Here is a 56578-nt window from a genome sequence, read left to right on the forward strand (position 1 = left end):
CGGGTGATCGACGTGGACGACCGTTTCGTCGAACCCGGCGGCGACGGGACGGGCTACCTCGCCTACTGCGGGCCCATGCCGCTCGGCTACTACCGGGACCCCGCGAAGAGCGCGACGACGTTCCGCACCATCGACGGGGTCCGGTACGCCGTCCCCGGCGATCTCGCCACGATCGAGGCAGACGGCGCGATCCGGTTCCTCGGCCGCGGCTCCGGCGTGATCAACACCGGTGGGGAGAAGGTGCACCCCCAGGAGGTCGAGAACCTCCTCCTGACCCACCCGGCGGTGACCGACTGCGTCGTCGTCGGCGTCCCCGACGAGACCTGGGGCGAACGGGTGGCGGCCGTCGTGGCGGTCCGGCAGGACAGCGCCACCGAGCCCGACGAACTGCGCGACTGGGTCCGGCAGAGCCTCGCCGGCTACAAGGTGCCGCGTGCCGTCGTCCTGACGGACGCCCTGCCCCGCACCCCGACCGGCAAGCTCGAACTCGCCTGGGCCAGGCGGACCGCCGAGGAGGCCGCCGCGGGCGACCAGCGGCGATGAGGCAGCTCGTCCGGACCACCCGGACGATGCTCAGCAGCGGCGCACGGCGCCCGCGGACGCCGCGCGCCGGGCACGAGGTGCAGCGCCAGCCCCAACTCACGGGCGATGCGCGTCTGGGCCTACGGGTGGAGGTGGCACACGGCGGCGGAGAACCACGGCCGGCGGCGACTACTCCCAACTCCCCTGGCGACTGGGGCTGCTCACCGAGACGAACAGCACCTGCTGACCCGCCGGGTGAGGGTGCCACACAGAAGAAGGGCCCTCACAGGCTCTCGCCTGCGAAGACCCTTCGCACCGTCGGGACGACAGGATTTGAACCTGCGACCCCTTGACCCCCAGTCAAGTGCGCTACCAAGCTGCGCCACGTCCCGGTGCCCGTCTGACCTGGGGTTTCCCCCGGCCGAACGTGCACGGAAACAATACCGCACTCGGGTCGGTGGTCGCGCACCCGTTTATTCCGCACCCGTCTATTCGTGCCCGCAGCCCTCGGTGCCTCGCGGACCCGCCTCGGTGCCGCCGCTCAGGCGCACGCGCTCCTCCTCCGGCACCGGCGCCGCCCCCAGCTTCGCCGCGGCGTCCGCCCGCACCAGGTCCCGTATCGACCGCACCGAGAGCAGCGCTCCCGCGACGACGAGGCTCATCCCTCCGGCGACCAGGAGCACACGATCGGCGCCGAGGGTCGCGGCGGCCGGTCCGGCGATGGACTGGCCGACCGGCATCATCGCGAGGGAGCCCGCCACGTCGTACGCATGGATACGGTTGAGGACGTCGGCCGGGACCTGAGTCTGGACGCTGGTCGCCCACATCACGCTCCAGAAGGCCATGCCGGCCCCGGCGACGGCCGCTCCCGCCGCCATGGCCGGAACGCCCAGGCCCAAGCCGACCGTCACCGGGAAACCGGCGAAGGCGAAGATGCCCATCGCTCCGGCGCGGAGCATGCGGCGAGGACGCAGCCGCAGGGCGAGCAGGCCGCCCACGACTGTGCCCGCGCCGAAGGCGGAGTTGATCAGGCCGTAGAAACGGGGGCCGTGTTGCTGGACCACCTCCGCGGCGACGAGCGGGACCGTCGGGCCCCACACGGTGATCATGTAGACGCACCAGACGGCTATGACACCCCAGAGCCAGGTCCGGGCCCTGAACTCCCGCCAGCCTTCGGCCAGGTCGGCGCGGAAGGCTCTGGTTCCACGGCTGGTGTCGTCGCCATCGGACGGCCGGGTCCGCGCAGGCAGGCGCAGCAGCATCAGGCACAGTGCGCTGATCCCGTAGGTGGTCGCGTGAGCCGTGAACACGGCGCCGGGTGAGGCGAAGCCGACGAGCAGGCCCGCGAGGGCCGGGCCGGCGAGCTGGGCCGCGGCCTCGGCGATCCGGACGGCGCCGTTCGCCCCCTGGACGTCGGTGGCGAGCCGGCGCACCGTGCTTGCCACTCCGGGCTGGAACACGGCTCCTGCCACGCCGTTGACGAAGCCGATCGCGCAGATCTGCCACAGCACCACGTGCCCGGAGAAGAAGAGCACGGCGGCGAGAGACTGGGTGCACAGACGGACCAGGTCGGCGCCGATCATCAGCTTGCGGGTGCTGAAGCGATCGGCGATGACCCCGCCGAACACGATGAGCCCCGCGAAGGCGGCGGATGTCGCGGCCAGGGCGAGACCGACCGCGCCCGCGCCGTACCCGTGCAGCAGGAGGCCCGCTGCGAGGGCCACCGGCAGCATGGTGTCGCCGAGTTGGGCGACGGCGCGCGCGACGAAGAACAGGCCGAAGTCCCGCGACCACACCGGGCGCGCCCCGGCCTCCTCGCCCCCGCTCACGCTCCTCGCCCCTCCCCGACCGAGCCGTTCGCCCGGGCCCTCACACAAGCCGCCGTGGTAGCCGAGGCCCCCTCCGCCCCGGCTCCCGCACCAGCCCTCGGATCATGACACGGGGCACTGACAACGCCCCCAGGATTTCAGTCCCCCGTCGGCTGCCCCAGCTCCGGATGCGCCTCCAGCAGCCGGGGCGGGGCGGCCTGGCGCCAGGAGTCGGCGAGGATGTCGCGCAGTTCGTCCTCGTCCTCCAGGGCGGCGAGCCGGGCGCGCACCCACGCGAACTGCGCCTCGTGGTCGGCGATCCAGAACTTCTCCGGCTCGGCCAGGACCAGTTCGTCGCGCTCCTCCTTGGGGCAGCGCACGGCGAGGGAGGTCTCGTCCTCGGGCAGGGTGGCGAACATCTTGCCCGCGACCCGGAACGTGGGCATGCTCCAGGCGATCTTCTCCGCCGTGTCCGGCAGGGAGAGGGCGATTCGGCGTACGTCTTCGGCATCCGGCATGAGACGCACGGTAGCGCCTGCCACCGACAATCACCTGGTGAGAGCTGTGCCGCTCTGGAAAAGGGTTGGACGCGCTGCTGCCCGGGCCTGTAGCTTGCGGTCGACGTGACACCGCCCGAGGAGGTGAGACCCATGAACGCTGTTTCGATGTGGGTGCTCCCCCTTCCCGTCACGGCCGGGCGATTGACGTAGGTGTCGCCGGGAGCGCCTCGACAACAAGGCACTCCCGAGAGGCAACACCCATGGACTCTCCACAGTTCACCGCCGAGCCGTCGTCGAACGACACCGATCGCGCGCCACTCAGGTTCGACGTGATCATCGCCGGGTGCGGCCCGACCGGCGCGACGCTGGCCGCCGAACTGCGGTTGCACGATGTGCGGGTACTCGTGCTGGAGAAGGAAACCGAGCCCGTGTCGTTCGTCCGCGTCGTCGGTCTGCACATGCGCAGTATCGAGCTGATGGCCATGCGCGGACTGCTGGATCGCATGCTCGAACACGGAAGACGGCGTCCGGCCGGCGCATACTTCGCCGCCATCACCAAACCCGCGCCCCAGGGCCTCGATTCCGCGTACGCCTATCTCCTGGGCATCCCCCAGCCGGTCGTCGTCCGCCTCCTCGAAGAACACGCGATCCAACTGGGTGCGCGGGTCCGGCACGGTTGTGCGGTGACCGGTCTCGAGCAGGACGCCGAGGGTGTGACCGTCCGGCTTGCCGACGGCGCACAGTTGCGTGCGCGCTATCTCGTCGGCTGCGACGGCGGGCGCAGTACGGTCCGCAAACTGCTCGGCGTCGGCTTCCCCGGCGAGCCCTCGCGGACCGAGACGCTGATGGGTGAGATGGAAGTGGGGGTGCCGCAGGAGGAGATCGCCGCCAAGGTGACCGAAATCGGCGAGACCGATCAGCGGTTCCGGCTCCGGCCCTTCGGCGAACGGTCCTACAGCGTCATAGTCCCCGCCGCGGGAGTCAGTGATCGCGCGGAACCACCCACCCTCGAGGATTTCAGACAACAGCTGCGCGCCGTCGCCGGAACCGATTTCGGCGTGCACTCCCCGCGCTGGCTGTCCCGCTTCGGGGATGCCACCCGGCTGGCCGAACGCTACCGGGTCGGGCGGGTGCTGCTGGCCGGCGATGCGGCACACATCCATCCACCCACCGGTGGACAGGGCCTCAACCTGGGCGTTCAGGACGCATTCAACCTCGGCTGGAAGCTGGCCGCACAGATTGGCGGCCGGGCGCCGGAAACACTGCTGGACACCTACCAGGCCGAACGCCGTCCGGTCGCCGAGGACGTGCTGGACAACACCCGCGCCCAGATGGAACTGCACTCCACCGAACCGGGCCCGCGAGCCGTGCGCAGGCTGCTGACTGAACTGATGGACTTCGACGAGGTGAACCGCCATCTCCTCGAGAAGATCACCGCGATCGGCATCCGCTACGACTGCGGCGAGGGCCCCGACCTGCTCGGCCGCCGCATGCCCGACATCGACGTCGAACACGGCCACCTCTACGCTCTGCTGCGTCGCGGCCGCGGCCTGCTGCTGGACCGCACCGGACATCTGACCGTCGGCGGCTGGTCAGACCGGGTCGATCACCTCGCGGACCCCACCGCGGCACTGGACGTTCCCTGCGTCCTGCTCCGCCCCGACGGCCACGTCGCCTGGATCGGCGACGATCAGCAGGACCTGGACGACCACCTCGCCCGCTGGTTCGGCAAACCCGCCGACTGATGTCGCCCGAGCAACCGGAACGGCCCCGCCGGCACAGCGCCGTCGGCGAACCCACGGTCCACGTCCCCTCGTCGAACAGGAACTGAAGTCCGGCCCATGCCTTGTCCGGCCCGCCGTCGTCGGCGGTCCGGCGACGGGTAGTTGTCGATCGGGGCCGGCACAGGGACGTCGGGTCACACCTGCTTGTAGTAGATCGTCGTGGGCCACAGAACTCCGGCCGGGCTCGCCGCGTAGTCCGGAATCACCCCGGCCCGGGTCCAGCCGGCCGACTCGTACAGACGCTCGGCGCGGCTGTCGGTCTCGGTGTCCAGATGGAGGAGGGTGACGCCGGCCTCGATCGCCGCCTCCTCCGCGGTCGTCAGGAGTCTGCGGCCGAGCCCCTGCCCGCGTGCGTGCCGGTGCACCATCAGCTTGACCAGCTCGGCCCGGTGGCCGCTGTTGGGCTTGTCGGGGAAGTCCAGGCCGACCGTGCCCACGGTTCGCCCGCCCATGTGCGCCACCCACACCGCCAGCCGCCCGGCGCCGACGGCCGCCGCGCGCTCCTTCCACCAGGCCAGGGCCGCCCCAGGGTCGAGGGGAGCGAGGAATCCGACGGAGGCGCCGTCGTCCACGGTATCCATCAGCAGGTCGGCCAAGTCCTCGGCCCGGTCGAGCAGTTGGGTCTCGTCCAGTCGCGTCACGATCACGGCAGCACCACCGCCAGTACGTACCGCACGGCCTCCGGCCCCGCGCACCGGAACCGCGTCGGCCCCCACACCCGCATCCGCAGACAGTCCCCGGCACCGACATGGTGCTCGGCCTCCTGAACCGTCACGTCGAGTGCCCCTTCCAGCACCCATATGTGCTGCTCCAACCCCGGCACCGGCGGTCGGTCGTACGCGATGTCGGCACCCGCCGTCAGCCGTCCTTCGACGAGTTCGGCGCGCAGCCCGGTGTGCGGCGGCGACACGGATCGCCGTACGAACCCGGAGGCGCGGTCCTCCCACACCGGCTGCTCGGCCGCCCGTACCAGCAGCGCGGGCTCGGACTCGACCTCGCTGAGCAGCTGGGACATGGTGCGGCCGTAGACATGGCACAGGCGATTCAGGAGTGCGGCGGTGGGACTGGTCTCCGCCCGTTCGGCGCGGGAGAGGGTCGAACGGCTGATGCCGCTGCGTTCCGCCAACTCGCCCAGGGACCAGCCGCGTTCGGCCCGCAGCTCGGCCAGGCGTGCGCCGAGGCGGGTGTCGACCGGGTCCGGGGTCTCGCCGTCGGCTGTCGTGTGCCCCATAACTTGACTCACATCCGGGACGCTATCCCGGATATGAGACGTCCGGGTTACGGGCGGCTCACTTCGCGGTTCACTCCCCCGCCACCTCGCCCAACGCCTCCAGCACCGGCCGGATCAGGGGGTGCTCCTCGGCGCCTCGCCGTACGGCCGCGAAGACCCGGCGGGTGGGAGCCACCCCGTCCACGGGCCGTACGACGACTCCCGCGAGGTCCATGCCGCGCAGCGCCGAACGGGGTACGAGCGCCACTCCCGCGCCGGCCGAGGCCAGGGCGACGACCGCACGGAAGTCGTCCGAGGAGTGCTCCAGGCGGGGCTGGAAGCCGGCGTTCTCGCAGGCCAGGACCACCACGTCATGGCAGGGGTTGCCGGGGTAGGGGCCGATCCAGGTGTCCTTGGCCAGCTCCGCGAGCGGGACCTCCGGCGCGTCGGCCAGGCGGTGGCTGACCGGGACGACCGCGTCGAAGGGCTCGGCGTACAGCGGTACGTGCGCCAGGCGGGGGTCGTCGGCGGGCGGCGCCCCTCGGTACTCGACGGCCACCGCGATGTCGACCTGCCGGTCAAGCACCATGGGCAGGCTGGCGTCGCCCTCGGCGTCCTGGACACGGATGCGGATGCCGGGGGACGTCTCGGCGAGAAGCGCCACCGCCGGCGCGACGACCAGGGCGATACCGGTCGCGAAGGAGGCGACGGTGACCGTGCCGGCCGCGCCCGAGCTGTACGCCGCGAGCTCGGCCTCCGCCCGCTCCAGCTGGGCGAGGACGGCGTTGGTGTGGCCCAGGAGGATCTCGCCGGCCGGGGTCAGCCGTACGCCCTTCGCACCGCGCTCCACCAGGCGGTGGCCCGTCTCCTGCTCCAGGGCCGCGAGCTGCTGGGAGACCGCGGAGGGCGTGAGGTACAGCGCGGCGGCAGCCGCCGTCACGGTGCGGTGGTCGGCCACCGCACGGAGGATGTGGAGCCGCCGCGCTTCGATCATGCGATCGATTATCGCAATATGTCCGGGCCGGCCGGACGTCAGGCTTCCAGTTCCGCCCGGGCCGCGACGAAGGCGTCCACGGCACGGTTGACGTCGTCCGTCGAGTGCGCGGCGGACAACTGCACCCGGATCCGGGCCTGGCCCTGCGGAACCACCGGGTACGAGAAGCCGATCACATACACGCCCCGCTCCAGCAGCAGCTCGGCCAGCCGGCCGGCCTTCGCCGCGTCGCCGATCATCACGGGCGCGATGGCGTGGTCGCCGGGGAGGACCTCGAAGCCCTCCTGCGTCATACGGCGGCGGAACAGGGCGGTGTTCTCGGCGAGCCGGACGCGCAGGTCGTCCGCCGACTCCAGCAGGTCGAGGACCTTCAGGGACGCCGCCGCGATCACCGGGGCCAGGGTGTTCGAGAAGAGGTACGGCCGGGAGCGCTGGCGCAGCAGGGCAACGATCTCGGCGCGGGCGGCCACATAGCCGCCGGAGGCGCCGCCGAGCGCTTTGCCGAGGGTGCCGGTGATGATGTCGACGCGGTCCATGACGCCGTGCAGCTCGGGAGTGCCGCGGCCGCCGGGGCCGACGAAGCCGACGGCGTGCGAGTCGTCGACCATGACCATGGCGTCGTAGCGGTCGGCGAGATCGCAGATCTCGCGCAGGGGCGCCACATAGCCGTCCATGGAGAAGACGCCGTCGGTGACGATCAGCCTGCGCCGCGCGTCGGACGCATCCTTCAACTGCCGTTCCAGGTCGGCCAGATCACGGTTGGCGTAGCGGAAGCGGCGGGCCTTGGACAGCCGGATGCCGTCGATGATCGACGCGTGGTTGAGGGCGTCGGAGATCACCGCGTCCTCGGGGCCGAGGAGCGTCTCGAACACTCCGCCGTTGGCGTCGAAGCAGGAGGAGTAGAGGATCGTGTCCTCCTGACCGAGGAACGCGGAAAGGCGCGCCTCCAGCTCCTTGTGCACCTCCTGCGTGCCGCAGATGAAGCGGACCGACGCCATGCCGTAGCCCCAGCGGTCCAGGGCCTGGTGGGCGGCGGCGACGACCTCGGGGTGGTCGGCGAGGCCGAGGTAGTTGTTGGCGCAGAAGTTGAGGACCTCGCCGGGGCGGCCGCCCGCGCTGACGTTGACGGTCGCGGACTGCGGGGTGTCGATGACGCGCTCGGGCTTGTGCAGGCCGGCGGCGCGGATCTCGTCGAGGGTGGCGCGCAGGTCGTCGCGCACGGAGTCGAACATCATCAGTCCCTTGTGGAGGTCAGAGGGTCCAGTCGAGGATGACCTTGCCGCCGCGGCCGCTCGCCGCGTCGGCGAACGCCGCCTCGTAGTCGCGGTAGCCGTAGCGGCCGGTGATCACGGGCGCGAGGTCGAGGCCGCCTTCCAGCAGCACGGACATCGCGTACCAGGTCTCGAACATCTCACGGCCGTAGATGCCCTTGATGGTGATCATCGAGGTGACGATCCGGGCCCAGTCGACGGGGAACTCCTGGGCGGGCAGGCCGAGCATGGCGATGCGGCCGCCGTGCGTCATGTTGGCGATCATGTCGCGCATGGCCTCGGGGCGGCCGGACATCTCCAGGCCGATGTCGAAGCCCTCGCGCAGGCCGAGTTCGCGCTGCCCGTCGGCGATGCTCGCCTCGGACACGTTCAGCGCGAGGCTGACGCCGACCTTGCGGGCCAGCGCCAGCCGTTCCTCGCTCACGTCGGTGATCACGACGTTGCGCGCCCCCGCGTGCCGGGCCACGGCCGCCGCCATCAGGCCGATCGGGCCGGCTCCGGTGATCAGCACGTCCTCGCCGACCAGCGGGAACGACAGCGCGGTGTGCACGGCGTTGCCGAACGGGTCGAAGATCGCCGCGACATCGAGGTCCACGGGCACACGGTGCACCCACACATTGGCGGCGGGCAGGGCCACGTACTCGGCGAAGGCGCCGTCCCGTCCGACGCCGAGCCCGACCGTGGCACGGCACAGGTGACGGCGGCCGGCCAGGCAGTTACGGCACTTGCCGCACACCAGATGGCCTTCACCGCTGACCCGGTCGCCGACGGCGATGTCGGTGACGTCCCGGCCGGTCCCGACGACCTCGCCGACGAACTCGTGGCCGACCACCAGCGGGGTGCGGATCGCCTGCTGCGCCCAGCCGTCCCAGGACCGGATGTGCAGATCGGTGCCGCAGATGCCGCTGCGCAGCACCTTGATCAGTACGTCACCCGCTCCGACGGCCGGTTCCGGAACGTCCGCGAGCCACAGCCCGGGCTCCGCCTTCTCCTTGACCAGCGCCTTCAACGCTACGGCTCCTGTGCGTGAGTCCCGGCCGCGGGCATGCCGAGGGGAGCCCGCGGCCGGGAGGGGGGTGGATTCGCGTAGCAATCTGCCGTACGGCGGCGCCCGGGTCCATCGAGGATTTCTTAAGCGGCGCCACAGCTTTCCTTCACGCCCTGGGCCCGGCGGGAGTTCCACACCCGCACCACCGGCCCGGGCCCGGTCCCCGGAGTTCTCCAGACCGCTGTGTGTGCGGCGCCCAGTGGCTGTCGGCCTCGGCACGGTGCCGCCGCCGTGCTGCGGGTCGGCTTCCCGCACCACTTGTTCGTAGTACGCCACACAACTCCCGAACGGCGACGAGAATCGACGCTGGGTGCCCGGACCGCCGAGACCGGGCCCGGCGCCCCCGCAACGGACTCGGCCGACTGACCTGGAGCCGCTCATGACCACCGCACGGGACCTCGCGATCATCGCCCTCGACGCGGCGCCCGACCGCCCGGTGGAGCAGGGCGATCTGTCGCTCGCGCTCGCCGGGGCCGAGATGTTCGACCTGATCGAGGCGCGGGCCCTGGTCCTCGACGGCGACCGCATCCTGCCGAGCGCTCAGGCGCCCACGGGCGACCGCCTCCTGGACGAGGCCGCCTCGGCACTCGTACGACAGGAGCCGTACGAGTCGGTCGAGGACTGGCTGTGGCGCCGAGGACGGGCGTTGTCCTCGGCCTACGTGGAGGATCTGGAGCGGGTGGGACTGACGACCCGGCCGCGGGGCCGCCGGATCCCGCTGCGGACCGGGCGGACGGCGCCGGTGGACTCGTCGGCCCGGCGCCGGGCCGAGGAGCGCTGGGCGTTGGGCGATCCGGTGCTCGCCGCCCTGGCGGCCGCCGCCGGGATCCACGACGAGCCGGCCGACGGCACGGCGGAGCTCGACGACGAGACGGTCACGACCGTGCTGGCCGCCGTCGGCGACGCGGTGATGGAGCTGGAGGCCGTACGGCAGCGGCGGGTGATCGAGGACGCCGCGTTCGACAACGTCTGGCGCGGCTACTAGGGGTCGGCGGTCAGCAGGCGCCGCCCGGCAGGGCCGGACCAGTTGTCCCACGGCGGGGTCAGGTGTCGCGGCTGCGGCGTCAGAGAAGCGGCAGCCCGTCTCCCGCCCGCCGCTCCAGCCGGGTGACCAGGTCCGCCGCCGACGCCTTGATGGTGTCCAGCCCTGCCCTTCCCCACGGCCGCGGCTCCACGTCGACCACGCACACCGTCCCCAGGGCCATTCCCGTGGAGTCGATGAGAGGGGCGCCCAGATAGGAACGGATGCCGAACTCGTCGACGATCGGGTTCCCGGCGAACCGCGGATAGTCGCAGACGTCCTCCAGGACCAGCGCCTTGCGTCGCACCACCACATGGGGGCAGAACCCATGGTCGCGCTCCATGTACCGGCCCAGCTCCGGCTTGTCTTCATCGGCCCGCGTCAGCGCCACCCGGTGCCGCACATGCAGGCCGGCGAAGAACTGCCGGTTCTCGTCGATGAAGTTGACCATGGCGTACGGCGCCCCGGTGAGCTCGGCGAGATGGTCCGCGAAGACGTCGAGGGCCGGGTCGGCGTGATCCCCCAGACCCAGTCCAAGCAGCCGCCGGGCGCGGGCGGGAGCCTCCTTGTCCTCGGGGGTCAGCAGCAGGCGAGCGACCGGGTGGGGTGGGCCGTAGCTCATGGGCGGGTTCCGTCGCTGTGGGCGTACGTCATATGCGGCTCCGTGCCTTGTGTGCGGGTGTCACATGTGGGCGCCATGGCTTGGCGCGGGCGCCGGGGTGTGGGCGATGAGGTGCCGTACCAGGGTCAGCAGGGTCTGGACACCGGAGCTGGAGATCCGCGCGTCGCAGCGGACGACGGGGATCTCCGGGTCGAGGTCGATGGCGGCACGGACCTCCTCCGGGTCGTACCGGTAGGAGCCGTCGAACTCGTTGATCGCGACAATGAAGCCGAGACCCCGCTGTTCGAAGAAGTCGACGGCCGCGAAGCAGTCCTCCAGGCGCCGGGTGTCGGCGAGGATGACCGCGCCGAGCGCGCCCTCCGAGAGTTCGTCCCACATGAACCAGAACCGTTCCTGGCCCGGCGTGCCGAACAGGTACAGGACGTGTTCCGGATCGAGGGTGATGCGGCCGAAGTCCATGGCCACCGTCGTCTCGACCTTGTTCTCGACGCCGTCGAGGCTGTCGGTAGCGGCGCTGACCGTGGTGAGCAGTTCCTCCGTGCTGAGCGGCGCGATCTCGCTGACCGCACCCACGAAGGTCGTCTTGCCTACCCCGAAGCCTCCCGCCACCAAGATCTTCAGTGCGGTGGGGAAGGGGTCAGAGCTGTCGTCGTAGTCCATCGAGCACTGCCTCCAGAAGAGCCCGGTCAGTCGGGTTGTGGTGGAACTCGGGGGGCTTGGTGGTGAGCGCCCCGCAGTCGACGAGGTCCGACAGCAGCACCTTGGTGACCGCCGCCGGCAGCTTCAGGTGGGCGGCCACCTCGGCGACCGAAACGGGGGCGCGACACAGATCGAGTGCCAGCTCGTGCTCGGGGCCGAGATAGCCGAGGGGGGTCGCCCCAGTGGCCATCACCTGCGACATGAGGTCGAGCGCGACGGTGGGCCGGGTACGGCCGTTGCTGACCGTGAAAGGGCGCACCAGCCGGCCGGCCGCGTCGTCGAGCCAGGGCCCGTCGCCGGCCGCGGTCACGTTCAAGGCCTCAGCGCCGAGGGTTCGACGGTGTGCTGGCGGGGCGCGGTGACCAGGTACGGGCGGACGCTCTTGACCAGCATCGCCATCTCATAGCCGAGCACCGCCGCGTCGGCCTCGCGGCCGGCCAGCACGGCGAGACACGTGCCGGAGCCGGCCGTGGTCACGAAGAGCAGGCTCGAGTCGAGTTCGACGACGACCTGGCGCACGTCCCCGCCGTCGCCGAAACGGACGCCGGCGCTGCGGCCGAGGGAGTACAGGCCGGAGGCCAGGGCGGCCATGTGGTCGGCGCTGTCGGGGTCGAGGCCGTGAACCGATTTCACGAGCCCGTCGCAGGAGAGGAGGACCGCACTGGTCGTGTGCGGTACCCGCTGCACGAGGCCGCTCATGAGCCAGTCGAGATCGGAGACATGAGCGGTCGGCGCTTCGCTCGCCATGGTGGATCGACTCCTTGAGGTACGAAGGTCTGCGGGAGCGCTGGGGGTGGGGGTGGACTCCCAGGCGGACGTCGAGCTGATCGCAGTCGTGGTCATCCGGCTGGTGCGCTCCCGTCGGGCCAGGTGGTGTGGTCGGTGCCGGGCGCGGGCCCGGGGTGCGGCTCGGTTGTGTGGGCCGGGTCCATGGGCGATGCGCCCATGGAGGGCCGGGCGGTCATGGGGGTCACATCCATGTGGAGTGCATCCACGGACGTCGGGCGCAGAAGTGTGGGCTGCGACCGGTCCGTGTCGAGGCGCGTCGGCTCCGGGTGGGACGACGTGGTGTCGGAGTCCGTGTGCGGCGACGGGGTGTACGCGGGGGTGGTGCCGTGGGTGGTGGCGGTGTGCGCCGAGTCCATGTGGCCGACGTTCACGCTGCTGCTCACGCTTGTGTGACCCAGGAGTGTGTGGCCCGAGGCTGTGCGCGTGGCGTCCACATGGCTCGCACCCATGTGCCCCGGATCCATGTGCCCCGGATCCATGTGTCCGCCGCCCATGTGCCTGCCGCCCATGTGCCTGCCGCCCATGTGCCTGCCATCCAGATATCCGTCACCCATGTGCTCGGCATCAAGGGATCCGCCGTCCACATGCCCGGCACCCTTCGGCCCGGCACCCATGTGGCCTGCCTCCACGTGCCCGGCCTCCACAGTCCCGCCGGCCACATATCCACCGCCCACACGCTCGGCATCCCCACGCACCGACTCCATGTGCTGCTGTGTCTCGGCCAGCCCGATCCCCCGCTGGAAGGCCGCCATCAACCCCGGGTCGTGCCCGGCGAGAGTGTCGGAGTCCTGGCGCGGTGCGGGGCCGTCGCGGAGCTGAGGCGCGATGTGCTCCTGGGCGCGGCGTCGGGGAAGTTGGGGCTTGCCCATGGTGCCGCGGACGGTGCTGACGCGCGGGGTCGGCGGAGCGACGGTGTTCTCCTCGACGAGCCGGCGTTCGTCGGACCTGATGCCGGGCACGGCCTCCGCCGGGTTGGCCCGTTCCCCCCGGGCGCCGCGCACGGGCAGCGGCGCCGGTCCGTCGCCGTTCCCTCGCGGAGCCCCGCCCTGTCCACCGGCCTGCGCCTGTTGCCGACGCGACGCGCCCTGCGAGACCTGCGATACCTCGCCAACGCCCCGCTGCCCGCCATGCCCCGATCCGGCCGACCCATCAGGACCGGCAGGACCGGCCGGCCCAGCAGATCCAGCGGCCGTCCCGGCAGAGCCCGCCGACCCCGCAGGTCCGCCCGCCCCGCCAGCACCGGCCGATCCAGCCGACGCGCCCCCCGAGGCGTGCCTCCGACGCGGCTGCGGCGCCTCCGGAACCGGCGCTTGCGCCGGCTGCTGCGGACGGGCCTGCGACGGAGGCTGCGGCGATACGCCCGTGCCCCCGCGCGCCCCCGGTTCCGTCCCCAACAACCCCTGCGGCACGACGAGTACGGCCTGGACACCGCCGTAGATGTTGGTCTGCAGTCGCACATGGATGCCGTGCCGCTTCGCGAGCTGCGAGACGACGAAGAGCCCGATGCGTCCGTCCGCCAGCAGGCTGGCGACGTTGACCTGGTCGGGGTCGGCGAGCAGGGCGTTCATACGGCTCTGCTCACCGACGGGCATGCCGAGCCCGCGGTCCTCGACCTCGACGGCGAGCCCCGAGGTGACGAGGTTGGCGCGCAGCAGTACCTGGGTGTGCGGGGCGGAGAACACCGTGGCGTTCTCGACGAGTTCGGCCAGCAGGTGGATGACGTCGGCGACGGCGTGCCCGCGCAGGGTGCCGTCGATGGGCGGTACGAGCTTGACCCGGGAGTACTGCTCGACCTCGGCGATGGCCGAGCGCAGCACCTCGGTCATGGAGACCGGGTTGCTCCACTGCCGGCGGGAGACGGCGCCGCCGAGCACCGCGAGGTTCTCCGCGTGGCGGCGGATGCGGGTGGCGAGGTGGTCGACGTGGAAGAGCCCCTTGAGCAGGTCGGGGTCCTCGATCTCGTTCTCGAGCTCGTCGAGGATGGAGATCTCGCGGTGCACGAGCGACTGGAGACGCCGGGCGAGGTTGACGAAGACCTCGAGCTTCTGTTCGCTGCCCGCCTGGGTGGAGAGCTGGGAGGCCTGGACGACGGCGGTGACGGCGCCGTCGTGGGCGCGGGCCAGGTCGGCGGCGAGCAGTTCGAAGTCGTCGGCGCCCTCGGACGGACCGCTGCGCGGCTTGCGCTTGGGGGGCCCGTCACCGCGCCGCAGCGTCTCCACGAGGTCCCGCAGATCGGCCTCGCCGCGCGCGCTGCTGCGGCGCAGTGCGCGGATGCGGTCGCTCACGGACCTGGCTGTGCGGTTGGCGGCCACGGCGGCGATCAGGATGCCCGCCAGGGTCACCGAGACCGCTCCGGCGAGCACGCCCCACAGGGTGAGGCTCGGCCGTACCTCGGCGGAGCGCACGACGAAGAGCACGGCCGCGCAGGCGCTGAGGGTCACCGCGACGGGCGGCAGCACGGCCAGCCGCAGCAGTTGGGGCCGTATGTGGGTCTCGGGCAGCGCGGGTGCGGTGCGGGCGGCCGGACGCCCGTGCCGCCCGCCCTCACGGCGGTCTGCGCGTGCGGCCGGGGCGCGTAGTTGAGACATCGGGGTCCTCGTACTGGTCCGTCGGTCGGGGCCTGGGGGTGCGCGCGGTCTGCGCGGCCCGGGGCATGCGCCATCGCGATGTCGGTCGACGGAGCCGACGAATTCGGCTCCCTGTCGCCCGACGGACACCGACAGTAGTCGCCTCCACATCATGTGCGGTGGGCAGTTGACAAAGTCCCGCAGGTAGCGTCCCGCTCTGGTATGAGGCCTCGTACGACAGACCGATAACCCGCTCCACCGTTCGCCCACAAGGAGCAATCCAACGATCAGACCTGGTCAGAAGTGGTCACGAAGAAAAGTCGAGAGGCGGAGCGCTTTCCGCACTCCGCCCCTCCCGCCCTTGTCGTCCACCGGCCCGCCACGCCCTGGCCGGGACGTTTCGGCACCCCGCGCGCCCGCTCCCCCGATCCACGGAACGTCACCCGCCGTAGCGGCGCACAGTGCCGCACGGACGCCTCGCCGCACCCCCGTGCGCCCCGCGCGAACCACGACGAAGGGGCGCGAGGAATGTTCCCTCGCGCCCCAATACAGCCAGAGACCGATACCGCCAGACGCAGATGCCGCCGTCCGCAGATCCCGCCGTATACAGCCGCCGCCGTCCACAGATCCCGCCGTATACAGCCGCCGCCGTCCACAGATCCCGCCGTATACAGCCGCCGCCGTCCACAGATCCCGCCGTATACGGATCCCGCCCTACACGACCGCCGTGTCCCCCGCCTCCGAAGCGACCGGCGGCCACGTCGGCCACCCCCCGGCGGGCGCCTCGGCGACCTCTCGCCACCACGGCGTCACGGGCGGCACGGAGGCCGGTTCGAAGGGCTCGCCGCAGCGCGGCGCGGCCAGCGTGACCCCGGCCTTGTGGGTGGCCCGCATCATCCACTCGCCGGGCTCCGCCCACGGATGGGGCGCCAGGTTGAAGGTCCCCCAGTGGATCGGCAGCATGACGCCCGCCGTCGGGTCGCCGCCCTGGAGGTCCAGGTGGGCCCGAACACCCTCGTCCGGCGTCATGTGGATGTCGGGCCAGAAGTCCGAGTAGGCGCCGACCTGGATCATCGTGGCGTCGAACGGGCCGTGCTCGGCACCGATGTCCGCGAAGCCCTCGAAGTAGCCGGTGTCACCGCTGTGGTAGATCCGGTGCTCGCCAGAGGCGACGGCCCAGGACGCCCAGAGCGTGTGCTGGGTGTTGCGCAGTCCGCGGCCGCAGAAGTGGCGGGCCGGGGTGGCGGTCAGGGTCAGCCCGCCCACCTTGGTCGTCTCGTGCCAGTCCAGCTCGCGCAGCCGGTCGGCGGACACGCCCCAGTGTTCGAGGTGGCCGCCGACGCCGAGCGGCACGGCGAAGATCGTGTCGGTGCCGGCCAGCGCCTTGATGGTGGGCATGTCGAGGTGGTCGTAGTGGTCGTGCGAGATGACGACGACGTCGACCGGCCCGAGCGCGGCGAGCGGCAGCGGCACAGGGTGCAGTCGCTTGGGTCCGACGAAGGGGAACGGCGAGCAGCGCTCACCCCACACGGGGTCGAAGAGCACGCGGTGGCCGTCGATCTCCGCGAGGATGCTGGAGTGCCCCATCCAGGTCAGGCGCAGTCCGCCGGCGGGCGGCCTGGCCAGATCGGCGTAGGTGGTGGGGTGCACCGGCACGGTGCCCTTGGGGGACCGGCGGGGCCGGGCGTCCTTGTCGAAAAAGATCTTGGCGAACTCCAGCATCGATCCGGAGGGCCTGGTCCGGGCGGCGCCTCCGGGGTTCTGGAAGACCCCGTCCCTGAAGTGCGGCGATCTGCGGATGCGCGCCATGCGCTCACCACTGGGATCCACGCCGAAGGCCTCGGGCCGCAGGGCGCGCAGCCCGGAACTCGGGAGACGGAAACCGGCCACGGTACCTCCAGGTGGAGTCGGTGAGTATTTCCATTATGGTCGGCCCCGCCGACACTCCCGCCGACGCCCCCGAACTCCTCCGGTCGGGCAGGCTCCGGCGCTCCGCCCTGGGCCCCTCCGCCCGTGCGGATCCACCCCTCGCATTGACATGTCCCCGCCTCACTTTGATACTGACTCATCGTTCAGTAGCCGCGGCCCGCTGCCCTCGTTCCCGCGGACCGGCGCCGACCCCGGAGAACCACCCTCATGACCACGCCCCTGCTGTCGCTCACCTGGACCGACGACGTCACCGGCCGCCAGGGGTTCCTGGTGATCGACCGGCTGGTGCGCGGCGTGGCCAGCGGCGGGCTGCGGATGCGGCCGGGCTGCACGCTGGACGAGGTCGCCGACCTCGCCCGCGGCATGAGCTTCAAGGAGGCCCTGCACTACGACCCCGAGGCGCGGTACGTCCCGCTGGGCGGCGCCAAGGGCGGCATCGACTGCGATCCCCGGGACCCGGAGGCGTACGGGCTGCTGGTGCGCTACCTGCGGACCATGCGGCCGTACGTCGAGAGCTTCTGGACCACGGGCGAGGACCTCGGTCTCACCCAGGACGTGGTCGATCGCGCGGCGGCCGAGGCGGGGCTCGTCTCGACCGTCCAGGCGGTGTATCCGCTGCTCGACGACGAGGCGGGCGGCCGGCGGCGGCTCGCGGAGGCGTTCGCGGTGGAGGTCGACGGCATCGGGCTCGACGAGCTGGTCGGTGGCTGCGGGGTCGCGGAGTCGGTGCTGACCGCCCTGGACCGGGCCGGTGTGCCGTACTGGAGGACACGCGTCGCCGTGCAGGGCCTGGGGACGATGGGCGGGGCCACGGCGCGCTTCCTCACGCGCGCGGGCCTCACCGTCGTGGCCGTCGCCGACATCAAGGGCACGATCGCCAACCCGGCCGGCCTCGACGTCGAGGCACTGCTGGCGGCGCGGGACGCCTACGGCACCGTCGACCGCTCGGCGCTGCGCCCCGGGGACCGCGAACTGCCGGGCGACGCCTGGCTGTCGGCCGAGGCGGAGGTGCTGGTTCCGGCGGCGGTGTCGTACGTGCTCGACGGCGCGAACCAGGGACGCGTGACCGCCCGCTGGATCGCCGAGGCGGCCAACATGCCCGTACGGCCGGACGCGGAGGAGCTGCTGGCCGCACGCGGCATCACCGTGCTGCCGGACGTGGTGGTCAACTCGGCCACGAACGCCTGGTGGTGGTGGACGCTGTTCGGGGACGTCGGCCCGGACGCGGACGAGGCGTTCGCCCACACGCGACGCTCGATGCGCGCCCTGACCGACCTCGTGCTCGCCCGCGCGGAGGCCGACGGGACGGCACCTCGGACGGCCGCGCACGCCATCGCGGCGGACCGGCTGCCGGTGATCACCGAGCGGTTCGGCCGGTACGGATGACCGTGGCCGTGCGGGACCCCGCTCGACCGCGGCCCGGGGACGGCTCAGGGTGAGGCCTTAGGGTGTCGACGTGGCACGAGTGCGGTTGAGCGTGGCGGAGCGGCGCGAGGAATTGCTGCGCGCCGCCGTCGAGCAGATAGAGGCGCGGGGCGTCGCGGCGGTCAGAATCGCCGACGTGGCCTCGGCGCTCGGTGTGAGCAACGCGCTGGTGCTCTATCACTTCGCCACCAAGGAGAAGCTGGTCGCGGCCGCGTTCACCCATGCGGCCGAGGGCGATCTGGCCCAGCTGCGCAAGCTCCTGGGCCGCCGTACGACGGCGCTGCGACGGCTGCGGGCGGCCGTGCGCTGGTATGCGCCGACCGGGCAGGCCAAGGGCTGGCGGCTGTGGATCGAGGGCTGGGCGGCGGCGCTGCGCGAGCCCGCGCTGCAGGAGGTCACACGGGATCTCGACCGGCAGTGGAAGGGCGCCATCACCGACGTCATCGCCGAGGGCGTGGCCGCGCAGGAGTTCAGCTGCCCCGACCCCACCGGCGCGGCCCTGCGCCTCACGGCGCTGCTCGACGGACTCGCCGTACAGCTCACGTCGTACTCGGGCGCGGTCTCACGCGCGCGTGCCCAGGAGTGGGTGGACGAGGCGCTGGCCCGGGAACTGGGGCTGGAGCGGGAGGCGTTGACGGCGTCGGCGCGGTGATCCCGACGGGCAAGGGCGCCGAGTTCCCTGCCGAGGGCATGAGTCGGGGCCGTACCGATCAGGTGTCGGTACGGCCCCGACCCGCCGGTGCCTCGGGAGCCGCTCTCAGGCCACCGACCCGATGCGCATCTTGATGTCGTCCGGGGACAGCGCGCCCTTGGCCGTGACATGGTCCCCCGACGACTCGCCGCGCAGTCGGCGGCCGATCCACGGCACGAGGTACTCGCGCGCCCAGTGCACGTCGTCGCGGCGGACCTCGAGGGTGCCGCGGGGCGGGAGCGGCGGCCACGGCTGGTCGGGATCGGCCGGGACCTCCAGGCCGAGCACCTGGCCCGCGCGCAGCGCCACGCGCGTGTGCCCGTCGGCAGACAGGTGGAGCCGGTCGTCGTCCCAGGCCCGGCGGTCCTGAACGCACTTCAGGGACCACAGGTCGAGCACCGGGCAGCCGTACCGGTCGGCGATGGCCCGCACATGGCCGTTGTACGTGGCGATCTTGCCGCGCAGATGCTTGAGCACGGGCACGCCACGGGTGTCGAAGCCGGTCGTCACCATGACGGTGCCGACGGCTGAGGTGAGCCGGACGATCGCCCGCTCGAATCGCTCGGCCACCTCGTCGGGGTCGGTGCCGGGCCGGATGATGTCGTTGCCGCCCGCGCAGAACGAGACCAGGTCCGGGGCCAGTTCCACGGCTTGCGGAAGCTGGTCCTCGACGATCTGGTCGAGAAGTTTGCCGCGCACGGCGAGGTTGGTGTAGTCGAAGTCGCCCTCGGGCCGCCGGTCCGCGAGGAGAACCGCGAAACGGTCGGCCCAGCCGACGAACGCCCCGTCGGGGCCGGGGTCGCCGACGCCCTCGGTGAAGCTGTCCCCCACCGCGACGTACGACCCGATCACTGATCTGCTGTCACTCTTCGAATCGCCTGCCACGTCGGGACATGATTCACCTTCGAATGTGACCTACGCGACCGTAGGAAAGGGTTGACGAGCGGTGAGATAAGCCACTGCCAAAGTGTTCACCAAACCCGGAATAACCCTCTGAACTGGGGTGTTGTCGGCGCACATCGCCGCCGAACCGCGGGCACGCCGAAGGCCGGACCCGGGGATCGAGGTCCGGCCTTCGGCCGTATGCCAGGCGGGCGTTGTCGCGCGGGCGACCGTCAGCCGATGCCGACGCCCTTGGAGCGGAGGTAGGCGACCGGGTCCACGTCCGAGCCGTAGTCCGGCGAGGTGCGGATCTCGAAGTGCAGGTGCGGCCCGGTCACGTTGCCGGTCGCGCCGGAGAGGCCGACCTGCTGGCCCGCGGTCACGGTCTGGCCCGCCGAGACGGAGAGCGAGGACAGGTGGGCGTACTGCGCGTAGTGGCCGTCCTCGAGCTGGATGACGACCTGGTTGCCGTAGGCGCCGCCCCAGCCGGCCGAGACGACGGTGCCCGCGCCGACCGCCTTGAGCGAGGTGCCGGTCGCGGCGGCGAAGTCGACGCCGGTGTGGTAGCCGCTGGACCACATGCTGCCCGCCACCTTGTATCCGGTGCCGAGGGAGGCGCCGGCCAGGGGGGCGGAGAAGCCCTTGACGGCGCCGGTCTCGGCGGCCGTGGTCGTCTTCGCGGCGGACTTCGAGGCGTTCGAGTCCTTCGAGGAGGACTTCGAAGAGGAAGACGGCGCGGAGGACGAGGACTTGGGGGTGCTCGTCGTGGCCTTCTTGCCGCCGATCGTGAGCTTGAGGCCGGGGTGGATCAGCGCCGGGTCGTCGCCGACGGCCGCACGGTTGTCGGCGTAGAGCCGCTTCCAGCCACCGCTGACGTTCTGGTCGTCGGCGATCTTCGCGAGGTAGTCGCCGGCCTTCACCGAATAGGTCCGCACGGCGTTCTTCTTCTCGGGCGCGGCCTTCTTCTCGACGGTCTTCTGACCGGCGACCGGAAGGGACTGAACGGCCTTTTCCGAAACGGACTGCGAGGGAGCGGCGTGGGCGCCGGTGGCCCCCATGAGCGGAAGAGCGAGAGCGGCGCCACCGGTTCCGGCGACGGCGATGGATCGAGTGAAGCGCAGGGACTTCGGACGGCGGTGCTTACCCTTCGCGGGCATGGCGAATTCCTCTCCGGCGCCTGCGAGGTGAGCTGTCGGGTGCGGGCTGGAGATGCCCGGCCGCGCCGGAGCGCGACTTGACCCCAAGCCGTTCCGGAGACCGGAACAGGCGGTTGTACCTGTGGGTCCCCCGCTCCTGCCGTGCACGGGTGAGTCAGCGCGGGATCCGGGCGGCGGCAGGATTAGGCGTCCGTCCGGATTGGTGGCGAACGTAAGCGAGGAAGACGCACGGGAACAAGCGAGAGGTTCCATCCGAATGCGTTCCTGTTGATCCCCTGTGGGAATTACCGGTCACTGTCCGTAAATCATCGGAGCGTCGCCCGACACAAAGCCCCTTGAAAAGCACATGAATTACGTGAACATGACGGGCGACGCACGGTTACGAATATGACGCTCCTCACGTGACGTTGCTCCACCTTCCTTTAGCGCAGAGCGAGTTGGAATGAAGGCGCCAATTCGGACAGAACCCCTAGATGCGACGGAGGCGAATAACTGCCGCATCAAGGTCGCCGTGCAGACCGGCGCGCAGCCCGTGATGCACCAGTACGGCCCCTCGGTGAGTTTCGCCCGTTTCAAGGCATTCGTACGATGCTGTCGGGTCGAGGCCGCGCAGCCGCAGGGCCGGCAGGGGCTCACCGAAGCTCTGGGCCTGGAGCCAGGCGAGGACGACCGTCTCGTCCCCGAGCACGTACTGCACCGCGCTCAGCCCGCCCCGCGGCGGCCGCAGCCGGTAGAGGTCGCCGCGCTGCACGAGCGGGCGGATCTCCTTGTACAGCGCCACCCAGTCCCGGGCCTCGGCCAGCTCCTCCTCCGTCCATCGCGACAGGTCGCCGCCGACCCCGAGCACCCCGGCCATGGCGCTGACGAAGCGGAAGCGCAGGGAGCTGGCGCGGTGGTTGAGCATGGCGTTCGGGCTGTCGGTGACCCAGGCGGCCATGGCACGGGCCGGGTGGATCTGGCTGTAGCCGTGCTGGATGGCGAGCCGGTCGAGGGGGTCGGTGTTGTCCGAGGTCCACACCTGGTCCGTACGGCTCAGCACGCCGAGGTCGATCCGTCCACCGCCGCCCGAGCAGGACTCGAAGGCGACGCCGGGGTGCGCGGCGCGCAGCCGGTCCAGAAGGCCGTACAGGGCGTGCACGTGGTCGACCCAGAGGCGCTGCGGATACGGCTCACCGGGCCAGCCCGCGTCGGTGAAGCAGCGGTTGAAGTCCCACTTCACATAGTCGATCGGGGCGCTGGTGAGGAGCCCGTCGAGCTGTTCCCAGAGGTAGTCCTGGACGTCTTCGCGCGCGAGGTTGAGTACGAGCTGATTGCGGAATTCCGTCCGCTTTCGTCCTGGTTGATACTGAACCCATTCTGGATGAGCGCGATACAACTCGCTGTCCGGATTGACCATTTCCGGTTCGACCCAGATGCCGAACCGCATCCCGAGCGCGTGCACGTACTCGGCGAGCGGCTTGAGGCCGGACGGGAAGCGGTCGGGGTTGGGTGTCCAGTCGCCGAGCCCGGCGCGGTCGCTGGTGCGCGTCCCGAACCAGCCGTCGTCGACCACGAACAGCTCGACGCCGATGGCCGCGGCGCGCCGCGCGAGCACGCTCTGCTGCTCCTCGGAGATGTCGAACTCCGTCGCCTCCCAGGAGTTGAACAGCACCGGCCGGTCCCGGTCGGCGTCGGGGATCACATACGCGCGCTGGTACGCGTGCCACGCCCGGCTCGCCCCGCCGAAGCCGCCGTCGCTCCACAGGCCGGCGAAGACGGGCGTCGTGAAGGACTCCCCCGCCGCGAGGCGCAGCAGCCCCGAGTCGTCGTGTCCGGCCCCGCCGGTGATCTGCACGCGCGCGTCCGGCAGTTGGGCCACGGCGATGCGCCAGGACCCGGACCAGCCGAGGGCGCAGCCGTAGACCTCGCCGCGCTCCTCGGTGGCGTCCGTGTCGAGCGCGACCCAGGGGAGGTGCTGGTGGCCGGTGTGACCGCGGCGGCTGCCGATGACCTTCTCACCGCGGGTGAGCGGGGCCTGCGCCAGCCGGGACTCCGCGCCCCAGCGGCCGTGCAGCTGGGACAGCCGCCAGTCCTCCCGGTCGGGCAGCGTCCAGGTGGCCGAGTCGGCGCGCAGCAGCTCCAGGGCGCGTCCCTGGTTGTGCAGAGTCACCCAGCGCTCGATCACGTCCCCGCGCATCCGATAGTGCAGGGTGACGTTCAGCCCGTCGTCACAGAAGCGCAGCCGCAGTTCGTCACCCTCGGTCTCGTACCGCTCGAAACCCCACTCGGTGCCGCGCCGCTCCTCGGTGCGCACGGACAGGGCGGGCCGTACGAAGCGGGGGCCGCCCTCGACCGGGTACTCCTCGCGTCCGTCGAGCGGGGACTCGAAGGGCCGGTACTCCGGCAGCGGGCGTACGGCGAGGGCCTCGGCGTCGGCCAGCGCGATCCGGGGGCCCCAGTGGAGGTGCAGCAGCTCGTCGGCGTCGGTGAGATGGACGGCGTAGCTGCTGGTCGGCCCGGTCAGGAGCCAGGTACGGCCGTTGTCGGAGATCTCCAGCATCAAGCCCCCACAGAGACGAACAGGTGCGATCAAGTACCAACATCATCAAGGGCCGCACGCCCTCAAGGCAACGCCTGTGGACAACTCATTGGCCCTGGAAGCCATGTCGTATGGTCGAGAGCGCACCCCGTCGGCCGCACCGCCGAGCCGCGCCGCCGGGGCCGACCGGGAGGAGCCCCCGTGACGCAGCAGATCCCGTCGACCGAGCCCGAACTGGCCGGGGTTCGCAACTTCCGTGATGTGGGCGGACTTCCCACCGTGGACGGACGACGGGTGCGGCACGGAGTGCTGTTCCGCAGCGGCCACCTCGCCCACGCGACCGAGGAGGACGCGTCCTTCCTCGGCTCCCTGGGCCTGCACACGATCTTCGACTTCCGCAACGCGGCCGACCAGAAGCTGGAGGGGCCGGACGTCGAGCTGCCGGGCGTGCGCAATGTGAACCTCCCGCTGTCCGACCCGGCGGACGGCGCGGAGTTCTGGAAGATGGTCCGCGACGGCGACCTCGACCAACTGCGCGAGATACTGGCCGACGGCAAGGGCGCGAACCGGATGATCGTCTCCTACCGCTCGATCATCAAGGAGCGCACCTCCGAGCACTCCCACGTGCTGCACTCCCTCGCGGAGGACAGCGTGCCGGCTCTGATGCACTGCGCGGCCGGCAAGGACCGCGCGGGCCTGTCCATCGCCGTGACGCTGCTCGCCCTCGGTGTGGAGCGTGAGGCGATCGTCACCGACTACCTGGAGTCCAACGCCAAGCACCGCCGCTACAAGGTGCGCCGCAGCGGCACTGACGCCTCCGCGTACTCGCCCGAGGTCATGGAGCTGCTCAGCCCGCTGTTCGACGCGCGCGCCGAATACCTGACCGCGGCCTTCGAGACGATCGAGGAGACATGGGGCGGCGTCGACACCTACCTGGAGCAGGGTCTGCGGGTGACCCAGCAGACCCGGGAACTCCTGCGGGAGCGCCTGCTCGACTGACGTCCGGCGGCCACCGCGCGCCCGCGCCTACTTCGCGCCCGCCTCGAACAGGAAGTAGACGAAGGCCGCGAAGAGGTGCCCCACCGCGATGTAGATGATCAGCCGCACCCACAGGGCGCGCGGGAACTTCTCCTCCATGCCGCTCATGGCGTCTCTCCAGGAGTGTGGCCCAGGCACAGGGTGGCCGTGGGGCTCTGCAACAGGGTGTGGACGAACAGCAGCTCCACCCCGCCCTCGTCCTGGGCGGCGATGCGGTGCGGGGTGAGCGAGTCGAAGTGCGCGCTGTCGCCGGGCGCGAGCCGGTGCGCGGTGTCCCCGAGGCGCAGCCGCAGGCGCCCCTTGAGGACGTAGAGCCACTCCTCGCCGGGATGCACCCGCACGATGTCGCCCTGCGAGCCGTACGGCACATGGACGCGCAGCGCCTGCATCCCGCGGCCCGGCGCCCCCGCCTGCCAGTACGTCCAGCCGCCGGCCGCGGTCGGTTCCATGTCGCCGGCCCGCACGACGGCGTCCCGGTCGGCGACCCTCTCGCCGAGCAGCTCGGAGACCGTCGTACCGTAGATACGCGCCAGCGCGAGCAGCATCGGCAGCGAGGGCTGGCGCTGCCCCGTCTCCAGTCGGGAGAGGTGTGCGGGCGACAGCCCGGCGGCGCGGGCGGCCGCCTCCAGAGTGAGGGCCGCCCGGCGACGCAGGGCCCGGAGCTGGGGCGCGACGACGGGCAGGGCCTCGGCGGGCACCGCCGAATCGCCCTCGGGCTCGTTCTCGGGAGAGCTCATGCTCTCCATTCAGCCGGAGGCTTGCCTCTGCGGCAAATTTCTTGCCTCAGAGGCAAAAAACCAGGCAGCCCCGGCTCGGCCCATGTCTACCTGTTGGCGACCGCCTGCTTGATCAGCGTCTTGCCGAAGTCCCACATCAGCCCGCCCCCACTGTGCGCGTCGTCCATCACATCGGTGAAGGCGTCGACGAACCGGTCCACCTCCCGCTCCCCGATGATCAGCGGCGGGATCAGCTTGATCACCTCCAGGTGGTCGCCGGAGACCTGGGTGAGGATCCGGTGCCGCCGCAGCAGCGGTACGACGACCATCTGCGCGAACAGGCCCTTGCGCGCGGCCTGCAACATGGTCCAGCGGCTCCGCAGCCGCAGCGAGTCGGGGCGGCCGAACTCGATGCCGATCATCAGGCCCCGGCCGCGGACGTCGGCGAGCAGTTCGTACTTGTCGATGAGCGCCGCCAACCGCGACTTCAGCTGCTCCCCGGTCGCGCGGGCGTTGGCGACGATCTGCTCGTTCTCCAGCACGGACAGGACCGCGAGCCCGGCGGCCATGGCCTGCGCGTTGGACCCGAAGCTCGCCGAGTGGACCAGCACGCGGTCCATGGACGAGTAGACCTTCTTGAAGATCCAGTCCTTGCCGAGGGTGGCGCCCACCGGCACATAGCCCCCGGAGAGCGCCTTGGCCACGCACACCAGGTCCGGCTCGACACCGTCCTCGTGCTGGTAGGCGTAGAAGTCGCCGGTCCGGCCAAGGCCGGTCTGCACCTCGTCGGCGATGAGCAGCGCCTTGTGCCGGTGCAGCAGTTCCTGGGCGGCCCGCAGATAGCCGGGCGGCGCCGCGTGCACGCCCTTGCCCTGGATCGGCTCGACGATCAGGGCGGCCACGTCGCCCCTCTTCAACTCGCGTGCCAGGGCGTCGAGATCGCCGAGCGGTACGGCCGTGTCGGGCAGCAGCGGGGCGAAGCCGTCGCGGAAACCGGACTCGCCGTTGACCGACAGGGAGCCGGTGGTCAGCCCGTGGAAGGCGTGGTCGCAGTACAGCACCCGCGGTCTCCCGGTGACGAACCGCGCGAACTTCAGCGCGGTCTCCACCGCCTCCGTCCCGCTGTTGCCGAAGAACACCCGGTCCAGATGCGGGCTGTGCGCGAGCAGCCGCTCCGCCAGCAGCCCGGGCAGCGGCTGGCAGTCGAAGCGGGTGAGGTCGGCGAGAGAGGCGTCCAGGACGTCGTGCAGCGCCTTGCGGACGACGGGGTGGTGGCGCCCCAGGCCCATCACCCCGAACCCGGCGAGCATGTCCAGGTAGTCGTCGCCGTCCGCGTCCCAGAAGTACGCGCCCTCGGCCCGCTCGTAGACCTTGTCGAAGCCGATGGTGTGCAGCATGCGCGGGAGCTGGTGGTTGAGGTACCTGCTGTGCAGCTCGTAGCGCTCGGCTCCGCGCTCGGCGAGGAGGTGGCCGAGATCGAACTCCGTGGTCATTCGGCCTTCTCCTTGACCGGCACGACAGCACCCTGTTCAGGGTCGGCCAGGCCCTCCTCGGCCTCCTTGAGAGCGAGGCTCGCGCTGATCCGTCCGGCGACCTCCACGGGGGTGAGCCCGATGTCGGCCAGCACCTCGCCCCGCTTGGCGTGCGCGAGGAACTGCTCCGGGATGCCGAACCGCCGTACGGGCACGTCGACATCGGCGTCGCCCAGCGCCAGCGCCACGGCGGCGCCCACGCCGGACGCGCGGCTGTTGTCCTCCACGACGGCCACCAGCCGGTGCTGTGCGGCGAGGGGCGGGAGCGCGGGGTCGACCGGCTTGATCCAACGCGGGTCGACCACCGTGCAGTCGATGCCGCGGGCCTGGAGCAGCTCGGCGGCCTGGAGGCACACGGGAGCCATCACACCGACGGCGACGAGCAGGACGTCCGGCTCACCGGCGTCGCGGCGCAGCACGTCAAGGCCGCCCACCCGGTCGACCGCCGGGATCGTCGGGCCCACCGACTCCTTCGGGAACCGCACGAGGGTCGGCGCGTCGTCGCAGGCCACGGCCTCGCGCAGCTGGGCCCGCAGCTGGTCGGCGTCGCGGGGCGCGGCGATCCTGAGGCCGGGGACGACCTGGAGGATCGACATGTCCCACATGCCGTTGTGGGAGGCGCCGTCGGCGCCGGTGACGCCGGCGCGGTCCAGGACGAAGGTCACCCCGCAGCGGTGCAGCGCGACGTCCATCAGCAACTGGTCGAAGGCGCGGTTCAGGAACGTGGCGTAGATCGCGACGACCGGGTGCAGCCCGCCCGTGGCGAGCCCCGCCGCCGACACGGCCGCGTGCTGCTCGGCGATCCCGACGTCCCAGACCCGGTCCGGGAACCGCTCCGCGAACTTGCCGAGCCCGACCGGGTGCAGCATGGCCGCCGTGATCGCCACGACGTCCTCCCGCTCCTGGCCGATCCGCACGATCTCGTCGCCGAACACCGACGTCCAGGACGGCCCACCCGACGGCGCGAGCGGCTCGCAGGTCAGCGGGTCCATCACGCCGACGGTGTGGAAGTGGTCCTCCTCGTGGGCGAGGGCGGGTTCGTAGCCGCGCCCCTTCTCCGTGAGGCAGTGGATCAGCACCGGCCCGTGGAAGCGCTTGGCCCGCCGCAGCGCGGACTCGACGGCCCCGATGTCATGGCCGTCGATCGGGCCGACGTACTTCAGGCCCAGGTCCTCGAACATGCCCTGCGGCGCGAAGGCGTCCTTGAACCCCTTCTTCGCGCCGTGCAGGGACTCGTAGATCGTGCTGCCCACGAGCGGGGTCCGCAGCAGTACGTCCTTGCCCCAGGCCAGGACCTTCTCGTAGCTGTCGGTGGTGCGCAGGGTCGCGAGGTGGTTCGCCAGGCCCCCGATGGTCGGCGCGTACGACCGCTCGTTGTCGTTGACGACGATGATCAGCGGCCGGTCCTTGGCCGCCGCGATGTTGTTCAGCGCCTCCCAGGCCATGCCGCCGGTCAGCGCCCCGTCGCCGATCACCGCGACGACGTGCCCCTTCTCCCCCTGCACCTGACGGGCCTTGGCGAGCCCGTCCGCCCAGCCGAGCGCGGTGGAGGCGTGGCTGTTCTCGACGATGTCGTGCTCGGACTCCTCGCGCGAGGGGTAGCCGGACAGGCCGCCCTTGCCGCGCAGCTTGGAGAAGTCCTGACGTCCCGTCAGCAGCTTGTGTACGTAGCTCTGGTGACCGGTGTCCCAGACGATGCGGTCGACCGGCGACTCGAAGACCCGGTGGAGCGCGATGGAGAGTTCCACCACGCCCAGGTTGGGCCCGAGATGTCCGCCGGTCCTGGCGACCGCGTGCACCAGGAACTCCCTGATCTCGTCGGACAGTTCACCGAGTTCCGCCTCGGACAGCGCTTTCAGGTCGCGCGGTCCCCGGATGCTCTCCAGAATCGTCACGCTCGGGCCCCCTCTCGGTCCGTGCCTTGCTTCAGTTCACAGTCACTGCCGGTTTCCCCGTGACGGTGGGGGCGCCCGATGCGGCCCCGTCCTGTTCCATCTGCTCGGCGATCTTCATCGCCTCGTCGATCAGGGTCTCGACGATCTTCGACTCGGGGACGGTCTTGACGACCTCGCCCTTGACGAAGATCTGCCCCTTGCCGTTGCCGGAGGCGACCCCCAGATCCGCCTCTCGCGCCTCCCCGGGGCCGTTGACGACACAGCCCATGACGGCTACCCGCAACGGCACTTCCATGCCCTCCAAGCCGGCCGTGACCTCGTCGGCCAGCTTGTAGACGTCGACCTGGGCACGCCCGCACGACGGGCAGGAGACGATCTCCAGCCGCCGCTGCCTGAGGTTCAGCGACTGAAGGATCTGGATGCCGACCTTGACCTCCTCGGCGGGCGGGGCGCTCAGGGACACCCGGATGGTGTCGCCGATGCCCTGCGACAGCAGCGCGCCGAAGGCGACGGCCGACTTGATCGTGCCCTGGAAGGCGGGACCGGCCTCGGTGACCCCGAGGTGCAGCGGGTAGTCGCACTGGGCGGCGAGTTGCTGGTACGCCTCGATCATGATCACCGGGTCGTTGTGCTTCACCGAGATCTTGATGTCCCGGAAGTCGTGCTCCTCGAAGAGCGACGCCTCCCACAGCGCGCTCTCCACGAGCGCCTCCGGCGTCGCCTTGCCGTACTTCTGCAGCAGCCGCTTGTCCAGCGAGCCGGCGTTGACGCCGATCCGGATCGGCGTGCCGTGGTCCTTCGCGGCCCGCGCGATCTCCTTGACCTTGTCGTCGAACTGCTTGATGTTCCCGGGATTCACCCGTACGGCCGCACAGCCCGCCTCGATCGCGGCGAACACGTACTTGGGCTGGAAGTGGATGTCCGCGATCACCGGGATCTGGGACTTGCGGGCGATCGTCGCGAGCGCGTCGGCGTCGTCCTGCGTCGGACAGGCCACGCGCACGATCTGGCAGCCGGAGGCCGTGAGCTCGGCGATCTGCTGCAGAGTGGCGCCGATGTCGGACGTACGGGTCGTCGTCATCGACTGCACCGAGACCGGGGCACCGCCCCCGACCGCCACCGGGCCGACATGGATCTGCCGTGACACACGCCGCTCGGCGATCGGCCGGACCGGTACCTCGGGGACGCCCAAGGGGATGGCGGTCATGACGTCACTCCCGGTTTCCGGAGACCGTCTCGCGCATGGCGCGCAGCGACTCCTTGAGCGAGCCCATGGTGGCGAGGACGGCGGTGGGCTCGTAGCCGCAGTGCGCCATGCAGTTGGCGCAACGCGGGTCCTTGCCGCGGCCGTACTTGTCCCAGTCGGTGTCCTCGATCAGCTCGCGGTACGTCGGAACGTAGCCGTCGCTCATCAGGTAGCAGGGGCGCTGCCAGCCGAAGAGGGAGTAGTTGGGGATCGCCCAGGCGGTGCACGGGAAGTCGACCCTGCCCTCGAGGAAGTCGAGGAACAGCGGCGAGTGGTTGAGCCGCCAGCGGCGCCGGTTGCCGCCCGCGAAGGCCTTCTTGAACAGCTCGCGGGTCTGCTCGACGCCCAGGAAGTGCTCCTGGTCGGGCGCCTTCTCGTAGGCGTAGGCGGGCGAGATCATCATCTCGTCGACCTTCAGGTCGTCGTTGAGGAAGTTGAGCACCTCGATGATGGTCTGCGGGGTGTCGGTGTTGAAGAAGGTCGAGTTGGTGGTGACGCGGAAGCCGCGCCGCTTGGCCTCCTTGATCGCCTCCACCGCCTCGTCGAACACGCCCTCCTTCGCCACGGACTCGTCGTGGCGCTCGCGCAGGCCGTCGATGTGCACGGCGAAGGCGAAATACGGCGAGGGCTTGAACTTGTCCATCTTCTTGCGCAGCAGCACGGCGTTGGTGCACAGGAAGACGTACTTCCGCTTGGCCACCAGCTGCCGCACGATCTCGTCGATCTGCGGGTGCATCAGGGGCTCGCCACCGGCGATGGACACCATCGGCGCACCGGATTCGAGCACCGCTCCCACCGCCTGCGCGACGGGCATCCGCTGCTTCAGCACGCCGGCCGGGTGCTGGATCTTGCCGCAGCCCTCGCACTTGAGGTTGCAGGCGAAGAGCGGTTCCAGCTCGACGATGAGCGGAAACTTGTCACGCCTGCGGAGCTTTTGTTCGGCCAAGTAAGTAGCGACCTTGATGGACTGACGCAGTGGCATGGCCATCTGGCTCACCTCCTGGGGAGCAGCAAAGAACGGTGCCATTCGTAGAATGCGGGCAGAACGGCACGAAGGACGCGGAAAGCCGATATTCCACCGCGCAACGTGCCGATCCGGACGAGTTCATGTTCTGGAGCGTCCACGACCACCCGGACGGCCGCAACCGGGCGCTCGCCCGTGCGTACGGCGCTCAGAAGCGTGACCGCCGATTCCATGTCGACCGCGATTGCGCCGGTCCCGAGCAGATCGGACCGTTCCTGGCCACGGACGACATGATCGGAACCGGTGAGCGGCCCGGTGTGGACGGTGCGGCCGGGAATGGTCCGCACGAGTTCCTTGACGAGTAGGTCGGTTCCCACGCACGGAACGGTTCCCGCCGGATCCCGGGTCTCCTCGGCGACGACCAGATCGCCGGGGTGCATCCCGGGGGCGAGTCCCGCGCAGAAGCCGGTGGCCAGTACGGCCGCTCCGCTGAGGGCGGGGTCGGCCAGGACACGGGTGACGGTGCGTTCGGCCGCTCGGGGCCCCATGCCCGTACGGAGCACGGTGACCGGCCCGCCGGCCCCGCCGCGCTCGCCGACGCGCAGGGCGAACTGTTCGATGCCGAGCGCGCAGGCGATCAGCAGCGGGGCCGGGGCGGGCTGTGGGCTCATCAGCTCCCCTTGGCCTCGACGAGCGACGGCTCGGGCTTCTTGGCGAAGGGCTCCCCGTGCACATACCGGCCGAGCGCGGTGAGCGGGAAGACCTGCCGGTAGAGGTGGTAGTTGATGGAGAAGTCCCAGGGGAAGCCGGTGCCGGTGAAGTACGGCTCGTCCCAGGAGCCGTCCTCGCGCTGGGTGGCCGCGAGCCACTCGACGCCGCGTTCGACGGCCTTGGAGTCCCGCTCCCCCGCCGCGAGCAGCGCCATCAGGGCCCACGCGGTCTGCGAGGCGGTCGAGGCGCCCTTGCCGCTCCACTCCTTGACGTACTTGTAGGAGCGCAGGTCCTCGCCCCAGCCGCCGTCGTCGTTCTGGACCGACTCCAGCCAGGTGACGGCGCGGCGGATCGCCGGGTGCGAGCCCGGGATGCCGGCGGCCACGAGGGCGGGTACGACCGATCCGGTGCCGTAGACGTAGTTCACGCCCCAGCGCCCGAACCACGAGCCGTCCGGTTCCTGCTCGGCGAGCAGCCAGCGGATGCCGCGCCGGGTGCGCGGGTCGTGGGCGAGGCCCTCGACCGCGAGCATCTCGACGACGTGCGCGGTGACGTCCGCCGACGGCGGGTCGATGACCTCGCCGAAGTCGCAGAACGGCAGCCGGTTGGGGAAGGGGCTGGTGTTGTCGACGTCGAAGGCACCCCACGCCCCGTTCCGCGACTGCATCCCGAGGTTCCAGCGCACCCCGCGACCGATCGCCCGCTCCGCCCGCTCCGGGTCGTGGTGCTTGACCCGGCGCAGCGCGAGGACCACCTCGGCGGTGTCGTCGATGTCGGGGTAGTTGTCGTTGTGGAACTCGAACGCCCAGCCGCCCGGAGGCAGTTGGGGACGCCGTACGGCCCAGTCGCCGGGCCGGACGATCTCCTCGCCCAGCATCCAGTCGGCGGCCCTCACAAGCTGCGGATGGTCGGCGGGCACGCCCGCGTCCACGAGCGCGATGGTGGCGAGGCAGGTGTCCCAGACCGGTGACTGGCAGGCCTCGATCATCCGGGCCCCGTCCTCGCGCCACACGGCGAAGCGGTCCAGGGACGCCAGCCCCTCGCGCATCACGGGATGTTCGAGGTCGTAGCCGAGCAGCCGCAGCGCGATGATCGAGTACACCGCCGGCGGCTGGATGCCGCCCCAGCAGCCGTCGTTCTCCTGCCGCTCGATGATCCAGCGGGCGGCGCTGTTCATGGCGGCTCGGCGCAGCCTGCGCGGGGCGACCTTGCGCAACTGGTGCAGGGCCTTGTCGAGCCGCTGGAAGGCGCCGTCCCAACTGGCCGCCGGGGCGAGGGGCCTGGGCGGGTTGGGGTGGGCGGGGTCGGTGTGCAGTTCGTCGAGCGGGAACGGCGCGGGCCGTACCGGACGCTTCGCGGAGACGATCGTCAGGGGGACTATGGTCTGCCGGGCCCAGCATCCGAAGTCGTAGATGTTGAGCGGGAACCACTTGGGGAAGTAGATGAGCTCCGGCGGGAGTTCGGGCAGGTCCTCCCACTTCCACCAGCCGAACAGGGCCAGCCAGATCCGGGTGAAGACCCGGGAGGCGGCGATGCCGCCCTGCTCACGGATCCAGGCGGAGGCTCTCGCCATGTGCGGGGCGTCCGGCGCGTCGCCGGCCAGGCGGAGGGCGACGTAGGCCTCGATGGTGGTGGAGAGTTCGCCGGGGCCGCCGTAGAAGGTGGCCCAGGTGCCGTCCTCACGCTGCTCGCCACGGATGAACAGGGCGGCGGCCCGCGTGGTCTTCTCGTCGCGGATCCCGAGGAACTGACGGAGCAGCAGGTCCTCGGCGTCCATGGTGACGTTGGTCTCGAGGTCGCCCTTCCACCAGCCCTGGGCGTCCTGCTTGGCCAGCAGGAAGTCGGTGGCACGCGCTGCCGCGCGCCGGGCGGCCTCGTGCACCCCGGCCGCCACGGGTGTCTCGCTGTCGGTGTCGCTGGCCGCGGCTGCCCGGGGCGGCACTGCCCCGGTGCTTCCGTCGGTCGTCGCTGTCATGGCTTCCCCTTCGTGCAGTGCGACAGGTAGTGCGTCTGCTGTGGGTCCGCCGTCGGCCGGTGCGCTGGGTCCAGCGGCACCGGCCGGCGACTACGCGAGGGCTATTCGACCGATACTGATCATCTCTTTTCGCCCTGGTCGGGTCATCTCTTTCGTACGACGACGAAGTCGGCGAGCGCCGTGAACCGCTCCCGCACCTGCTCGGGCATGTCGACGGTGTCGAGGGCCTCGACGGCGACGGTGTGCTGGCGGCGCGCCTCCTCGGCGGTCCACTCGCGCCCGCCCGCCTCCTCGATGAGGGCGGCGCGGGCCGCGAACTCCTCCTCGGAGAAGTTCTCGAAGTCGCTGGCCTTGGCGTCGGCGGCGAGGATCTCGCCGAGCCGCTCGGAGGCGGACCCGCCCGCCGCGAGCGCCGCCACCACCGGCAGGGACTTCTTGCGCTGGCGCAGGTCGCTCCAGGTCTGCTTGCCGGTGGCGACCGGGTCGCCCCAGATGCCGAGGAGGTCGTCCACGGCCTGGAAGGCGAGGCCCAGGTGGTAGCCGTACTTCTCCAGGGTGTCGGCCGTGCGGTCGTCCGCGCCGCCGAGCACCGCGCCGATGGAGGAGGCGCAGGCGAGCAGGGCGCCGGTCTTGTTGCCCTCCATCTCCAGGCACTCCTCGACGCTGACGCGGTCGCGGTGCTCGTAGGAGATGTCCTGCGCCTGTCCGTCGATGAGGGCGCGGGTGGCGGTGGTCAGGCGGCGGGTGGCGCGGCCCGCCTCCACGGTGCCGAGCTCCAGCAGCAGTTCGTTGGCGAGGGCGAACAGGGCGTCGCCGACGAGGATGGCCTGGGCGGGGCCGTGCACCTTCCAGACGGTGTCGCGGTGGCGGCGCTGTTCGTCGCCGTCCATCAGGTCGTCGTGCAGGAGTGAGAAGTTGTGGACCAGTTCGACGGCGACGCCGCCGGGGACGCCGACCTCGGGCGCGGCTCCGGTGACCTCGGCCGAGAGCAGCGCGAGGGCGGGGCGTACGGCCTTGCCGCCGTCGCCGGCCGTGGGGTTGCCGTCGGCGTCGATCCAGCCGAAGTGGTAGGCGGAAACGGTGTCCATGGGAGGGGCCAGGCGGTCGACGGCCGCCCGCAGTACCGGTGTGGTCAGGGTCCTACCGCGCTCCAGGAGCGCGGTCACGTCCACCGCGGTCTCTCGAGCGGCCTTCTCGGCCGGGGGCACAGTGGGCACAGTCTCTCCTCTTGTCGCGGTACCGGGGGTGCGGGGGCCTGCCGCCGTGCGCTGGTTCAGCATCACGCCGCCTCCTCCACGTCGAAGAGGTGACTGGGGCGGGGCCGGCCCAGGGCGCTCAGCGCGGCTTCGGCCGCGCTCACGCCACTGCGGACCGCACTCTCCATGGTCGCGGGCCACCCGGTGGCGGTCCACGCTCCGGCCAGATAGAGGCCGGGGACTTTGGTGCGGGCGCCGGGCCGCAGCCGCCCGACGCCGGGGGTGGGAGCGAAGGTCGCGGTGCGCTCCCTGGTCACGAAGAAGTCCCTGACCTCGGCGCCGCGCGCCCCGGGCAACAGCCGCTCCAGCTCGGGCAGATAGCGCTCGCGAAGGGCGGCGACGGGTTCGTCGATCTCGTCGTGCGCGGCCGACTGGGACAGGGCGAGGTACTGGCCGTCCCGGAGCCCGGAGGCCTCGGTGCGGTCGAACACCCACTGGACCGGGGTGCCCAGGGCCGTGAAGAACGGCCTGCTGAGCACCTTGCGGTCGTAGACGACATGGACGTTGAGGATCGGCGCGGTGCCGATCTCCAGGAGCCGTCCGGGGGCGTCGAGGGCGCCGTCGGGCAGCAGGTCGTGCGCCTCGCGCTGGGCCACGGCGAGGACGACCGCGTCCGCCTGGAGCGTCTCGCCGGGAACCTCAACGCGCAGGCGTCCGTTCTCGTCAGAGGAGATGGAGGTGACGCGTGTACGGACCTCGATACGGACGCCCGCCGAGTCGAGCGCCTTGCGGGCCAGCCGGTCATGCAGTTCGCCCAGGGGGACGCGCGCCCAGCCGATGTCGGCCGCGCCCGGGTCGGACAGCAGACCGGTCTTGAACACCATCGCGGCGAGCCCCAGCGAGGCGTCGCCCGCGACCGCGTTGAGGGTGGCGACCCCGACCAGGTCCCACAGGGCCTCGACGGCACGCGCCGACTGACCGCGCGCGGCCAGCCAGCTGCCGAAGTCCTGGGTGTCCAGGGTCGGATCGGCGAGGTCGAGCCCCTTGAGCGCGAGCGCGGCACGACCGACCTTGGCGCGTTCGGCGAGGGAGAGATGCGGATACGTCGCCAGGCTCCGGCCCAGGTGCAGGGGTACGGGCAGCGCGTCGCGCCGCAGCCTGCCGAGCCGGCGGCCCTCGGGCCGGGCGACGTCGAGGACGGGCACGTCGAGACGATCCTGCAGCGGCGCCAGCGCCGATCCCTCGATGCGGTCGAGGAACCAGCGGTAGGCGGTGCAGCAGCGCAGATAGACGTGCTGGCCGTTGTCGACGGTGAGTTCGCCGCGCTGGAAGGAGAAGGCCAGGCCGCCGAGCCTCGGCCTGCCCTCGAGCAGGGTGACGCGCACTCCGGCGTCGGCGAGGGCGAGCGCGGCGGTGATGCCGGCGAGCCCGCCGCCGATCACGACGGCGTCCCGCCCGGAGCGTGCCGGGGTGTGAGCGAGCGACCCTTCCGGCCGCGTGCCGTCGGTCATCGTCCGCCCTCCCCTGCGCGACCGCCACGCCGGTGCTTGAACGCTGCACGGCCGGTCGTCTCAGTCAGGGACGCGGCTCGGCGGCGGAGGGTTGCCCGCCGCTTTTCGCCGGTGGCATCACCTTGGACCGGAATGTCCATCAGGCGCGCCTCCTGACGGTACGGCGGGTCGCATGCCGGGTGTCCAGACCGCTCAGGCCGCGCACGGCGACGTACGCCTTCTCCCGCCCGGGCAGCGAGACGCGGCCGCGCAGCACGGCCTCCGGGTCGCGCTCGATGCGGTCGAGCAGGCGGCGGTAGATGCCGGCCATGGCGGCGACACAGGCGCCGCTGCGCCGGTCGAGCATGGGCAGCAGCCGGTAGCCCTCGGCGAAAAGGGCGCGGGCCCGACGCACTTCGAAGTGCACGAGGCCCGCGAAGTCGGAACCCTCCGGTGGAGTCGGCCCGCTGAAGCCGGCCGAGCAGCCGAATTTGGCGAGGTCGTCGGAGGGCAGATAGGTGCGCCCTCCCTGGGCGTCCTCGCGGACGTCGCGCAGGATATTGGTGAGCTGGAGCGCGAGCCCCAGCGTGTCGGCGTACTCGGGAGCGCGCTCGGCGCCGCGCGCGCCCGGTTCCGTGCCGAAGACCCCGAGCGACAGCCGCCCGATGGCACCCGCGACACAGCGGCAGTAGGCCTTCAGGTCGTCCCAGGTCTCGTAGGTCTCGCCGCGTACGTCCATCAGGACGCCGTCGATCAGCTCGTCGAGGCCGCCGAGCGGGATCGGGAAGGTGTCGGCGGCGTGGGCGAGGGCGACGGCCACGGGGTCGATGTCGTCCTCGTCGACGGCCCGGTCGCGGATCCGGGTCAGCAGCCGGCGGGTGTCCTCGAGTCTGGCGACCTTGACGTCGCCGGTCAGGGCGCCGTCGCCGATGTCGTCGACACGGCGCGAGAACGCGTACAGCGCCGACATGGCGCGGCGTTTGGGCGTGGGCAGCAGCCTGATCCCGTAGGCGAAGTTTCGGGCCTGCTGTCCGGTGACGGCCTCGCAGTAGCTGTAGGCGGCGAGTACCGGTGCGGACGCGTGTGGTGCAGACTCCACGGTCCGGATCACCCCTCTCCTCGCAGAGTCACGCCCACCTCGCGCAGCAGCTGGCGCTTGCTGGCCTTGGGCGGGCCGGGAAGTACGTCGTATTCGGCGGCGGCGATCGCACGGATCGCCGCCCTTCCTCCCGCCACGAAACCCGCGAGCAGCAGCTTGAGCCTGCCGTGGACGCTACCCACCAGAGGGGTGCCTTCATTCAGGAGGTTCCGGGCACGTTCGGCTTCGTATGCAACCAGTGCGCGCACCGATGCGCCCGCTGTCTTCGCCGCGAGATCGGTTTCCTGGACGTGAAAGCGCTTCATGTCCGCGGCGGGCAGGTAGATCCGGTCACGGCCGAGGTCCTCGGCGACGTCCTGGAGGTGCTCGACGATCTGCAGCGCGGTGCAGACCGCGTCGGAGCGGCGGATCCGCTCGGGCGTCCCCGTTCCGGTGACGGCGAGGACGAGACGGCCGACGGGGTTGGCGGACAGTTCGCAGTAGGCAAGGAGATCGTCGTAGGTCTCGTAGCGCCCCACGAGCTGGTCCTGGCGGTTGGCGGCGATCAGGCCGAGAAAGGGCTCGGGGGTGAGCGAGCGGCGGCGGACCGTCGGCTGGAGGCGGCGCAGCAGGGGGTGGCGCGGTGTGCCGTCGAAGACCCGGCGCAGATCGGCCTCGAAGGCGTCGAGCAGGATCAGGGGGTCCTCGGAGTCCTCGGGCGCCACGCCGAGCAGCCGGGCGTCGGCGCCACCGGGGGCGAGATCGCCGTCGCCGATGTCGTCGACGAGGCGGGCGAAGCCGTAGACGGCCATGAGGTCGGCACGCCAGGCCCTGGGCAGGAAGAACGGTGCCACGGGGAAGTTCTCCGCGGCGGCCTTGTCGAGCGTGCCGCGCTCCGGATCGTCCGCGGGCGCGCCGGTTGCCCTCACCGTGGACTGCCCGGGGCGGGGACGGCGCAGGCGGATGCGTTCAGCCGGGGAGTTTCCGTAGCCATTGCCGTCACATCTCCCGTTCTACACCGCAGACCCAATGCGCACTATTTCGGACACGCCGCCCGGACGTCCGCGCCGCAGCCCGGAGAGAGGGGGTGGTGCCTTATCGCCCCACTTGCCGCGTTTCGGTACCGGTACAGCTTACGTTGTACAACGCAGCGTGGCCCGTGCGGGTGTCCTGCACATCACAACAACACACCGATTGGCGTCAAGATTCCTGAAGCCAGCCGGAGTTGACGTTTCCTTTGCAGACGCGGGCCCCGCCGGGACAGTTCCGGCGGGGCTCCGGGAAGCTCACTGGGCCGTACGGCTCATGTCCGGGTGGACTACTTGCCCGTGAACTTCTCGTACTCCTTGAGGACCTCGTCCGTCGGTCCGTCCATGCGCAGCTCGCCGCGTTCCAGCCACAGCACACGGTTGCAGGTGTCCCGGATCGACTTGTTGTTGTGGCTGACCAGGAACACGGTGCCGGCTTCCTTGCGCAGCTCGCGGATGCGGTCCTCGGAGCGCTTCTGGAACTTGCGGTCGCCGGTGGCCAGCGCCTCGTCGATCATGAGGACGTCGTGGTCCTTGGCGGCCGCGATGGAGAACCGCAGCCGGGCCGCCATGCCGGACGAGTAGGTACGCATGGGGAGCGTGATGAAGTCGCCCTTCTCGTTGATGCCGGAGAAGTCGACGATGTCCTGGTAGCGCTCCTTGATCTGCTCGCGGGACATCCCCATGGCGAGCCCGCCCAATATGACGTTGCGCTCGCCGGTGAGGTCGTTCATCAGGGCCGCGTTCACGCCGAGCAGCGAGGGCTGGCCGTCGGTGTAGACCTTGCCCTTCTCCGCCGGGAGCAGGCCGGCGATGGCGCGCAGCAGGGTGGACTTGCCGGAGCCGTTGGAGCCGATCAGGCCGATGGCCTCGCCGCGGTAGGCGACGAAGGAGACGCCCCGTACGGCGTGCACCTTGCGCACACCGCGCTCCTCGCCACGCTTGAGGATGCGGCTGAGGGCGGCGGTGGCGCTGCCCTTGCCGGACTTGGCGCCGTTGACGCGGTAGACGATGTGCAGTTCGTCCGCGATGACGGTGGGGACGCGTGCGTCGGTGTTCTGCTCAGCCACGGCCGTACCTCTCCTCCGCCTTCCAGAAGTAGACGAAACCGAACGCACCGGCCAGCAGCGCCCAGCCCAGCGCGAGGGCCCACACATGGTCGGGCAGGTACGAGGAGCCGTAACCGTCGATCATAGCGAAGCGAACCAGGTCCATGTAGATCGCGGCGGGGTTCCACTGGAGGACGTCGGTGAGCCAGCCCGGCACGTTCTTGTCGGCGAGCATCGCCGGGATGCTGAACATCACGCCGGACGCGTACATCCAGGTGCGCAGCACGAACGGCATCAACTGGGCCAGGTCGGGGGTCTTGCTGCCCATGCGGGCGAAGATCAGCGCAAGGCCCGTGTTGAAGACGAACTGCAGGGCGAGCGCGGGCGCCACCAGCAGCCACGACAAGCTGGGATAGATGCCGAAGCCCACCATGATCAGGACGAGCACGATCATCGAGTAGAGCAGTTGCTGGAGCTGCTGGAGCGCGAACGAGATCGGCAGCGAGGCCCGGGGGAAGTGCAGGGCGCGCACCAGGCCGAGGTTGCCGGAGATGGCCCGCACGCCCGCGAGCACCGAGCTCTGGGTGAAGGTGAACACGAACACGCCCGTCACCAGGAACGGCACGTAGATCTCGTGGGGGATGCCCCGGCGGGCCCCCAGCAGCAGGCCGAAGATGAAGAAGTACACGGCCGCGTTCAGCAGCGGCGTGGCCACCTGCCAGAGCTGGCCGAGCTTCGCCTGGCTGTACTGGGCGGTCAGCTTCGCCCGCGAGAACGCGAGGATGAAGTGCCGCCGGTCCCAGAGCTGGCGGACGTACTCGAACAGCGAGGGCCGGGCGCCGCTGACGGCCAGCCCGTACTTGGCGGCGAGCTGGGCCGCCGTGAGTCCCTCGTCGGGCGACGGCGGCGCGCTCACCGCGACCGAGCCGTCGTGCGTTGTCTCACTCACCAGTTGAAACTTTCGTCCTCGAGATGCGCAGCCTGTGCGGGCATGGCATGACCATGGGCCTGGTACGGCCCGGTAGCTCCATGGGTCGAGCTTGTCAGATGACGGGTGGCCGGCCCAGTCGAGTCAGCCGCCACACCGTACGCCACTTCATGGGTCGGCGGGGACCGCACGAGGTGGTCCACCCTTCCCGGAATCCGCCGAACCATGCCCGCAGGGCGGGGCGGGAGGGGCGCCGGAGGAGCGTGAGCAGCATCCACACGCCCAGATAGACCGGGACGAGGGGGGCGGGGAGGTTGCGACGGGCGAGCCAGACGCGGTTGCGGGCGACCATGCGGTGGTAGACCGCGTGCCGCGAGGGCGCGGTCGTGGGGTGGAACAGCACCATGTCGGACCGGTAGTCGATCATCCAGCCCGCGTCGAGGGCCCGCCATGCCAGGTCGGTTTCCTCATGGGCGTAGAAGAATTCGTCCGGGAGCCCGCCGACTTCGGCGAAGACCTGGGTGCGGACGGCGTTGGCGCCGCCCAGGAAGGTGGTGACCCGGGAGGAGCGCATCGGGTCGGAGGCCCGCAGCCGGGGGACGTGGCGGCGCTGGGTGACGCCGGAGTCCGGGTCGGCGATACGGAAGCTGACGATGCCGAGCTTCGGATCGGCCGCGAAGGCCTGGCGGCACAGCTCGGCGGTGTCGTGGTGGGCGAGGAGGCCGTCGTCGTCGAGGAAGAGCAATATGTCGACATCCCGGCCGCTGGGGCCGAAGGCCTCGATACCGACGTTGCGGCCGCCGGGGATGCCGAGGTTCTCGGGCAGCTCGATCGTGCGGACGCCTTCGGGGACGTCCGGGACCGGCGAGCCGTTGCCGACCACGACGACCTCGACGCGGTCGCCGTCCTGCTTGGCGACCGAGTCGAGCAGGGCGCGCAGCTCGTCGGGGCGGTTGCCCATGGTGATGATCACCGCGCCGACCTTCATGAGCGCGCTCACTTCAGCCTGCTCGACGCGAGGATCGACACCAGGTGCAGCAGCGTCTGCAGCAGCGCGATGCCGGCGAGCACCGCGACGCCGAGGCGGGAGAAGAACAGGTCGCCGCGGGCCTGGTCGACGATCGCCAGGACCAGGATCAGCAGGGACGCCTCGATGCCGAGGATCAGCCGGTGGAACTTGAACGCGGCGGCGGCCCTGCGCGCCAGCGCCATGCCGGAGGAGCGCATCTCGGACGCGGCCTCCTTGACCGGCGCCAGGCCCTGCTGGTGCCGGGCGACACCGACGAGGTCGGTCTCGGCCTTGATCAGGATCGCGCCGAGCGCGGCCAGGGTGCCGAGGAAGGCCCACAGCCAGTCGATACGGCCGCTGCCCCACAGGTCGGCGGCGCGCAGGCCGAAGCCGACGAGCACGGCGGCGTCGGTGAGGTAGGCGCCGACGCGGTCCAGGTAGACGCCGCCCAGCGAGTACTGCTTCCGCCAGCGCGCGATCTCGCCGTCGACGCAGTCCAGCAGCAGGTACATCTGAACGCAGACCACGCCGAGCACGGCACCCGCGATCCCCGGCACCAGGAGCGCCGGGGCCGCGAGCACACCGAAGACGGTCATCAGGTACGTGAGCTGGTTGGGCGTGACCCTGGTGTTCACCAGGTAGCGGTCGACCCGCAGGGACACCTCGCGCATGTAGAGGCGTCCCATCCAGTGCTCACCGCTGCGCCGGTCCTTCACCCCCGCGGGGTGAACGACGGGGCGGAGTTCAGCTACCGATGGCCTTGACATAGTCGGCGTAGACGTCCTTGATCTGGTCGGTGGTCAGGTCGAGGTGTTCGAGGATCGTGTAGCGGCCGGGCCGGGTCTGCGGGGCGAACTCCACGACACGGACGAACTCGTCGTGTGTGAAGCCGATCTCCTCCGGCAGTACCGGCAGCCCGTGCCGACGCAGCACCTCGGCCATGTAGGCCGACTCCTCGTGCGCTCCTCGCAGGTACATCGCGAAGGCCGCGCCCAGTCCGCACTGCTCGCCGTGGGCGGCGGCGCGCTTGGGGTGGAGCAGGTCGAAGGCGTGGTTGATCTCGTGGCAGGCGCCGGAGGACGGGCGGGAGTCGCCCGACACCGACATCGCGATACCGCTGAGCACCAGCGCCTCGGCCAGCACCTGGAGGAAATCGGTGTCCCCGATGCCGCCGGGGTGCCGCAGCACCGCCTCGCCCGCCTGCCGGGCGATGGCGGCGGCGAGGCCGTCGATCTTCTCGCCCTTGACCCGGTTGGCCAGCTCCCAGTCCGCGATCGCGGAGATGTTGGAGACGGCGTCGCCGATGCCGGCCCGCACGAAGCGCACGGGGGCGTCGCGGATGACGTCCAGGTCGATGACGACGGCGATCGGGTTCGGCACCCCGTAGGAGCCGCGCCCGGCGTCGTTGTCGAGGGTGGCGACCGGCGAGCACAGGCCGTCGTGCGCGAGGTTCGTCGGTACGGCGACCAGGGGCAGGCCGACGCGCGCCGCGGCGAACTTGGCGCAGTCGATGATCTTGCCCCCGCCGAGCCCGACGACCGCGTCGTAGTGGCCGGCCCTTATGTCACCGGCCAGCCGGACCGCGTCGTCGAGAGTGCCGCCGCCGACCTCGTACCAGGTGGCGCCGGGCAGCGCCGGGGCGAGCCGCTCCTTCAGCCGGGCGCCGGAGCCGTTGCTGACGGCGACGGCCAGCTTGCCGGAGTGCGAGATCCGCTCGTCGGCGAGCACCGCGCCCAGGTCGTCGAGGGCACCCGGGCGGATGTCGACGACGACCGGCGAGGGGATCAGCCGGGTCAGTACTGGCACGCGATCTCCCGTCCGCGAGCGAGATCGTCGTGATTGTCGATCTCCACCCACTTGACGTCGCCGATCGGCGCCACGTCGATACGGAAGCCGCGGTTCACGAGCTCCTGGTAGCCGTGCTCGTAGAACTGCTGCGGGTCGGTCTCCCACACGGCCTTCAGGGCGTCGGCCAGCTCGGGGGCGGCGTCGCCCTCGATGAGGGTGACGCCGATGTACTCGCCGGTGGCCTCGGCGGGGTCCATCAGCTTGGTGATCTTCGTCATGCCCTTCGCGGGGTCGACGACGACCTTCATCTCCTCGTCGGCGAGGTTCTTCACCGTGTCCAGGGCGAGGATGATCTTCTTGCCATCGCCGCGGGCGGCGAGCAGCGTCTTCTCGACGGAGACCGGGTGCACGGTATCGCCGTTGGCGAGGATCACGCCGTCCTTGAGGGCGTCACGGCCGCACCACAGGGAGTAGGCGTTGTTCCACTCCTCGGCCTTGTCGTTGTCGACGAGGGTGAGCTTGAGGCCGTACTTCTGCTCAAGGGCTTCCTTGCGCGCGTACACGGCCTCCTTGCGGTAGCCGACGATGATCGCGACCTCGGTCAGACCGATCTCGGCGAAGTTGCCGAGGGTGAGGTCGAGAACCGTTGGTTCGCCCTCTATGCCCGCGGGCCCCACCGGCACCAGAGCCTTGGGAAGGCTGTCGGTGTAGGGGCGCAGACGCCGTCCGGCGCCGGCCGCCAGCACGAGGCCGATCATGCGGTTTCTCCTTCATCGTGTACGGCGGGCGCCCCTGCGGACACCCAGAAGCGGATGCTCTCGAAGAGCACCACCAGGGCCACGGCCACGGCGAGGACCGTGAGCGCGACCGTGAACTGCGAGGCGGAGAGCACCGCGGCGAGGACGGTGACGAGCAGCGTCCGTCCTTCGTGCCCCCCAATGGCGCGCACCAGCCAGGCCGGGGGCGCTCCGGCGTTGCCGCGGATGCGGTACACCGTGTCGTAGTGATGGTAGGCGACGGCCGCCACCAGCCCGAAAGCCGCAGGAAGGGCTCCGTTCACCTCCGCTTTGGCCGCCAGTATCAGGACGGTGCCGTATTCGGCGGCGCGCAGGAGCGGCGGGACCAGCCAGTCGAGGGCGCCCTTGAGGGGCAGGGCCACGGCGGCGGCGGAGGTGATGACGTAGAGCGCGGCCAGGCCGACCGGGAGCGCGCTGCCGTAGGAGGAGAGTGCGGCGGCCGCGACGAGCAGCGCCGCGCCCGGCAGCGCCACGAGGGCGCGCGAGCCGAGCGGCCCGCGAGCGGGCAGCTTGCGGAGCGTCCCGGCGAGACCCTCGGCCAGCGGCCCGCTGTCCGCGAGGTCCGCCAGCGCCCGAGCCGCCCGGTCGGTGCGGCGGGCCCTGCGGGTCAGCGAGCGCAGCACGCGGCCCGCCGTCGTGTACGTCGCCGCGAACGCGCAGCCGATGAGCAGCGCGTAGAAGGTGATACGAGGAGTGGTGACCGCCGTCAGGACCGCGATCATCGCCCAGCGCTCACCGATCGGCAGCACGATCATCCGGCGCACCCACACCGTCCAGCCGACGCTGTCGAGCTTGTCGGAGAGGGCTGCCGTGGGGCTGGTGTTGGCGGTGGCGTCGTGGTTGGCCTCGTTGAAGGAGAAGTCCACGACGTGCCGGCAGGTCTGCAGGACCATCGCGCCGAGGGCGAGGGCCCACACGTCGTCGCCGCCCCGGGCCGCTCCCAGCGCGAGACCGGCGTAGTAGGCGTACTCCTTGGCCCGGTCGAAGGTGGCGTCCAGCCAGGCGCCGAGCGTGGAGTACTGCAGGGAGTAGCGGGCGAGCTGGCCGTCGGTGCAGTCCAGGACGAACGAGAAGATCAGCAGCAGTCCTGCCGCCATGAAGCCGCCCCGGGTGCCGGTGGCCGCGCAGCCCGCCGCGATGAGCGCGGTGATGAGGGAGGCGGTGGTGACCTGGTTGGGGGTCAGGCCCCGGCGCGCGCACCAGCGGGCGAGGTAGCGGGAGTACGGGCTGATGCAGAAGGTGGTGAAGAAGCCGTCGCGGGACTTCACCGCCGACTTCAGGCGTACGGCCTCGTCGTCGACGCCGGCGACGGCCTGCCGCGCCTCGTTGCGGGCCTGCGGGTCGGCGGGTACGGCGGCGACCAGGCTGCCCAGCTCGGGGCGGTGCACGTCGGTGCCGTCGTCGTCGAGGGCGGTGACGATCCGGTCGGCGAGGCTGTCCACGGCCAGGGCCGCACCGCCGCCCGCGGACGTCTCGCGGGCCATGGCGCGGGTCAGTGCCTGTCGGCCGGCCGCCTGCGCGGTCACGGCGCCCGGGATCGCGGCGAGCGGGAAGCGGGGGTCGGTCAGGCCGAGGCGCAGCGCGTGCAGATGGCCGACGAAGCGGGTGTCGACCACAGCTACGCGCTGGTCGCCGGGCACCTGGGCGAGGAGGGTCTCGGCGTCGGCCGGGTTGGCGGCGACCCGCACGTCGTAGCCGAGGGACCGCAGATCGCCCTCGATCGACGATCCGGGGACCGGCTGACCGGTGAGGATGGCGGTCGACAACCGAACTCACTCCCTGAGTGCCGGCGTGTGCGCGCCGGTCATGTGCACGTGTGGGGACGCCCGTCGCCTGGGCCGGGCGGCATGTCGGCAGAGGCTATCGGATGGATGGAAGCCGACGTTCACCGCCCGTTTGGCGGAACGATCAACGCGGTTTGCCCGGAGCTTTGCCGCGATCATCATCAAGGATTCGGGGTCCCGCTCACAAACCCGTACTCACAGACGGGACATCGGGGACATTGGTTCCACCTCCGGCGCCCCGGCATAGGGTGGGCGACCATGACATGGCTGATCACCGGCGGAGCCGGCTACATCGGGGCACATGTGGCGCGGGCCATGACCGGTGCCGGGGAGCGGGTCCTCGTACTGGACGATCTCTCGGCCGGGCATCCCACGCGGCTCCCCTCGGACGTCCCGCTCGTCGAGGGCTCCGCACTGGACGGTGACCTGCTGAAGCGGGTGTTCGCCGAGCACGCGGTGACGGGTGTGGTGCATCTCGCGGCGCGCAAGCAGGTCGGCGAGTCCGTGGCCCAGCCGACGCGCTACTACCGGGAGAACGTGGGCGGTCTCGGCACGCTGCTGAAGGCGGTCGCGGAGGCCGGGATCGAGCGGTTCCTCTTCTCCTCGTCCGCCGCCGTCTACGGCAACCCGGATGTGGATCTCATCACGGAGGACACTCCCTGCGCCCCGGTGAACCCGTACGGCGAGACCAAGCTCGCCGGGGAGTGGCTGGTGCGGGCGGCGGGGCGGGCGCACGGCATCTCGACCGTGTGCCTGCGCTACTTCAACGTGGCGGGCGCGGCCGCGCCCGAACTGGCCGACACGGGCGTCTTCAACATCGTCCCCATGGTCTTCGACCGGCTCACCCGCGACGAGGCCCCGCGGATCTTCGGCGACGACTACCCGACGCCGGACGGCACCTGCATCCGTGACTACATCCATGTCGCCGATCTCGCCGAGGCGCATCTGGCGGCGGCCCGGCGGCTCACCGAGGCGGACGCGGGGGACGATCTGACGGTCAACATCGGTCGCGGCGAGGGGGTCTCGGTACGCGAGCTGATCACCGTCGTCGGCGAGGTGACCGGCGACCGGCGCCCCGCCGTCGTCGCGGCCCGGCGGCCCGGTGACGCGCCCCGCGCGGTCGCCTCCGCCGCGCTGGCCGCCGAGCGGCTCGGCTGGACGGCTCGGCGCTCGGTACCCGAGATGGTCGAGTCGGCGTGGCGGGGCTGGCGGCTGCACCACGGCCTCTGATCATGCGCAACACCCTGACCTGCGGATCGTTTCCGCAGGTCAAGGCACATGACAACGGTGTTCAGTGCCGCGTTGCCCGATACCCCCCACCCGTAGTTCACTGTGATCCCGGGGACGGAGATTCCGATCGTCCGGCGGACACAGAAGGGCGGCTTTTCATGGGGGCTGGGCACGATCACGGGCATGGGCACTCGCACGCGCCCGCAACCGGTACGGCGGCGGCCGCGTACCGCGGAAGGCTGCGCGTCGCGCTGTCGATCACGCTCGGTGTCATGGTGGTCGAGATCGTCGGCGGTGTCGTCGCCGACTCGCTCGCCCTGATCGCCGACGCGGCGCACATGGCGACGGACGCGCTGGGCCTGGGCATGGCCCTGCTGGCGATCCACTTCGCGAACCGTCCGCCGAGCGCGACGCGCACCTTCGGCTACGCCCGCGCGGAGATACTCGCCGCCCTCGCCAACTGTCTGCTCCTGCTGGGCGTCGGCGGCTATGTCCTGTACGAGGCGATCGAGCGGTTCCTCACGCCCGCGGACACCGAGGGCGGCCTGATGATCGTGTTCGGCGCGATCGGCCTGGTCGCGAACATGGTCTCGTTGTCACTGCTGATGCGGGGCCAGAAGGAGAGCCTGAACGTGCGCGGCGCGTTCCTGGAGGTGGCCGCGGACGCGCTGGGCTCGCTCGCGGTGCTGATCTCCGCGGCGGTGATCCTGGCGACGGGCTGGCAGGCCGCCGACCCGATCGCCTCGCTGGTCATCGGCCTCATGATCGTGCCCCGCACCCTCAAGCTGCTGCGTGAGACCCTCGACGTCCTGCTGGAGTCGGCCCCCAAGGGCGTCGACATGACGCAGGTGCGGGCCCACATACTCGCCCTGGACGGTGTCGAGGACGTCCACGACCTGCACGCCTGGACGATCACGTCCGGCATGCCGGTGCTGTCGGCCCATGTGGTGGTGCGCTCCGACGTCCTGAACGCGATCGGCCACGAGAAGATGCTGCACGAGCTCCAGGGCTGCCTCGGTGACCACTTCGACGTGGAGCACTGCACCTTCCAACTGGAGCCGAGCGGGCACGCCGAGCACGAGGCGCGGCTCTGCCACTGAAGCAGCCACTGAAACAACCGTGCGGTCCGACAAGACGTCAGTACGGACGGAATGCAGCGATCCGGTGGTCGGTCGCGTCCTCATGCTCACAGCGCCCGCGCGGACGGTTCCGTACCCGCCGCGCCGGGCACGATCAACTGCCGGGAGTGCCGGATTCGTACGGCACACTTGGGGCGCAAGACCGATGTGAAGGATGGGTATGCCGATCACACCTGCCACCACGACGCACAGTCCGTCGAACGGCGCCGCTGACGCGATTTTGCTGGAACTCGTCGACGAGAACGGTGTGACGATCGGCACCGCTGAGAAGCTCGCCGCCCATCAGCCGCCGGGACAGCTGCACCGCGCCTTCTCGGTGTTCCTGTTCGACGAGCACGGCCGGCTGCTGCTCCAGCAGCGAGCGCTCGGCAAGTACCACTCCCCCGGCGTGTGGTCCAACACCTGCTGCGGCCACCCCTACCCCGGCGAGGCGCCCTTCGCGGCGGCGGCCCGGCGGACGTACGAGGAGCTCGGCGTCTCCCCGTCGCTGCTCGCGGAGGCCGGCACGGTCCGCTACAACCACCCGGACCCGGACTCGGGTCTGGTGGAGCAGGAGTACAACCACCTCTTCGTCGGGATGGTGCAGTCCCCGCTGCGTCCGGACCCCGACGAGGTCGGCGCGACGGCCTTCGTGACCCCGGCCGAGCTGGCCGAGCGGCACGCGAAGGACACCTTCTCGTCCTGGTTCATGACCGTGCTGGACGCGGCCCGTCCCGCCGTGCGCGAGCTGACGGGGCCCTCGGCAGGCTGGTGACGGGCACCCGGGATTGCCCTCCGGCCCCGGCGCCGGAGGGTCCGGAAGACGGCCTAGGTGTACCCGGTCATGACTTTGGTGACAGTCGGCTGATTGGTGGCTGGCCGCCGAGCGCGGTGTGTCGGCGGCCAGTGTTGTAGAACTGCAGCCAGGGTGCGAGTGCGTCGGCGCGTTCGGTGTTGCTGGCAAAGACCTGGTGGTAGGCCCATTCGGCCTGCAGGGTGCGGTTGAAGCGTTCGACCTTGCCGTTGGTCCATGGGCAGTGGGGCCGGGTGAACTTCTGCTGTGCGCCCAGGGTTTGGCAGGCGTCGCGGAAGGAGCCGGAGGTGCGGTAGTTGCGGGCGTTGTCGGTCATCACGCGCTCGATGCGGGCGATGCCGTGGCCGGCGAAGAACGCGGCCGCGCGGGTGAGGAACGCGGCGCAGGTGACGCCTTTCTCGTCGGCCAGGATTTCGGCGTAGGCCAGGCGGGAGTGGTCGTCCACGGCGGCGTGCACGTAGTCGTAGCCGATGCCGCGGCCGCGGACGTCCTCGCTGCGGCCGTGGGCGCGCCAGCCGCCGCCGTCGGGGATTTTGCCGAGCTTCTTCACGTCCACGTGGACCAGGCCGCCTGGCTGGTTGTACTCGTAGCGTGCGGCGCTTTTGCGCACCGCCCGGATGACCTGCCCGGTGAGCGGGTCGCAGGCTGCCAGGGGCGGCATGTGGTGGCGGCGCAGGATCCGGGTCACGGTCCGGGCCGGAACCCCGGTGGCCTCGCTGATCTGCTCGGGTCCCCGGCGCAGGCGTCGGCGGGCCTGAAGAACACGCTCCTCGACCTCGGCCGGCGTGCGTGTGGGGCAGGTGCGGGGGCGGCTGGAGCGATCGTGCAGCCCCGGCCAGCCCTCGACCCGATAGCGATTGACCCAGCGGTGAGCACACTGCCGGGAGACTCCCAGTTCCTTGGCGACGTGCGCGACCGGGCGCCGGTCGAAGACAACGCGACGCACCAGCAGGCATCTGCCGTGAAAGGTCAGCCGGGCATTAGCGTGGGCCACCAGGACCTCCGAGGTGAGTGAAGACGGCAATCTCCACTACGCCCGGAGGTCCCTCCATGATCAACAACCGGTAGCGGGCGTGTCACCAACCTCCCGGCCGAGTACACCTAGCGCACGTGCACGGGTTTGAGCGGTACCGCGGCCCAGATCACCTTGCCGCCGCTCGCCGTGTGCTCGACATCGCACACTCCCCCCGCCTCCTTGGCGATCTCGCGCACCAGGAGCAGCCCCCGGCCCCCGGTCTGGCCGTGGTCGGCCTCCAGGGCGGTCGGGCGGTAGGGGTGGTTGTCCTCCACGGACACCCGCAGCCACTCGGCGCCGACGGCGACCTCCACGGCGAGCATCGGCGACAGCAGCGCCGCGTGCCGGACGGCGTTCGTGACCAGCTCCGACACGATCAGCAGCACGCCCTGGACCATGTCGTCCGACACCGGTACGCCCTGGCGGTACAGCAGGTCCCGTACGGCGTGCCGGGCCTGCGGGACCGAGGCGTCGACGGCGGGGGCGGTGAACCGCCAGACCCCCTCGTACGGCAGTGGACCAGGCGGCCGGGATCCGAGGGGTTCGTCCGCGTCGCCTGCTGGGCGTGGGCCGGACCCGCGCCCGTGGTTCTCCATCGTCCGGTCGCCACCCTCGCGCTCGATTGTCACCACATGTCGAGTGTTGGTAACGCACAGGTCCGGACCGGATGACTGAACAGAAGTCAGCGGGTATCGAGCGATTCTGATCGTTGGCGTATGACGCGGTCAGTTGTGGGACCGCTCCTGTGCCGCTCGTGCCGACTTGGCGAACTATTCAGGTTGTCACGGCGATGCCGGCGCGGGCGGATAGCATCCGCCGCATGGAGCCCCAACTGCTGCACAGCGTGACCGACTCGGTCGCCACCGTCGTCATCCACCACCCGGCCAAGCGCAACGCGATGACGGCCGCGATGTGGCGCGCCCTGCCGCCGCTGCTGGAGACGCTGGCCGCCGATCCGGCCGTGCGGGTGCTGGTGCTGACCGGCGAGGGCGGGACGTTCTGCGCGGGCGCCGACATCTCCACGCTGCGGGGGTCGCCGCAGGAGGCGCAGACGCTGGCCGTGGCCGCCGAGGAGGCGCTGGCGGCCTTCCCCAAGCCGACGCTCGCCGCGATTCGGGGGCACTGCGTGGGCGGCGGGTCGCAGCTCGCGGCGGCGTGCGATCTGCGGTTCGCCGAGGCGGGGGCGCTGTTCGGGGTGACGCCGGCGAAGCTCGGGATCGTGTATGCGGCGTCCTCCACGCGGCGGTTGGTGCAGCTGGTGGGGCCCGCCACCGCCAAGTACCTGCTGTTCTCGGGCGAGTTGATCGACGCGGAGCGGGCGCTGCGTACGGGGCTGGTGGACGAGGTGCTGCCCGAGGGCGAACTCGGCAAGCGGGTCGCGGAGTTCACCCGGATCCTGGCCTCGCGCTCGCTGCTGACGCAGGCCGCGGCGAAGGAGTTCGCCAACGGGCGCACCGACCGTGACGATCACTGGGCGGAGCAGGCGCGCGGGAGCGGCGACACCGCGGAGGGGGTCGCCGCGTTCCTGGAGCGCAGGCAGCCGCGCTTCACCTGGAGCGTGCCTACACCAGGCTGAAGCGGCTGTTCGCGCGGAACTCCTCGACGAGGTGAGCGGGCGCCTTCTGCGGGGATCCCGCGTCGTAGGGCGGCTGCGGGTCGTACTCGGTGAGCAGCTGCACGGCCTGGGCGTGTTCGTCGCCGGCGATCTTCCCGACCAGGGTCAGTCCCATGTCGATGCCGGAGGAGACGCCGGCGGCGGTGATGTACTTGCCGTCCGGCACGACTCGCTCACCCGTGGGCTCGGCGCCGTACTGCTGCAGGAAGTCGAGGGTGAGCCAGTGGCTCGTGGCGCGGCGGCCGTCGAGCAGGCCCGCGGCGGCCAGCAGCAGCGAGCCGCTGCAGACGGAGGTCGTCCAGGTGCTCGTGGTGTCGGCGGTCCTGAGCCACTCCAGGAGCGTTTCGTTCTCGATCTCGGCGAAGGTTCCGGGGCCGCCCGGCACCACGAGGATGTCGGGGCGCGGTACGTCGGCCAGGGCCTTGTCGGCGGTGATGGCGAGGAATCCCGTGTCGGCGCGGACCGGGCCCGCGGTCTCGGCGACGAAGTCGACCTGTGCGTCCGGGAGTCGGCTCAGCGCCTCGTAGGGGCCGATGATGTCGAGGGCGGTGAAGCGGTCGTAGAGGACCATCGCGATCTGCATGGATCTCCCTTTCGGGTCGGCGTTCGGTGCACGGTCGGGTTTCGGTGGACGCTCGGTGTCAGCGGGCCGGTGCCGGGCGGAATCGGCGGCGGTACTCGGCCGGGGCCGCGCCCAGGGCCTTGAGGAAGGCGCGGCGCATGGCCTCCGGGGTGCCGTAGCCGCTGGAGCGGGAGATCTCCTCGATGCCGTCGCCGGTGTCCTCCAGGAGCCGGCGGGCGTGTTCCAGACGGACCCGGTCGACGTAGCGGCCGGGGGTCATGCCGGTCTCGGCCTGGAAGGCGCGGGCGAAGTGGCGCGGGGAGAGGCTCGCGCGGGCGGCCAGCGCCTCGACGGTCAGGTCGGTGTCGGGGTGCTCGGTGATCCAGCGCTGGACCTCTCGGAAGGGCTCGCGCTGGGCGGTCTGGGCGGCGAGCTGGGCGCTGAACTGCGCCTGGTTGCCCGGTCGGCGCAGGAAGACCACCAGGTGGCGGGCGATGCCCAGGGCCACGTCCCGGCCCAGGTCCTCCTCGACCAGGGCGAGCGCGAGGTCGATGCCCGAGGTCACGCCGGCGGAGGTGGCGACATGGCCGTCACGCACGTAGATGGGATCGGGGTCGACCTCGACGCCCGGGTGGTCGCGGGCGAGCTTGCCGCAGTACGCCCAGTGGGTGGTGGCGCGGCGGCCGTCCAGCAGGCCGGCCGCGGCGAGCAGAATCGCTCCGGTGCACACGGAGACCAGGCGTTCGGCTCGGGGGCCGTGCTCGCGCAGCCACTCGACCAGGTCGGGGTTCGGGGTGCGGGTGCCCTGGCCGCCCGGGACGACGAGCGTGGTGTGCGCGTCGAGCCGGTCGCCCAGGGCCTGGTCCGGTGCCAGGGTCAGACCGCTGGAGCTGCGTACGGGAGCGCCGTCCAGGGAGGCGGTGCGGATGTCGTACGTGCCCGGCTTGTGCTTCTCGGCCCCCGCGAAGACCTCCAGCGGCCCGGTGACATCGAGGCTCTGCACCGCGTCGAAGAGCGCGAAGAGAACGGTTCGCTGCGTCATGCCATCGATTCTTCGGGGCCGTCGCCATGACCACAATGACGAGAACCCCACCTTTCCTGCCATGGCTGGTACGCGCCCTGGCGACGTACCAAGCGGTTGGTAACGTGCCGGGCATGACTACTGCCACGCTCCAACCGCGTGCCGGCCGGCGCTGCCACAACGTGCTCAACTCCCTGCACTCCACGTCCTACTTCGCCCCCGAGACGGGTGCGGAACTGGCCGCTCTCGGGATCACGCACCCCAGGGCGGTCAACTTCGCGATACGGGCCGCGGCGCTGGGGCCGGTCGGGGCGGGTGCGGTGACGGCGACGTTCTACAACTACAAGCACGATCTGGTGGCCCGGCACGTGCCCGCGGTGTGGGCGACCGCCTCGCCCGAGGACGTGCTGGCGGCACGCGCGCGTGCGGTCGACTCCTCGCTGCGGCGGCTGCTGGGCGAGGACGCCGTGACGTCCGCGGAGATGGCGGAGGCCGCGCGGCTCGCGCTGCGGGCGAGCGAGGGGTGTTCGCGCAGCGCTCGGCCGTTGTACTCGGCGCATGCGGATCTGGCGGTGCCCGAGGAGCCGCACCTGGCGTACTTCCACGCCGCGACGCTGTTGCGTGAGCATCGGGGGGACGGGCATCTCGCGGTGCTGATGGACGCGGGGCTGGATGGGCTCGAGGCGGTGGTGACGCATACCGCGACCGGGAAGGGCATGGCGCCGAAGTGGGTGTTCTCCACGCGGGGGTGGACGCAGGAGGACTGGGACGCGGCGGTGGGGCGGTTGCGGGAGCGGGGCGTGGTGGACGCCTCCGGTGGGCTCACGGCGGAGGGGGTCGCCCTGCGTGCGGAGATCGAGGCCGCGACGGACCGGCTGGATCGGGGGCCGTATGAGCTGCTCGGGATGGCGGGAGTGGCTCGGTTGACCGAGCTCGGGGCCGGGTTCGCCCGGGCCGCGGTGGAGGCGGGGGCGTTTCCGGTGGATCTGCTGGGGCGGGGCTGAGAGGCACGGCCGACGCCGATGAGTGGCCCCCGCCGGGTGGGTGGGGACCGGCGCCGCGTGTGGCGGAGCCCGGTCGCGGTACCCGGCCCTCAGTGAGAGGAAGGTGAATCACGTGTTCCGTGCAATCGCAGACGTGTTGCGGCGGATCGGCGGCGCGGTCGCCACCGTTGTGACCCTGCCGTTCCGGGCACTCGCGCGGCTCTTCGGTGGGGCCTCGGGGAGTACGCGGAGCCGTCGGGTCTGATTCCGAGGGGGCGTGACGGGGCCGGGGTCCCGCCCTGATCCCCGGTTGTCGGTGCCACCTGCCACAATTGCCGCGCAACCTCAGTGAGAAGGCGGGACGGGATCGTGACGACACCCCTCGTAGGGTCCATCGAAGGCAGGATCGCCGCGGAGCTCGGCGTACGGGAGCGGCAGGTGAAGGCTGCCGTGGAGCTGCTCGACGGCGGTTCGACGGTGCCCTTCATCGCCCGCTACCGCAAGGAAGCGACCGAGATGCTCGACGACGCGCAGTTGCGCTCGGTCGAGGAGCGGCTGCGCTATCTGCGCGAGCTGGAGGAGCGGCGGACGGCGATCCTCGACTCGGTGCGCGAGCAGGGCAAGCTGACCGAGGAGCTTCAGGCGCGGATCCGCGGCGCCGAGACCAAGGCGCGGCTGGAGGACATCTATCTGCCGTACAAGCCCAAGCGGCGGACCAAGGCGCAGATCGCCCGGGAGGCGGGTCTTGAGCCCCTCGCCGAAGGGCTGCTCGGCGATCCGACCGTCGAGCCGCTCGCCGCTGCCGCCGCCTTCGTCGACGCCGACAAGGGCGTCGCCGATCCGCAGGCCGCCCTGGAGGGCGCCCGGGCGATCCTCACCGAGCGGTTCTCGGAGGACGCCGACCTGATCGGCGAGCTGCGCGAGCGCATGTGGGTGCGCGGCCGGCTGGCCGCCAAGGTGCGGGACGGCAAGGAGGAGGCCGGCGCGAAGTTCGCCGACTACTTCGACTTCGCCGAGCCGTTCACCGAGCTGCCCTCGCACCGGATCCTCGCGATGCTCCGCGGCGAGAAGGAGGAGGTCCTCGACCTCGTGCTGGAGCCGGAGGAGGCCACCGACGGTCCCTCCTCGTACGAGGGGATCGTCGCCGCGAAGTTCGGGATCGGCGACCGTGGCCGCCCCGCCGACAAATGGCTGACGGACACCGTGCGCTGGGCCTGGCGGACGCGGATCCTGGTGCACCTCGGCATCGATCTGCGGCTGCGGCTGCGGACGGCCGCCGAGGACGAGGCGGTGGGCGTCTTCGCCGCCAACCTGCGGGACCTGCTGCTCGCCGCGCCGGCCGGCACGCGCGCGACGCTGGGCCTGGACCCGGGCTTCCGCACGGGCGTCAAGGTCGCCGTGGTCGACGCGACCGGCAAGGTCGTGGCCACCGACGTCATCTACCCGCACGTGCCCGCCAACAAGTGGGACGAGGCGATCGCCAAGCTGGCGCGGCTGGCGAAGGAGCACGCGGTCGAGCTGGTCGCGATCGGCAACGGCACCGCGTCCCGCGAGACCGACAAGCTCGCCGGGGAACTGATCACCAAGCATCCCGAGTTGAAGCTCACCAAGGTGATGGTGTCCGAGGCGGGCGCCTCGGTGTACTCGGCCTCCGCGTTCGCCTCCCAGGAGCTGCCCGACATGGACGTGTCGCTGCGCGGCGCCGTGTCGATCGCCCGTCGGCTGCAGGACCCGCTCGCCGAGCTGGTGAAGATCGACCCCAAGTCGATCGGTGTCGGCCAGTACCAGCACGACCTGTCCGAGGTGAAGCTGTCGCGCTCGCTGGACGCGGTGGTGGAGGACTGTGTGAACGGCGTCGGCGTGGACGTCAACACCGCCTCCGCGCCGCTGCTCGCGCGCGTCTCCGGCATCACCTCCGGGCTCGCCGAGAACATCGTGTCGCACCGGGACTCCAACGGGCCGTTCACCTCCCGCTCGCAGCTGAAGAACGTGGCGCGGCTCGGCCCGAAGGCCTATGAGCAGTGCGCGGGCTTCCTGCGCATCCGCGGGGGCGAGGACCCGCTGGACGCGTCCAGCGTGCACCCCGAGGCGTATCCCGTCGTGCGGCGGATGGTGAAGACGTCGGGCCAGGAGGTGGCCGCGCTCATCGGCAACACGGGCGTGCTGCGGTCGCTGAAGCCGAACGACTTCGTGGACGAGACGTTCGGCCTGCCGACCGTCACGGACATCCTCAGGGAGCTGGAGAAGCCCGGGCGCGACCCGCGTCCCGCGTTCAAGACGGCCACCTTCAAGGAGGGCGTCGAGAAGATCTCCGACCTGGCGTCCGGGATGGTCCTGGAGGGCGTCGTGACGAACGTGGCGGCGTTCGGCGCGTTCGTGGACGTCGGTGTCCACCAGGACGGTCTTGTGCATGTCTCGGCGATGTCGAAGACCTTCGTCAAGGACCCGCGGGACGTGGTGAAGCCCGGTGACATCGTCAAGGTGAAGGTCCTCGACGTCGACATTCCGCGCAAGCGGATCTCGCTGACGCTGCGGCTCGACGACGAGGCGGCTCCGCAG

Annotated in this window: 53 protein-coding genes, 1 tRNA gene and 1 riboswitch (2 of these 55 only partly in view); of the genes, 13 read left to right on the forward strand and 41 right to left on the reverse strand. The window is 71.1% G+C overall.

Annotated features, from left to right (window positions below; translation table 11 throughout):
- Positions 1-543: the 3' end of an AMP-binding protein gene (locus tag IM697_RS28315; protein ID WP_194038931.1), read on the forward strand. It extends 1101 nt beyond the left edge of the window; 543 of the gene's 1644 nt are visible here — the last part of the coding sequence; the start codon falls outside the window, past its left edge; its stop codon occupies positions 541-543.
- 297 nt (positions 544-840) lie between these two features.
- On the opposite strand, the gene IM697_RS28320 is transcribed toward IM697_RS28315, so the two are convergent.
- The 3 genes from IM697_RS28320 to IM697_RS28330 form a co-directional block, all read right to left on the reverse strand.
- Positions 841-914 (reverse strand) — tRNA-Pro (locus tag IM697_RS28320).
- A gap of 96 nt (positions 915-1010) precedes the next feature.
- Complete coding sequence (locus IM697_RS28325) at positions 1011-2351, reverse strand: MFS transporter (protein WP_194038932.1); 1341 nt, start codon at positions 2349-2351, stop codon at positions 1011-1013.
- Positions 2352-2488: 137 nt separating this feature from the next.
- Entirely contained in the window at positions 2489-2848 is a 360-nt protein-coding gene (locus tag IM697_RS28330; protein ID WP_194038933.1) for an MmcQ/YjbR family DNA-binding protein, read from the reverse strand.
- Between the two features lie 242 nt (positions 2849-3090).
- On the opposite strand from IM697_RS28330, the gene rox reads away from it, so the two are divergent.
- On the forward strand, positions 3091-4575 hold the full coding sequence (gene rox, locus IM697_RS28335; RefSeq protein WP_194049908.1) for a rifampin monooxygenase: 1485 nt from the start codon (positions 3091-3093) through the stop codon (positions 4573-4575).
- A gap of 173 nt (positions 4576-4748) precedes the next feature.
- On the opposite strand, the gene IM697_RS28340 is transcribed toward rox, so the two are convergent.
- The 5 genes from IM697_RS28340 to tdh form a co-directional block, all read right to left on the reverse strand.
- Complete coding sequence (locus IM697_RS28340) at positions 4749-5261, reverse strand: GNAT family N-acetyltransferase (protein ID WP_194038934.1); 513 nt, start codon at positions 5259-5261, stop codon at positions 4749-4751.
- Positions 5258-5845: a helix-turn-helix domain-containing protein gene (locus tag IM697_RS28345; RefSeq protein WP_194038935.1), complete on the reverse strand. Its 588-nt coding sequence runs from the start codon at positions 5843-5845 to the stop codon at positions 5258-5260. Before IM697_RS28345 ends, IM697_RS28340 begins: the two co-directional genes overlap by 4 nt.
- A gap of 70 nt (positions 5846-5915) precedes the next feature.
- Positions 5916-6818, reverse strand: a complete 903-nt coding sequence (locus IM697_RS28350) for a LysR family transcriptional regulator (RefSeq protein ID WP_194038936.1) — start codon at positions 6816-6818, stop codon at positions 5916-5918.
- 38 nt (positions 6819-6856) lie between these two features.
- Entirely contained in the window at positions 6857-8050 is a 1194-nt protein-coding gene (locus IM697_RS28355; RefSeq protein ID WP_194049909.1) for a glycine C-acetyltransferase, read from the reverse strand.
- A 19-nt stretch (positions 8051-8069) separates the two neighbouring features.
- Positions 8070-9098, reverse strand: a complete 1029-nt coding sequence (tdh, locus tag IM697_RS28360; protein WP_194038937.1) for an L-threonine 3-dehydrogenase — start codon at positions 9096-9098, stop codon at positions 8070-8072.
- Between the two features lie 418 nt (positions 9099-9516).
- On the opposite strand from tdh, the gene IM697_RS28365 reads away from it, so the two are divergent.
- On the forward strand, positions 9517-10122 hold the full coding sequence (locus IM697_RS28365; protein WP_194038938.1) for a GOLPH3/VPS74 family protein: 606 nt from the start codon (positions 9517-9519) through the stop codon (positions 10120-10122).
- 79 nt (positions 10123-10201) lie between these two features.
- On the opposite strand, the gene IM697_RS28370 is transcribed toward IM697_RS28365, so the two are convergent.
- From IM697_RS28370 to IM697_RS28395, 6 genes are all read right to left on the reverse strand, one after another.
- Positions 10202-10780 carry a GAF domain-containing protein gene (locus IM697_RS28370; protein WP_194038939.1) on the reverse strand — a complete coding sequence of 193 codons (579 nt, stop codon included), beginning with the start codon at positions 10778-10780 and terminating at the stop codon, positions 10202-10204.
- 60 nt (positions 10781-10840) lie between these two features.
- A complete protein-coding gene (locus IM697_RS28375) occupies positions 10841-11440 on the reverse strand; it encodes a GTP-binding protein (RefSeq protein ID WP_194038940.1) in 600 nt (199 codons plus the stop codon).
- Entirely contained in the window at positions 11418-11789 is a 372-nt protein-coding gene (locus IM697_RS28380; protein ID WP_194049910.1) for a DUF742 domain-containing protein, read from the reverse strand. Before IM697_RS28380 ends, IM697_RS28375 begins: the two co-directional genes overlap by 23 nt.
- A 2-nt stretch (positions 11790-11791) precedes the next feature.
- The gene (locus IM697_RS28385) at positions 11792-12226 is read right to left on the reverse strand and encodes a roadblock/LC7 domain-containing protein (RefSeq protein ID WP_194038941.1); all 435 of its coding nucleotides are present in this window, start codon (positions 12224-12226) and stop codon (positions 11792-11794) included.
- Between the two features lie 92 nt (positions 12227-12318).
- The gene (locus IM697_RS28390; RefSeq protein ID WP_228044205.1) at positions 12319-14856 is read right to left on the reverse strand and encodes a sensor histidine kinase; all 2538 of its coding nucleotides are present in this window, start codon (positions 14854-14856) and stop codon (positions 12319-12321) included.
- A gap of 693 nt (positions 14857-15549) precedes the next feature.
- Positions 15550-16725 carry an MBL fold metallo-hydrolase gene (locus IM697_RS28395; RefSeq protein WP_194038942.1) on the reverse strand — a complete coding sequence of 392 codons (1176 nt, stop codon included), beginning with the start codon at positions 16723-16725 and terminating at the stop codon, positions 15550-15552.
- A 246-nt stretch (positions 16726-16971) separates the two neighbouring features.
- Between IM697_RS28395 and IM697_RS28400 the strand changes: the two genes are divergently transcribed.
- Together IM697_RS28400 and IM697_RS28405 are read left to right on the forward strand one after the other, a co-directional pair.
- Positions 16972-18150: a Glu/Leu/Phe/Val dehydrogenase dimerization domain-containing protein gene (locus IM697_RS28400; RefSeq protein WP_194038943.1), complete on the forward strand. Its 1179-nt coding sequence runs from the start codon at positions 16972-16974 to the stop codon at positions 18148-18150.
- A gap of 70 nt (positions 18151-18220) precedes the next feature.
- Positions 18221-18841 carry a TetR/AcrR family transcriptional regulator gene (locus IM697_RS28405; RefSeq protein ID WP_194038944.1) on the forward strand — a complete coding sequence of 207 codons (621 nt, stop codon included), beginning with the start codon at positions 18221-18223 and terminating at the stop codon, positions 18839-18841.
- Between the two features lie 105 nt (positions 18842-18946).
- Here IM697_RS28405 and IM697_RS28410 read toward each other — a convergent pair whose 3' ends face one another.
- From IM697_RS28410 to IM697_RS28420, 3 genes are all read right to left on the reverse strand, one after another.
- The gene (locus IM697_RS28410) at positions 18947-19732 is read right to left on the reverse strand and encodes an SGNH/GDSL hydrolase family protein (protein ID WP_194049912.1); all 786 of its coding nucleotides are present in this window, start codon (positions 19730-19732) and stop codon (positions 18947-18949) included.
- A 263-nt stretch (positions 19733-19995) separates the two neighbouring features.
- A complete protein-coding gene (locus IM697_RS28415; RefSeq protein ID WP_194038945.1) occupies positions 19996-20919 on the reverse strand; it encodes a M23 family metallopeptidase in 924 nt (307 codons plus the stop codon).
- 4 nt (positions 20920-20923) lie between these two features.
- Positions 20924-21089, reverse strand: a riboswitch (cyclic di-AMP (ydaO/yuaA leader).
- A gap of 299 nt (positions 21090-21388) precedes the next feature.
- Complete coding sequence (locus tag IM697_RS28420; RefSeq protein WP_194038946.1) at positions 21389-23458, reverse strand: alpha-galactosidase; 2070 nt, start codon at positions 23456-23458, stop codon at positions 21389-21391.
- Between the two features lie 180 nt (positions 23459-23638).
- On the opposite strand from IM697_RS28420, the gene IM697_RS28425 reads away from it, so the two are divergent.
- Positions 23639-24436, forward strand: coding sequence for a tyrosine-protein phosphatase (locus IM697_RS28425; protein ID WP_194038947.1), 798 nt, complete (start codon positions 23639-23641; stop codon positions 24434-24436).
- Between the two features lie 27 nt (positions 24437-24463).
- Here IM697_RS28425 and IM697_RS28430 read toward each other — a convergent pair whose 3' ends face one another.
- From IM697_RS28430 to IM697_RS28520, 20 genes are all read right to left on the reverse strand, one after another.
- The gene (locus tag IM697_RS28430; protein ID WP_194038948.1) at positions 24464-24583 is read right to left on the reverse strand and encodes a DUF6126 family protein; all 120 of its coding nucleotides are present in this window, start codon (positions 24581-24583) and stop codon (positions 24464-24466) included.
- Positions 24580-25212, reverse strand: a complete 633-nt coding sequence (locus IM697_RS28435) for a helix-turn-helix domain-containing protein (RefSeq protein ID WP_194038949.1) — start codon at positions 25210-25212, stop codon at positions 24580-24582. Before IM697_RS28435 ends, IM697_RS28430 begins: the two co-directional genes overlap by 4 nt.
- 86 nt (positions 25213-25298) lie before the next feature.
- Positions 25299-26684, reverse strand: a complete 1386-nt coding sequence (locus IM697_RS28440) for an aspartate aminotransferase family protein (RefSeq protein WP_194038950.1) — start codon at positions 26682-26684, stop codon at positions 25299-25301.
- The gene (dxs, locus tag IM697_RS28445; RefSeq protein WP_194038951.1) at positions 26681-28618 is read right to left on the reverse strand and encodes a 1-deoxy-D-xylulose-5-phosphate synthase; all 1938 of its coding nucleotides are present in this window, start codon (positions 28616-28618) and stop codon (positions 26681-26683) included. The genes IM697_RS28440 and dxs overlap by 4 nt, the downstream gene beginning before the upstream one ends.
- Positions 28619-28649: 31 nt before the next feature.
- Complete coding sequence (ispG, locus tag IM697_RS28450; protein ID WP_194038952.1) at positions 28650-29825, reverse strand: flavodoxin-dependent (E)-4-hydroxy-3-methylbut-2-enyl-diphosphate synthase; 1176 nt, start codon at positions 29823-29825, stop codon at positions 28650-28652.
- A gap of 4 nt (positions 29826-29829) precedes the next feature.
- On the reverse strand, positions 29830-30852 hold the full coding sequence (gene hpnH / locus IM697_RS28455) for an adenosyl-hopene transferase HpnH (protein WP_194038953.1): 1023 nt from the start codon (positions 30850-30852) through the stop codon (positions 29830-29832).
- A gap of 5 nt (positions 30853-30857) precedes the next feature.
- Entirely contained in the window at positions 30858-31499 is a 642-nt protein-coding gene (locus IM697_RS28460) for a 5'-methylthioadenosine/S-adenosylhomocysteine nucleosidase family protein (RefSeq protein WP_194038954.1), read from the reverse strand.
- A complete protein-coding gene (gene shc, locus IM697_RS28465; RefSeq protein ID WP_194038955.1) occupies positions 31499-33514 on the reverse strand; it encodes a squalene--hopene cyclase in 2016 nt (671 codons plus the stop codon). Before shc ends, IM697_RS28460 begins: the two co-directional genes overlap by 1 nt.
- A gap of 143 nt (positions 33515-33657) precedes the next feature.
- Positions 33658-34722 carry a polyprenyl synthetase family protein gene (locus tag IM697_RS28470; protein WP_194049913.1) on the reverse strand — a complete coding sequence of 355 codons (1065 nt, stop codon included), beginning with the start codon at positions 34720-34722 and terminating at the stop codon, positions 33658-33660.
- A 71-nt stretch (positions 34723-34793) separates the two neighbouring features.
- Entirely contained in the window at positions 34794-36221 is a 1428-nt protein-coding gene (gene hpnE / locus IM697_RS28475) for a hydroxysqualene dehydroxylase HpnE (RefSeq protein ID WP_194038956.1), read from the reverse strand.
- Positions 36218-36361, reverse strand: a complete 144-nt coding sequence (locus tag IM697_RS45015; protein WP_228044206.1) for a DUF6380 family protein — start codon at positions 36359-36361, stop codon at positions 36218-36220. Before IM697_RS45015 ends, hpnE begins: the two co-directional genes overlap by 4 nt.
- On the reverse strand, positions 36361-37311 hold the full coding sequence (hpnD, locus tag IM697_RS28480; RefSeq protein WP_194038957.1) for a presqualene diphosphate synthase HpnD: 951 nt from the start codon (positions 37309-37311) through the stop codon (positions 36361-36363). The genes IM697_RS45015 and hpnD overlap by 1 nt, the downstream gene beginning before the upstream one ends.
- Positions 37308-38207 (reverse strand): squalene synthase HpnC, encoded by a 900-nt coding sequence (gene hpnC / locus IM697_RS28485; protein ID WP_194038958.1) that lies wholly within the window; start codon positions 38205-38207, stop codon positions 37308-37310. Before hpnC ends, hpnD begins: the two co-directional genes overlap by 4 nt.
- A gap of 389 nt (positions 38208-38596) precedes the next feature.
- The gene (locus IM697_RS28490; RefSeq protein WP_194038959.1) at positions 38597-39376 is read right to left on the reverse strand and encodes an ABC transporter ATP-binding protein; all 780 of its coding nucleotides are present in this window, start codon (positions 39374-39376) and stop codon (positions 38597-38599) included.
- Positions 39369-40304, reverse strand: a complete 936-nt coding sequence (locus IM697_RS28495) for an ABC transporter permease (RefSeq protein WP_194038960.1) — start codon at positions 40302-40304, stop codon at positions 39369-39371. The genes IM697_RS28490 and IM697_RS28495 overlap by 8 nt, the downstream gene beginning before the upstream one ends.
- Before the next feature lie 94 nt (positions 40305-40398).
- Positions 40399-41271: a glycosyltransferase family 2 protein gene (locus tag IM697_RS28500; protein WP_407699660.1), complete on the reverse strand. Its 873-nt coding sequence runs from the start codon at positions 41269-41271 to the stop codon at positions 40399-40401.
- A gap of 8 nt (positions 41272-41279) precedes the next feature.
- Positions 41280-42059 carry a CDP-alcohol phosphatidyltransferase family protein gene (locus IM697_RS28505; protein WP_194038962.1) on the reverse strand — a complete coding sequence of 260 codons (780 nt, stop codon included), beginning with the start codon at positions 42057-42059 and terminating at the stop codon, positions 41280-41282.
- Positions 42037-43098: an iron-containing alcohol dehydrogenase family protein gene (locus IM697_RS28510; RefSeq protein ID WP_194038963.1), complete on the reverse strand. Its 1062-nt coding sequence runs from the start codon at positions 43096-43098 to the stop codon at positions 42037-42039. The genes IM697_RS28505 and IM697_RS28510 overlap by 23 nt, the downstream gene beginning before the upstream one ends.
- Positions 43086-43838, reverse strand: a complete 753-nt coding sequence (locus IM697_RS28515) for a phosphocholine cytidylyltransferase family protein (RefSeq protein WP_194038964.1) — start codon at positions 43836-43838, stop codon at positions 43086-43088. Before IM697_RS28515 ends, IM697_RS28510 begins: the two co-directional genes overlap by 13 nt.
- Entirely contained in the window at positions 43835-45643 is a 1809-nt protein-coding gene (locus IM697_RS28520) for a DUF5941 domain-containing protein (RefSeq protein ID WP_194038965.1), read from the reverse strand. Before IM697_RS28520 ends, IM697_RS28515 begins: the two co-directional genes overlap by 4 nt.
- A gap of 276 nt (positions 45644-45919) precedes the next feature.
- Here IM697_RS28520 and galE point away from each other — a divergent pair, with 276 nt between their 5' ends.
- The 3 genes from galE (at position 45920) to idi (ending at position 48784) form a co-directional block, all read left to right on the forward strand.
- The gene (galE, locus tag IM697_RS28525; RefSeq protein ID WP_194038966.1) at positions 45920-46891 is read left to right on the forward strand and encodes a UDP-glucose 4-epimerase GalE; all 972 of its coding nucleotides are present in this window, start codon (positions 45920-45922) and stop codon (positions 46889-46891) included.
- Positions 46892-47049: 158 nt separating this feature from the next.
- Complete coding sequence (locus tag IM697_RS28530) at positions 47050-47991, forward strand: cation diffusion facilitator family transporter (protein WP_194038967.1); 942 nt, start codon at positions 47050-47052, stop codon at positions 47989-47991.
- Between the two features lie 199 nt (positions 47992-48190).
- Positions 48191-48784 (forward strand): isopentenyl-diphosphate Delta-isomerase, encoded by a 594-nt coding sequence (gene idi / locus IM697_RS28535; RefSeq protein WP_194038968.1) that lies wholly within the window; start codon positions 48191-48193, stop codon positions 48782-48784.
- Between the two features lie 67 nt (positions 48785-48851).
- Here idi and IM697_RS28540 read toward each other — a convergent pair whose 3' ends face one another.
- Together IM697_RS28540 and IM697_RS28545 are read right to left on the reverse strand one after the other, a co-directional pair.
- Positions 48852-49817: an IS481 family transposase gene (locus tag IM697_RS28540; RefSeq protein ID WP_194049558.1), complete on the reverse strand. Its 966-nt coding sequence runs from the start codon at positions 49815-49817 to the stop codon at positions 48852-48854.
- Positions 49818-49924: 107 nt separating this feature from the next.
- Positions 49925-50434 carry an ATP-binding protein gene (locus tag IM697_RS28545; RefSeq protein ID WP_194049914.1) on the reverse strand — a complete coding sequence of 170 codons (510 nt, stop codon included), beginning with the start codon at positions 50432-50434 and terminating at the stop codon, positions 49925-49927.
- Positions 50435-50658: 224 nt separating this feature from the next.
- Between IM697_RS28545 and IM697_RS28550 the strand changes: the two genes are divergently transcribed.
- Entirely contained in the window at positions 50659-51414 is a 756-nt protein-coding gene (locus tag IM697_RS28550) for an enoyl-CoA hydratase/isomerase family protein (RefSeq protein WP_194038969.1), read from the forward strand.
- Here IM697_RS28550 and IM697_RS28555 read toward each other — a convergent pair.
- A complete protein-coding gene (locus tag IM697_RS28555) occupies positions 51401-52036 on the reverse strand; it encodes a DJ-1/PfpI family protein (protein WP_194038970.1) in 636 nt (211 codons plus the stop codon). The genes IM697_RS28550 and IM697_RS28555 overlap by 14 nt on opposite strands.
- 58 nt (positions 52037-52094) lie before the next feature.
- Positions 52095-53057: a GlxA family transcriptional regulator gene (locus IM697_RS28560; protein WP_194038971.1), complete on the reverse strand. Its 963-nt coding sequence runs from the start codon at positions 53055-53057 to the stop codon at positions 52095-52097.
- 113 nt (positions 53058-53170) lie between these two features.
- Between IM697_RS28560 and IM697_RS28565 the strand changes: the two genes are divergently transcribed.
- The 3 genes from IM697_RS28565 to IM697_RS28570 form a co-directional block, all read left to right on the forward strand.
- The gene (locus IM697_RS28565) at positions 53171-54040 is read left to right on the forward strand and encodes an SCO6745 family protein (RefSeq protein ID WP_194038972.1); all 870 of its coding nucleotides are present in this window, start codon (positions 53171-53173) and stop codon (positions 54038-54040) included.
- Between the two features lie 112 nt (positions 54041-54152).
- Entirely contained in the window at positions 54153-54284 is a 132-nt protein-coding gene (locus IM697_RS45570; protein WP_265582674.1) for an LPFR motif small protein, read from the forward strand.
- A gap of 104 nt (positions 54285-54388) precedes the next feature.
- Positions 54389-56578 carry the 5' portion of a Tex family protein gene (locus IM697_RS28570; RefSeq protein WP_194038973.1) on the forward strand. It continues 183 nt past the right edge of the window, so the window shows 2190 of its 2373 coding nt (coding positions 1-2190); its start codon is at positions 54389-54391; its stop codon lies beyond the right edge, outside the window.

Origin of the sequence: Streptomyces ferrugineus (assembly GCF_015160855.1) — a bacterium.
Classification (GTDB): Bacteria; Actinomycetota; Actinomycetes; order Streptomycetales; family Streptomycetaceae; genus Streptomyces; species Streptomyces ferrugineus.

What these genes read in the sequence shown, in the direction of transcription:
- IM697_RS28330 (WP_194038933.1), bottom strand. Translation starts at nt 2,848, where the DNA reads ATGCCGGATGCCGAAGACGTACGCCGAATCGCCCTCTCCCTGCCGGAC.
- rox (WP_194049908.1), top strand. Translation starts at nt 3,091, where the DNA reads ATGGACTCTCCACAGTTCACCGCCGAGCCGTCGTCGAACGACACCGAT.
- IM697_RS28345 (WP_194038935.1), bottom strand. Translation starts at nt 5,845, where the DNA reads ATGGGGCACACGACAGCCGACGGCGAGACCCCGGACCCGGTCGACACC.
- IM697_RS28350 (WP_194038936.1), bottom strand. Translation starts at nt 6,818, where the DNA reads ATGATCGAAGCGCGGCGGCTCCACATCCTCCGTGCGGTGGCCGACCAC.
- IM697_RS28355 (WP_194049909.1), bottom strand. Translation starts at nt 8,050, where the DNA reads ATGTTCGACTCCGTGCGCGACGACCTGCGCGCCACCCTCGACGAGATC.
- IM697_RS28365 (WP_194038938.1), top strand. Translation starts at nt 9,517, where the DNA reads ATGACCACCGCACGGGACCTCGCGATCATCGCCCTCGACGCGGCGCCC.
- IM697_RS28370 (WP_194038939.1), bottom strand. Translation starts at nt 10,780, where the DNA reads ATGAGCTACGGCCCACCCCACCCGGTCGCTCGCCTGCTGCTGACCCCC.
- IM697_RS28375 (WP_194038940.1), bottom strand. Translation starts at nt 11,440, where the DNA reads ATGGACTACGACGACAGCTCTGACCCCTTCCCCACCGCACTGAAGATC.
- IM697_RS28385 (WP_194038941.1), bottom strand. Translation starts at nt 12,226, where the DNA reads ATGGCGAGCGAAGCGCCGACCGCTCATGTCTCCGATCTCGACTGGCTC.
- IM697_RS28390 (WP_228044205.1), bottom strand. Translation starts at nt 14,856, where the DNA reads ATGTCTCAACTACGCGCCCCGGCCGCACGCGCAGACCGCCGTGAGGGC.
- IM697_RS28400 (WP_194038943.1), top strand. Translation starts at nt 16,972, where the DNA reads ATGACCACGCCCCTGCTGTCGCTCACCTGGACCGACGACGTCACCGGC.
- IM697_RS28415 (WP_194038945.1), bottom strand. Translation starts at nt 20,919, where the DNA reads ATGCCCGCGAAGGGTAAGCACCGCCGTCCGAAGTCCCTGCGCTTCACT.
- IM697_RS28420 (WP_194038946.1), bottom strand. Translation starts at nt 23,458, where the DNA reads ATGCTGGAGATCTCCGACAACGGCCGTACCTGGCTCCTGACCGGGCCG.
- IM697_RS28430 (WP_194038948.1), bottom strand. Translation starts at nt 24,583, where the DNA reads ATGAGCGGCATGGAGGAGAAGTTCCCGCGCGCCCTGTGGGTGCGGCTG.
- IM697_RS28435 (WP_194038949.1), bottom strand. Translation starts at nt 25,212, where the DNA reads ATGAGCTCTCCCGAGAACGAGCCCGAGGGCGATTCGGCGGTGCCCGCC.
- IM697_RS28440 (WP_194038950.1), bottom strand. Translation starts at nt 26,684, where the DNA reads ATGACCACGGAGTTCGATCTCGGCCACCTCCTCGCCGAGCGCGGAGCC.
- ispG (WP_194038952.1), bottom strand. Translation starts at nt 29,825, where the DNA reads ATGACCGCCATCCCCTTGGGCGTCCCCGAGGTACCGGTCCGGCCGATC.
- hpnH (WP_194038953.1), bottom strand. Translation starts at nt 30,852, where the DNA reads ATGGCCATGCCACTGCGTCAGTCCATCAAGGTCGCTACTTACTTGGCC.
- IM697_RS28460 (WP_194038954.1), bottom strand. Translation starts at nt 31,499, where the DNA reads ATGAGCCCACAGCCCGCCCCGGCCCCGCTGCTGATCGCCTGCGCGCTC.
- shc (WP_194038955.1), bottom strand. Translation starts at nt 33,514, where the DNA reads ATGACAGCGACGACCGACGGAAGCACCGGGGCAGTGCCGCCCCGGGCA.
- hpnE (WP_194038956.1), bottom strand. Translation starts at nt 36,221, where the DNA reads ATGACCGACGGCACGCGGCCGGAAGGGTCGCTCGCTCACACCCCGGCA.
- IM697_RS45015 (WP_228044206.1), bottom strand. Translation starts at nt 36,361, where the DNA reads ATGGACATTCCGGTCCAAGGTGATGCCACCGGCGAAAAGCGGCGGGCA.
- IM697_RS28500 (WP_407699660.1), bottom strand. Translation starts at nt 41,271, where the DNA reads ATGAAGGTCGGCGCGGTGATCATCACCATGGGCAACCGCCCCGACGAG.
- IM697_RS28505 (WP_194038962.1), bottom strand. Translation starts at nt 42,059, where the DNA reads ATGTCAAGGCCATCGGTAGCTGAACTCCGCCCCGTCGTTCACCCCGCG.
- IM697_RS28515 (WP_194038964.1), bottom strand. Translation starts at nt 43,838, where the DNA reads ATGATCGGCCTCGTGCTGGCGGCCGGCGCCGGACGGCGTCTGCGCCCC.
- galE (WP_194038966.1), top strand. Translation starts at nt 45,920, where the DNA reads ATGACATGGCTGATCACCGGCGGAGCCGGCTACATCGGGGCACATGTG.
- IM697_RS28530 (WP_194038967.1), top strand. Translation starts at nt 47,050, where the DNA reads ATGGGGGCTGGGCACGATCACGGGCATGGGCACTCGCACGCGCCCGCA.
- idi (WP_194038968.1), top strand. Translation starts at nt 48,191, where the DNA reads ATGCCGATCACACCTGCCACCACGACGCACAGTCCGTCGAACGGCGCC.
- IM697_RS28545 (WP_194049914.1), bottom strand. Translation starts at nt 50,434, where the DNA reads ATGGAGAACCACGGGCGCGGGTCCGGCCCACGCCCAGCAGGCGACGCG.
- IM697_RS28550 (WP_194038969.1), top strand. Translation starts at nt 50,659, where the DNA reads ATGGAGCCCCAACTGCTGCACAGCGTGACCGACTCGGTCGCCACCGTC.
- IM697_RS28555 (WP_194038970.1), bottom strand. Translation starts at nt 52,036, where the DNA reads ATGCAGATCGCGATGGTCCTCTACGACCGCTTCACCGCCCTCGACATC.
- IM697_RS28560 (WP_194038971.1), bottom strand. Translation starts at nt 53,057, where the DNA reads ATGACGCAGCGAACCGTTCTCTTCGCGCTCTTCGACGCGGTGCAGAGC.
- IM697_RS28565 (WP_194038972.1), top strand. Translation starts at nt 53,171, where the DNA reads ATGACTACTGCCACGCTCCAACCGCGTGCCGGCCGGCGCTGCCACAAC.